The organism is Pantoea allii, from assembly GCF_046529425.1.
Lineage (GTDB): Bacteria > Pseudomonadota > Gammaproteobacteria > Enterobacterales > Enterobacteriaceae > Pantoea > Pantoea allii.
Window position 1 is genome coordinate 111485 of sequence record NZ_CP125960.1, and the last position, 57671, is coordinate 169155.

Genomic DNA, 57671 nt, shown 5'->3' on the forward strand with positions numbered 1-57671 from the left:
ATTCCCTGTTGTCCACAGCCCGGGTGCATATCCGGTCCGTAACCCTGTGGATAAAATCGCAGCGGCGGCAGTATCCGCGATGTAAAAAGGAGTGGTCACTAAATGACCACTCCGACATGTCAGTTCAGGTGCTTGCGCATCAGGGCGGCCCGCCGGTAAAGCTCAAGGAGCTGCAAATCCATGTCCTCAATCAGGACGCCCGCCATTTTCTGCGCCGGCGAGGCGCCGCGGTACAGGTTGCGCTTTACCATGTCACGCAGCCTCAGATGAAACTCGTAAAGCGATTCCTCCAGGTCGTTCACGTCGTCGGTGAGCTGAGTCAGTTCCGTATTCACTGTCTGGTCTGTCATGGTGCTGTCCTTCTGGTCTGGTTAAGGGGAATAAATCAGGCGGCCCGGGCGGCGCGCAGTTCGCCGAGACGACGCAGGCCGGCGGCGTGGTACTGCTCCAGCAGTTCGATACCAATCCAGCGTCGCCCGCTCTGATCCGCGGCGACGCAGGTCGAGCCTGAGCCGGCAAAGGGGTCCAGGACCAGATCGCCGGGCTTCGTAAAGGTTTCGATGAGCGGCTGTAGCACGCTTACCGGCTTTTCCGTCGGATGGTGGCGGTTGCCCGTGTACTGCCAGGGCATCACGTCGGGCAGCGGGTTTGCCGGCAGCGGCGGGCGTCCTTTGGCCAGCAGATAGGCGCTCTCGTGCTGATACCCGACAAAGGCCGATTTCGAGGCGTAGGTTTTAGTGAAAACGAGGTGCCCTACGACGCGGAAGCCCGCCGCCTTCCAGGCCTGCATAAAAATGTCCACGCGGTTCCAGCCGTAAAAACTCACCGCCAGGCTGTTGTTTTTGAGTACGCGGAACATCTGCTGGCTCGCCGGCAGCACCCACTCATCGTTAACGTCGTTGGCGATCGAACGGCCGGACCGGTCCTTAAAGCCGACGAGATACGGCGGATCGGTGAGAATGAAATCAATGCTGTTATCCGGAAAGCCGGCCATTACCTGTACGCTGTCGCCACGCATGAATCGGGACATAGTTCTGCTCCTCAGTCTCAGGGGGCACCCCTGTGGTGCCGTGACCATCACCCAGCCGGGCGACCGGCTGAGCAAACAAGCGCGGTCGCGAAGCCGCACGCGCCGCCGGAGCGGACTGAATGTCCCGCGCACGGCGGGGAACGGGTGAGCAGACCGGCGTCAGCTTCGCTTGTTTGAGAAGCAGCCCGGCTACAGTGAGGGCACGGCACTTTGCCTCTGCCGGTTTCCGGCTGGAGGACGGGAAGCGGCATAAAAGCGGAGCGAAGCGACTTACTCATGGTTGTCTGAAGGTGATGCCGCCGGTCGGGGCGGCATCGGGGTGAAAGGGTCAGTTCCGGTGGTCTTCCCAGCGGCTGCCACCGTTATCACAGATCACAGGTGCATCTGGCGTACCGCTGATTGTCCACTCATCGAAGACGCCCAGGTCGCTGAGGGTTTTACCCTGCTGGCCATCGAGCAGGAAAAGACTCTTCAGCCAGACCTGCCCGCGCGTAAACTGCCAGTAGCAGCCTTCTGAGCTGACCGGCTGCTCGTCTGGCCACCATGTGGCCCCCATGCGCTCACAGGCTGCCTCTGCGAGCGCACAGTCGGCACCCTTCAGCAAGGCGTGATAGTCATGAGTGTTGCTGCCTGCGTCTGTCTGCCAGCTGACAAGCCAGATATTCATACGTCACCGCCCTGTTTCATTTCGCTGATGGCCCATACGAGATGCCACCAGTTGAACCCCTCGCTGGCGTCGTGGTTGTCTTCGGCAGTCTCCATTGCCGACGCGATTTCCTCTCGTGTCAGCGTCGGATCAATGCTGAGGAAATCGTCTGCCAGCCAGAAGGTTCCGCAGCACAGTTCGTCATCCCCGATGGCATCGAGGCGCACCTTAAATTCACGTACCGTCATATCTCTCATGTCATTGTCCGGCGGGGTTTCCCCCGCCGCCTCCTTTCAGCCGCCGTAATGCCCGACGTTGTTCACAATCCAGTCCGGACCGGTTACGCAGGCGAAACCGTCCTCGTCCTCTTCACTCCACTCCAGCGAACTGCTCATGCTGTCTGTCAGTAACCCTCCGGCATACGCGTCGTAGCCGCAGAAGTCGCAGCCGCTTTCGGCGTACCAGTGCTCAATGGCCACGCCGAACCGCTCACTGAGGGCAGCAAATACGCGGCCCTCCGGGGGAGACCAGGGTGTGTCAAAGTCCACCTCCAGAAACTCCGGCCCGCCGTCATTCATCTCCAGCGCGTAACCGCAGGGCCACTTCACACCGTACCGGGCGATGTAGAATTCGTAACCACCCGGCACACCGGCCAGCAACCCGCCGTTAAAGCCGTTGATTTCCACGTCGAGGCGCGTCGGAAGCAGCAGGCGCATGTCGAATTCCGCTGTGCCTTCACCGTCATCACTGCATATACGGTTCCAGCATTCGCTGAGGCCCGTCCCGCTCAGGCCCGCCCAGTCAAAGTGCTTTTTCCGCCAGATGTCGCCCATCGCCGCCTGCACATCACTGTCCAGCGTGTCCCACGTCCGGCTGCTGAGTCCGGTGGCCAGCCACAGGTCGTGCAGTCGGTCGCAGTTTTTCTCCGTCAGGTTCACACCGTCACGCAGCTGCGTGAGCCACGCTGTAAATGCGGCGTTTTCCGGTGTATGTTTTCCCTGCCCCGCCGCCGTCAGCGCCGGATACGGCGCATACGTCTCGTCCGCTACCGGACGCAGCAGCCCGGCACAGCCCGCCAGAAACAGCTGGATGCCTTGCCCCTCTGCCCGCGCGTAGAGAGGACGCACCTCTCCCTGCATCAGCGCCCGCACCTTACTCACGTTCTCCGCCAGGCCGGTCACACGCAGCCTGTTTGCACACCAGTTCGGCATGATTTGCTCCTCAGTCAGTGGTTGCACGGCCTCACCTGCGCCGTGCCGCACGCGCCGCCGGAGCGGACTGAATGTCCCGCGCACGGCGGGGAACGGGTGAGCAGGACGAGCGCCAGCGTCACTTGACTGCGCAGCGGCCCGGCTAACGTGAAGGCACGGTGCAGGCCCTGAAAAAGAGAGACAGAGAGAAATGCGTCAGAGGAGGCGGTGAAGTCCGGCGTCAGGCGAAGCCGCCACGCCGGTTAAAAGCGGAGCGCAGCGACGTCCGCAGGAGACGGTGATGAAAGGCCGTCAAGTGATAAGAAATATTTGCCAATAAAGACATAGAACAAGTGATAACGCATGCCGATAGTAACCTGTCGTCAGCAGACGCAAACACAGCAGAAAAAACTTAAAAAAGAGAACGTTTATGAAAATTTCCACCCGCCTTATCGCAGGTTTCGGCCTGCTCATTGTCCTGCTTACGCTGTGCACCGGCACGGCACTACGGGCGCTTCACCATGCCCGTGAGGGCATGGACGACACCGTCAACATCAAAATGAAGAAATACCAGCTCGCTCAGGAGATGTTCGGGGAGATCAGAGATATCGGGATTGCGGTCAGGAACGTTACCCTGTTCAGTGACCCGGCGCTGATGAAGCCAGAAGTTGAGCGCATCAACAAACAGAAAGCCCTGTTTATTGCCAACCGCCAGGCCCTGGCCGACATCATGAAGACCGACTCAACCCCGGCCGGACGTGAAGTCTTCAGACGCATCACCGACGCGGAGGGCCCGACCTTTGCTGTCCTGGATAAATCCCTCCAGCTCGGACTGGCCAACCTTGACCAGCAGGCAACGGATTATCTTGTTAAAGAGGTACGCCCGGTTCAGGGTAAGCTCCTCGCAGCCCTGAAAGATATGACCGAGGTACAGAAGTACAACAGCGAGGCCGCAGTGGAGCAGAACAGCACCGCAACCGCGCACGCCTCGCTCATCCTGATGCTGCTGACGGGCGCCTCCGTCCTTGTGGCGGCGGGAGCCTGCTTTGTGGTCATCCGGATACTGATGCGCCAGCTGGGCGGCGAACCCGCACAGGCACAGGCGCTGGCCGCCACCATCGCAGCCGGTGACCTGACCACGCCGGTCACGCTCCGCAAAAACGACACAACCAGCCTGCTTGCCTCCCTCGGTACCATGCAGGCCAGCCTGCGCGGCCTGGTGACGCAGATAAAGGATACCGCCTCGTCCGTGGCGCTGGCCGCCGACGAAATTGCGCAGGGCAACACCGAACTGTCGTCCCGGACAGAGGAGCAGGCCGCCGCGCTGCAGGAAACGGCCGCCAGCATGGAGCAGCTGACCGCCACGGTGAAAAGTAACACGGCCGGTGCGCAGCAGACCGCGGAGTCTGCGCGCAGCACGGCACACCTGGCTCACGCCGGCGGTTCAGACGTTGAGCGCATGTCAGTGACCATGCAGGATATCTCGGTCAGCGCAACGAAGGTGCGCGACATCACCGCCGTGATTGAAGGAATCGCGTTCCAGACCAATATCCTGGCGCTGAACGCTGCGGTGGAAGCGGCCCGGGCAGGTGAAGAAGGACGCGGCTTCGCCGTGGTCGCCGGTGAGGTACGCACGCTGGCACAGCGCAGCGCGACGGCTGCGAAGGACATCAAGGCGCTGATAGAGCAGGCCGTGGAGCAGATTGAAAGCGGCGTCACCGTTGCCGCGTCCACCGGGGACAGCATCAGGAAAGTGGTCGGACTGGTCGGCGAGCTGGCGGAGGCGATGGACACTATTTCCATCGCGTCATCAGAGCAGATGCAGGGCATTTCACAGGTCAGCGTGGCCGTGAGTCAGATGGACGGCGTGACGCAGAACAATGCGGCACTGGTTGAGGAGTCGTCGTCGGCTTCACAGTCGTTGTCTGAGCAGGCCCACGCGCTGAGGGGGATGGTGGAGGCGTTTCGTGTCTGATGAAAACCAACCTTCTCATGAGGAAAGACTGATAACGGCCGTCAGGATGATGAAAGCGGATGTCGACGCGATTTACACGCAGCTGAGGGACGGAACCTATGCTGAACCGGACACCTTCGTCAACAACTGGGCGCATCTGATGGACCGGGTCAAAAAAATGACGCCGGTACTCAGTGAGCCCGGCGTCACGGAGACGCTGCTGCGTACTGATGTGCGGCTCACGGCAGAGCTGCTGGCCATGACGCACGCCGTAGGCATCATTGAGAACTTTATGCGGTGTCTGGAGCGGCAGGCCGCGATAAAATCTGACCACACCTGACAATTGCCTGTAACAGATCCCGGGATTACTGTATAGCGGCTGTGTTGCATTCGTTGTCATAAATTTACTCAGCGCCTGATGGCGCGCCCGCCGTGACTAAACCGGCGGGCTTTTTTATGGGCACCACGCTTCATCAGGGGAAAAAACGCCAGTTCCGGCCGGCCACACGATCCCTCCCGCTTCTACGCAAATGCCTTATACCTGCACACAAAGTGAAACAGTCTGCTTACAGACATACAGGGAAAAGTGACTACGCTTTATGTCGCTGCACACCGACGTGTCAGTCTGAAGATGGCATTTATTTGATGTATTTAGCCCGGCATGCCGGGCCTTTTTCAGCTGTCCTCACTGAGTTTTTTCAGCTCAGACATCGCCTGGCGGACCATCCAGAAGCCGGGAGAGTAAAACACCCGTCCCAGCTTTTCCGCCAGCGCCGGCGTCACTGTCTGTATATCCCGCAGAATGAGGCGCACCTCATGCTCCCGCAGCCGGGAACGCCGGCAGAATTTGTCCACACTCATGTTGTATTCGGCCAGCAGCGCCGCCAGAAAACGGCCCACCGATTCCTGCTCACCCATAAGACCTTCCTTTGTCCGTAACTTTCACCCGAGCATAAAATACACACCCCGCCCGTTCAACGTTATAAAACGTGATATTCCCGCCCTTAAAACGTGAGGTGGCCACGCTCGCCGCAAGCCAGGCTGAGGCATACCGCAGCGGAGCGAGGAACGAACAGCCGTGTCGGGGAAGCGTCATTTCGCTTATGCCAGCAAAGACTGCTTACGCGCTCCCCTGACTGAAACTGCCCGACAAAAAAATAATTAGCCTGCTCAGTAAGATAAGTACTTCCTCACCAGTGCTCCGGCTCGTTCCTCTTGCCATGTTTCTCCGGCTCAATAATACTGTTTTTATATACAGTGTTATTTAGGGAGGAAATTTACTATGTCAGACTCACTCACAACCGCCCCGGCCTCAGGCCATTCAGTCCGGAGAGCGGCGCCATGAAAGCGACATCCTCTCAGGGCGGGCTGACGCTATTCAGGCCTGCCGACATCCGTCCCGTCATGCGCATCCCGCTGTTTGTGGAACGCTGCGCGGCCGGCTTCCCCTCCCCTGCCACCGATTATGTCGAAAGCGAACTGGACCTGAACGAGCTCTGCATCACCCACCGGGCCGCCACGTTTTTTGTGCGCGCCAGCGGCAGCAGCATGGAAGACCTCGGACTGTACGACGGGGACGTGATGGTCGTTGATCGTGCGAAAGAAGCCACACACGGTGATATCGTCATCGCGGAGGTCGGCGGGGAGTTCACCGTCAAGCGCCTGCAGCTGCACCCACAGATTGCGCTGCGCCCGATGAACCCCGCCTATCCGGTGATATACCCGGAGGAGCTGCACCTGCTGGGCGTGGTCACCTGGTTTTTCCACAATACTGAGGCGCGCCGGAGGTAACCATGCCGATGTTTGGTCTGGCTGACGTCAACAGTTTCTACGCGTCCTGTGAGGCCCTGTTCAGGCCTGACTTACGGGGAAAGCCCGTCGTCGTCCTTTCGAACAACGACGGCTGTGTAATCGCAAGAAGCAAAGCAGCCAAACTCCTGGGCATAAAAATGGGAATTCCGTGGTTTCAGATTAAAACACAGGACTTCCCTGAGAAAGTGCATGTCTTCAGCTCAAATTATGCTCTATAGTAAGTTAAGTGGAATGCAACATTGATCGTATAGACTTTGAACAGCAACGCTGACCTCAGAGGTAAACGCAATGACGACTCCACTAAACAACAGTGCCATTTTACTGGCGGAACGCTGGCTGAAGCTGCTGTCCGACCTGGGGCGGGCACCCGCCACCCTGACCGCCTACCGCGCAGCCCTCTGTCATTATTTTGCGTTCTGCAGCCGGAACAGGATTGAACCTGAAAAGGTCAGGTTTGATGACATGGCTGCCTACATCCGTCCTCAGTTACCCGGTATGCCTTTCCCGGCCGCAAGCGCCACGCTCCAGCTGCGCCTGTCGGCTGTCCGTCTCTGGTACGACTTCCTGATGTATCTTGACCTGTGTAAGGTAAATCCGCTGCCCCGTTCCGGCACGCCGGGCATGCTGTGTTCCGCACGGGGGCTGGTTCCCCGTATCGTAAAGCTGCCGCGTATTCCTGACGATGCACAGTGGCAGCTTTTTCAGGCTCATGCCGCGGATTCTCCGCTTCGTGACCGGCTGATGCTGGCGTTAACCTACTGCGGTGCGCTGCGACGATCGGAAGTCACCGCGCTGAGTACTGATGACCTTGACTTTGCCCACCGCCTCATCCGCGTCCGGGCTGAAACCACCAAGAACCGTCATGAACGGATCGTCTGTTACAGTCCCGCCCTGACGCCGGTGCTGGCGGCTCATCTTTTACAGATGAAGCTGTCGGGGATGGTAAAAGGAGCCCTGTTCCGCTCTGAGTCCGATCGTAATCAGGGGGCACCGCTCTCTTACTGGAGCTGGAGCAAAACGGTACGGAAATGGGCGCTTGAGTCAGGGCTGCCCGACATTTCAACCCATACTTTCCGCCACCTGCGGTTGACGCATCTGGCCCGTGCGGGCTGGAAACTGCACGAACTTGCCACCTACGCAGGTCACCGTGATCCGCGCACCACTCAGATTTATATTCACCTTTCCGGCAGGGATCTTGCCGCCCGGATGGCAGGAGCAATTGAAACGGCAGATATCAGGATGGCGAACCTCATTTTCGGCACGGAGGAATAATATGGCAGCGTCTGAACAGCCTGAGAATGTGTGGCTTCCCTTCGATCTCTCCGCTTACAGGCTTGATGCTTTACTGACTGAGCCTGAAAAGGCCGCACTGGCCACCTCTCACAGCCGGGGCAGGCTGCTGCGGATGAAACCTGCTCCTGAGTTTATCAGGCCGCTGAAAGACATCGCAGCAGAAAGCGGATGCAGCCGCGAGGTTGCTGACCTGATAATACTGGACCTCCTGCGTGAGATGCACCTTTCGGGTATACCGTACTGGCGATGGCCGCAGGAACGCTGGCAGACATTCAGCCGGACGGACGGAAAAGGACGGCCGCTGATGGCCGCCTTTGCATGGCATTTCGCCGGACGGTATGATCCCCTCAGCCTGCCAGACATCAGAAAACCTGCCCTGTATACCTGTGCCATTTTTGGTCAGGCTATTTACTTCCGGGAGCTTCACCGCCTGACTGAAACCCTGAAATCGCTGGGCTATGCTGCGGGTAGTCAGGTCACGCATCTGTCGGGCATACTGGCCACGCTGATGGTCATGAACAGAGATCCCCGTCTTGAAACCTTTACGCCTGAACTGCTGTGGGAAGCCCAGAACAACACAGATAGCGGGACATCCCGGTACATTGGCCGGATTTCACACGGCCTTGCTGCGCTGGGCATCTTCAGCGCCCCGATGAGGATGCGTAATTATACCCGATGGTATGAAAAACCCGTAGACGGGATCGATCCGGCCTGGGTCAGGTGGTGCCGGCGCTGGCGGGAAACGTCTGTGCTGAGGCCTCGCACCCGTGAAGGCCAGTACAGTTTTATACTGCGCTGCGGCCTCTGGCTGGCAAAGGCGCATCCGGAGGTGCGTGAACCGTCAGACTGGAGCATGGAAATCTGCGCCAGCTTTATCGCTGCGGTCGGCCGGATGAACGTGGATGAGCTACAGTTGGGCACGGAAAGGGGCACCCGAAAATCGGTGCGATCCGGTGAGCCTATGATGCCGCATTCAAGGGCGCATTTTATCTACTCACTGCGCCGTTTTATGGTCGACTACGAAAACTGGGGCTGGGGTCGCCTGCGCTTCAGCCCTGCCCGTCATCTTTCCACACCGGATACCACCCTGTTTCGGCGCGACGTCAATCCCCGTGTTATCGACGATCCGGTCTGGCTCAAGCTCATCTGGGCCAGCCTCAATCTGCGTCAGGAAGACCTGCTTACTGAAATACATTATCCGCTGGCCATGCTGCAGGCGATGGCCGTCATCTGGACCCATGCGGGGCTGAGGAAAAATGAGCTGCTCCGCCTGACTACCGGTTGCATCGCGCCGCAGGCAGATGAAATAACGAAAGATGACGGCAGCGTCATCCCGGCCGGAACCCTTTGTTACCTGCATGTCCCCGCCGGAAAAACATCAAAAGCCTTTGTTAAACCCGTGGCGACAGTGGTAAAAAAATATGTCGACATCTGGCTGGCCGAACGCCCGGCAGAACAGGCCATGCTGGCTGATGAGCGGACCGGTGAGAAGGTCCGGCTGCTGTTTCAGTACCGGGGGAAGCCTGCCGGCAGCGCTATCCTCAACCGCACGGTGATACCGATGCTCTGCGCAAGAGCGGGCGTTCCTTCTGAAGACAGCGGCGGAGTGATAACCAGCCATCGGGGACGCGCCTCAGCCGTGACCGCACTGGCCAGCGTACCGCAGGGCATGTCACTGTATGAACTGATGCAGTGGGCTGGTCACTCAACGCCCCAGTCCACCATGCATTATCTCCGTATCCGCCCGACACAGCTGGCCGCCTCGTTTGTAAAAGCAGACAGAGTCGCGCACATGATCAGCGTACTGATTGATCGCGACCCTGACGCCGCCAGCCTGACCGGACCTGCAACGTATTATGATTTAGGTGATTCATACTGCACAAATCCGTTCTGGAGCAGCTGCCCGCACCGGATGGCCTGCATCGGCTGCGATTTTAACCTGCTGAAGGACAGCGCGCGCGGGCTTATTCTGGAGAGTAAAGCATCCATCCGGCGTTATCTCGAAGAGGTCCCGCTCACTCCCGATGAGAAAGCCGTACTGGAGCAGGATGCTGAAAAGGTTGAGCAGGCTCTTACAAAATTGGGCCCAAAATCCTGAGTGCTCAAATGCTTTCAATGTCCGGTCTGAGGGTGTCAGTTCAGAGTCAGTACAGACGACCGAACGTCGTATTTGATATGAATCTGATTATAGCGGGCGTTATGACGTAACTGATGGAACAGCAGATGAGAAAACAGAAGCGATGTATGGGGTATGTGGCTGTCGTGGTCGATGACTACGATCGTGCAATTGAGTATTACACCGATAAGCTGGGCTTTACCCTGATTGAGGACACGCCGCAGCCGGGTAAGCGCTGGGTCGTGGTGACGCCGGACCCTGACAGCGACTGTGCTATTCTTCTTGCCCGCGCGTCGAACGACCGGCAGGAAGGCTTTATCGGCAACCAGTGCGGCGGACGGGTTTTTCTGTTCCTGCAGACCGACGACTTCTGGCGCGACTACAATGCTATGAAGGCAAAAGGCGTCCACTTCTGTCAGGAGCCGCGCGAGGAAGAATACGGAATGGTTGTCGTGTTTGAGGACATCTATGGCAATCGCTGGGACCTTTACCAGAACAGGCAGACCTGAAACTCTGTCACGACAGTGTCCCGGATTTAGGGGAAGCCTTACAGGCGTAAACCCTGTCGGATCAGGCCCGCAGAGAGCGCTTCTGAACAATATACTGAACTGTCTGACCTCAGTGCAGCGGTCGCTGCACTGAGGTCTCCCCTGGATAGAGGCCGTACGGTCCGGGTTAACCACACAGCGTCATGATATAAAATCCGGCCGCCGTCATGGCCAGCGAACCCAGCACGTGTATCAGCACCGAGGCGGCTGCCCAGGCATAGCTGCCTGACTGCAGCAGGGCAAAAACCTCAGTTGAGAATGTGGAGAAGGTCGTCATTCCGCCACACAGCCCGGTGGTAATGAGCAGCCGCCAGGCCGGATCGAGGCCGGGATGGCGCAGAAAATACGCCAGCGCCGCCCCGATGATAAATCCACCCAGCAGGTTGACCAGCAGCGTCCCCGGCGGCAGGTCCGGAAAAAGCGCGTTCAGGCGTGCGCCCAGTTGCCAGCGGATAACACACCCTAAAGCACCGCCGGTGATGACGGCAAAAAGCTGATTCACGTTCATTCCTTTTTTTTAATATTCAGAACATAACGGCACACGACCTGTGCGGCCGTATCCATTTCATATACAACCGGCACGCCGGTCGGGATGTGCAGCTGTGCCACGCTGTCGTGGGGCATGCCGTTCAGAAAGGCGGTCAGGGCGCGCAGCGTGTTGCCGTGCGCCACAATCAGAACGGTACTTCCGCAGCGCAGCTGTGGCACCACAACGTGGTGCCAGTATGGCATGACGCGACGCAGGGTCATTTCCAGGCTTTCCGTTGCAGGCAGGTCGGCCAGCGCAACGCGGCGATAGCGCAGATCCCGACGCAGCTGCGCCGGAGCCTCCGCGTCTGCGGGCGGAATGCCGCTGAAGCTTTTGCGCCATAGCCGGACGGTCTCTTCCCCCATCATCCGGGCAGCGTCGTCCTTGTTCAGCCCCTGCAGCGCACCGTAGTGGCGCTCGTTCAGTCGCCAGCTCTTTTCCACGGGCGTCCAGCTTCGGTCAAGACGGTCCAGCACCCGCCAGACCGTGTGAACGCAGCGTGTCATCACCGAGGTGAAGACACGGTCGGGCATAAGGCCCACTGCCCGCAGCGCGTCACCGGCTCGGTCGGCCTCCTGCCGCCCCCTGACCGTCAGCGGCACGTCCGTCCAGCCGGTAAAACGGTTTTCCCGGTTCCACTGGCTTTCGCCGTGCCGCAGGAGGATCAGCGTTGCAGGGGCCACAGGCATTCCTTCTTTGCCGGACGGGGACCGTCCGGCGGATGTGTTACGTGCGGCGCACAAACGCATGAAGCCCCGCGTAGTGCGCGTCCTCACCCAGCGCCTGCTCAATGCGCATCAGCTGGTTGTACTTTTCCACGCGTTCGCCGCGGCACGGCGCGCCGGTTTTCAGGTGTCCCGCGCGCAGGGCCACCGTCAGATCGGCAAGGAACGTGTCCGTGGTTTCCCCGCTGCGGTGAGACATGAACGCACCCCAGCCGTGCCGCTGGCAGAGAGCCACGGCGTCCAGCGTTTCGCTGAGCGAGCCTATCTGATTGAGCTTGATCAGCGCGGCGCTGGCGAGGTTTTCGTCAATGCCGCGCTGGATGTACTTCACGTTGGTTACAAACAGGTCGTCACCAACCAGCTCGGCCCTGCCCGCAAGCTGCTGGTGCAGATGCTTCCAGCCCGCCCAGTCGTCCTCGGCCAGGCCGTCTTCCAGCAGGATGACCGGAAACTGGTCCATCAGCTCGCCGTAGTATGCCGTCATTTCCGCCGCGCTCAGCGCGCTGCCCTCGGTGCGCAGATGATACTGACCGTCAGCGAAAAACTCACTTGAGGCAGGGTCCATGCAGATGCTGATGTCCTCTCCGGGCCTGTATCCCGCCTTCTCAATCGCCTGTACGATAAACGCCAGCGGGTCACGGTTCGACGACACGGCGGGCGCAAAACCGCCTTCGTCGCCCACTGCCGCTGAGAGTTTTTTGTCCAGCAAGATCTGGCGCAGCGCCTGGTAGACCTCGCTGCCCTGACGCACGGCCTCGCGCAGCGTGGGTGCCCCGTGTGGCGCTATCATGAACTCCTGGAAGTCCGCGCCCTGACCGCGGGCGTGCACGCCGCCGTTGATGATGTTCATGCACGGCACGGGCAGCAGATTCGCCTGCAGGCCCCCCAGGTAGCGCCACAGCGGCTCGTGCGAGGCCTGTGCCGCCAGCCGGGCCACCGCCAGCGATACGCCCAGAATGGCATTGGCACCCAGGCGACTCTTGTTCTCCGTGCCGTCCAGCATCAGCATGATGTTGTCCAGCTGCCGCTGCTCGCGCACGTCCAGGCCGCGCACGGCTTCGCAGATTTCCGTATTAACCGCCCTGACGGCATCCAGCACGCCTTTGCCGCCAAAACGTTGTGCGTCACCGTCGCGGCGCTCTGCGGCCTCGCGCGACCCGGTGCTGGCCCCGGAAGGCACCGAGGCGCGTGCCATCATCCCGTCCGGGGTCCGGGCCTCAACTTCAACGGTGGGGTTGCCGCGAGAGTCAAGAATTTCCCGGGCGGTCACGTTATCCAGTGTAAAGTGCATAGCGTTTCTCCCGGTTTAGTCATTCAGGTGAGTAATAAGCACATCCACCGTGAGGTGGTTGATGTATTCCGCCGAGCGGGACGTCAGCATTCCCATAAAGCGGTTGCGGTGCCCGGCAAGCACGAGGTCCACGCCCAGCTCATTGATGCACTTCTCCACGTCCTCAAAGCGGCGCATGGTCACCAGCTCCCGCGTGTCTACCGCCTCAGGCACGGAGGCCGCCAGCTCGCTCATAAACGCTTTGGCTTTCAGCACCTCTTCCGACACGACGTCGTCCATCAGGCTGTCGGACACGTAGTTCATTTCCCGGTAGTCGTCGCTGATGTGGGCCAGGGTGATTTTCATGCCGAGCGGCTGCGCCAGCGCGACCGCCCGTTTCAGCAGGAGGGTGCCGTCGTCTTTGTCGTTCACAAGTATCAGTGCGTGGGTGTAGCAGGTCATAATGAACTCCCGTTCTGGTTAAGGCGGGACTCAAGCCACGGCAGAAGCTGTTTTTTGCGGCTGAGCATGCCCGGTACGGAGCAGGAGGCCGCGTTAACGCTCTCCCGCCCGGCGAAGTAAAGCGTTGAAAACCCGGCGCGAATGTCGGTCAACATCAGCACCGTCAGCCCGGCACCCGACTGGTCCGCCAGATACGCCAGGGCAGCGAGCAGGTCGTCCATCACGGGGGCAACCTGTGTCGGTGAGCTGACCTCAATCTGGGCAATGCGCACGTCGGTGCCGGCAATGACGAAGGCCTTGAGATCCCTGCCCAGCAGCTGCTGGGCGCTGAGGCCGCTGACGTCCGTTTTGGCGGTGAGGAGGTCACGGGCGAAGGCTCTGCGGTTTACGCCGGACAGCACGCCCAGTTCGGTCGCCGAACGGATATCGTCTTCGGTGGTGGTCGGCGAGCGAAGATTCACGGTGTCACTCAGGAGTGCGCCCAGCAGAAGCACGGCGAGCGTCGGGGGCAGCGTGCGGCGCGCTTCAGCGTCCATCAGCAGCCAGAGCAGCGTGGCGCTGCTGCCAACCGGGCGGATATGCACCTCCGGCGGCAGTTGCGTTATCAGCCCGCCCAGCCGGTGGTGGTCAGTGATGCCCACGACGTTGCTCCGGAGCAGGTCGTCAGGCCCCTGCGCCGGCTCGGTGAAATCGACCAGCCACACCCGTTCATCCTGCAGCGGAATAGCGAGCAGCGGCGGCAGCGTAAGACCGGCGGTGTCAAAGATAAAGCGGGTTTCCCGGTTAGCCTCGCCGAGACGCCATGCGCGGGCGTCCATGCCGCGCCCGGTCAGCCAGTGAGCGGTGACGACCGCCGTGCAGATGGCGTCGCTGTCAGGATTGATGTGGCCAAAAACGTGTATCAAGGGTCTCTCCCCGTAAAGGGAAGTACGCAGGCCGGGAGGAAAGTAAGGACGGCCTGACGTACCTCCTGAAAATCAAGAGTCACATCAGGCGTCATCAGCTCCGGAACGGAGCGGTTGGGAAAGGTGGAACGCCATCACCCTGTACTCTGAGTATAGAGCCAGACGGAAAGCCTGTCAGTATTATTCTGCTGGCACCCTCAGCCCGCCAGCGCAGCGCGTGCCTCGCGGAGCACCCGGCGGATGTTTTCCGGCACCGCCGGGCTTGTGCAAAGTGAAAGCGGACTGGGGTGAGGCATCTTCAGCACCGTGACGCCGGGGCACTGATGACTGACCGTCCCGCGGGCCTGAGCCGCTACGGCACCGGCCAGCACCACCACGCGCAGCGCGGGCAGATACGCCAGCACGTCCTCAAGCCAGGCGCAGCCGCTGCGGATGTCCGCCGCTGAGGGCCGTTTCTGCGGCCCGTCGCTGACCCAGGGCACCGTATTCCACAGCACGCTGTCCCGGCGCGCAATACCGGCTTCCGCCAGAAACCGCCCCAGGTTCTGCTGGGCCGGCCCCGGGTTATCCCGCGACACAAACCGGGGTGACGGGCTGCTGCGCGCCGGCGACTGCAGCAGGACGAGCAGTCCGGCCCCGGTCCCGCCGTCGGCCGGATCAAACCACGGCAGCTCCACGCCGTGCTGACGCAGCCCGCTGACCCAGCGATTCAGCGCGGCCACGTGCGGCGCGGTGACTGCCGCGAGGCGTTCCTCGCGTAAAAACGGGTCCAGCAGCGACGTGCAGGTTTCACTCACGGCTTCCGGTCCAGGCCTGCCAGACAGGGGGAAACAAACAGTTTCCCGCTCCATGCCCCGCGCACCGTCTTCACCGCGACCAGCAGCCACATGGCGGCCAGCATGACGACAAGAAGCGCACCGAAGCCTTTAAAGAACGCCAGGTCAACGAGGGTGGACAGCTTCAGCGTGGCGACCGTGTACACGCCCAGCGGGAAGGTAAAGCCCCACCATCCCAGATTGAACGGAATGCCTTCACGGAAGTATCGCACGGTTATCAGCGTGGCCAGCAGCATCCACCACAGGCCGCAGCCCCAGAAGAGAATGCCGGCAACGAACCCCACGCCTTGCGCGATATGACCGATTTCCGGCATGCCCGCCGCGGCAAACACCCCGGGCGCATCTCCGCCGATGACCAGCATCCCCAGCGAGCCGGTACCAATCGGCCCCAGTGCCAGCCAGCTTGAGGCCGCCATGCTTTCGTGTGGTAGCTTGTGCAGCGCCATACGCAGCAGCAGGATGGCGAGGATGCTCAGCGCCACCGGCACCGAGTACGCCCACAGCACGTAGCTGGTAATAATGATGCCGAGCTGCGCGTGGGGGTCGGCAATGTGCGGTGCCAGCAGGCCGCCACTGACTGCCGCAACCTCGGCGGCCACGACCGGCAGTAACCAGACGGCGGTCATCTGGTCAATGCTGTGCTGCTGCCGGGTAAACATCATGTAGGGAATACACACGCCACACAGCAGCGACATCGCCACGTCCAGCCACCACAGGGCGTGCGCTACGGGAATGACGTCAGCCCCCCACCGGGGGAGGCCAAACGCCAGCAGCCCGTTGATGATGGTGGCCATGCCCATCGGGATGGTGCCGAAGAACATGGACACCGTTGAATGGCCAAAGATGCGCTTTGCCTCACCGAAGTACATCACCCAGCGGGCCAGATACATCACGGCAAAGACGCTGAACAGGAAGATGTTAAACATCCAGAGTCCCTCGGCGACGAGGCGTAATCCCGGAACCGGCCAGGGGAACTGCGCCAGAGACAGAGACAGGATACCGGTCCCCATGGTCGCGGCGAACCAGTTAGGCGTGAACTGACGTATAGCCTCTTTCGGGCTGCTCAGCGCGCTCAGCGGGCGCGCTCCGTTATGCAGGGTAAATATTTTATCGTTCATGCCGTAATCTCCTGAGTAGACAGAAAGAGTATAGGCACGTCGGGTTAAATCTTTAAAACAGGTTATTCAGTTAAAATAAACCAGTAAAAGTGGTTAGACTCTCCCACTCCGGGAAGGACCGTCACACCGCCGGAGTGAGGGAAGGACTGAATCAGGCCTGCGGCGGGCTTTTAATCGTGGCCGTGACGCGGTTCTGTTTCAGGTCAACGACCGCAATGCTGAGGTCTTTATTCAGCACCCACGCGCGGGCACCGTCTTTGCTGAAAACGATGGCCTGACGGGGCGCATCCAGTCCGGTAACGGTGGAGACCACCTTACCGGCGGCGGTATCAATAACGGAGAGGCTGTTGTCGCCCAGGTTGCCGCTGTAAACATAGCGGTTATCCGGCGTCAGGGCGGCACCGTAAGGATCCTGCCCCACGGGAATGGTTGCCGTAATGGCGAGCTTCTGCGTGTCAACCACGGCGATGGTGTTGCTGCCGCTGTTAGCCGCGTACAGTGTGCGGCCGTCGGCGCTGACTGAAATGGCGCGCAGCTTGCTGAAGCCTGTTATCTCGCCGCGAATCTCGCCCGTTACGGCGTCAACCAGGGTAATTTTATCGCCCTTAAAGTTAGTGACGTAGACGGTTTTGCCGTCCGGGCTGATTTTTATGCCCTGACGGGGCTGGGCAAAACCCGTCACGACCGCAACGGGCCGGTTGTGCGTCAGGTCATACACCGAGAGCGTGCTGGCGGCCTCGTTATTCACATACAGGCGCTGACCGTCACGGCTGATAGCTGTGCCGAATGCCCCGGGCCCCAGCGGCAGCGAGGTCTCCACGTCAAGCGTCCCGGTGCTGATTTTTCTGACCACGCCGAGGCTGCTGTCTGAAAGATATACGGCCTTCCCGTCGGGGGAGAAAAGCGCATTGCGGGGCGTGACGTATCCCTTAAGCACCTTTCTGACTTTCCCGGCAGCCAGGTCGTAGACCACCACCTCAGAGCGCTCACTGTAGGACGCCACCGCCGTTTTCTCATCGGGACTGACAGCAAGGGAATTGTTGTGGATATCGCCGTCAAACGTCCAGCGTTCCTCTGCGGCACCGGCGAGGGTGCTGATAAGAAGAAACGCCACCGCGGTCAGTCCCGGGATCCTGTATTTTTTTATCATCATTTTTCCTGCATTGGGGTGGGTAAGGGATAAGACTCATTGCCCGATTGAGGGCTTCAGAGTAAGCGTGGCAGATTAAATCCTGGCGGGGAAATCGATTTTCCGACTATGTCTTACCACCCTCAACCTTCCCCCCTGTCAGTAAGCATACTGAGGTAGTTCAAGGCTGAATAATTCCTGTTCAGAAAATAAACTTCAGAGGAATGGTAACTGATTTTTTTTGTTTAAATTGCATTCCACATAAATCATAGCCTTAGCCAGCGCGTGATGTCTGCTCTGGAAGATATGACGCCTAAAGTCGAACAGTATTCCATCGATGAAATGTTCCTCGATCTGACCGGCATCGATGGCTGTGAGGACTTTGAGCACTTCGGCCACCGGCTGCGAGCCCACGTGCTGGCCAGAACCGGACTGACCATCGGGATCGGCAGCGGACCCAGTAAAACTTTAGCGAAATCAGCCCAGTGGGCCTCAAAAGAGTGGCCCCAGTTTAAGGGCGTACTGGCGCTGACGCCCGGAAACCCCAAGCGGACCGAAGCGCTGTTGATGCGCCAGCCGGTCGAGGAAATCTGGGGTGTCGGGCGCCGTATCGGTAAAAAACTTAACCTGCTCGGCATCACTAACGCGCTCGAGCTGGCACGCACGCACCCCGCCTTCATCCGGAAGAACTTTTCGGTGGTGCTGGAAAGGACGATCCGCGAGCTGAACGGCGAGGCATGCATTCCTCTTGAGGAGATGCCGCCGGCAAAGCAGCAGATTGTCTGCAGCCGCAGTTTCGGTTCGCGCATTACCACCAAAGTGGCCATGCAGCAGGCACTCTGCCAGTACGCCACGCGCGCCGCGGAGAAGTTGCGGGGCGAACGACAGTACTGCCGGCACATCAGCGTGTTTGTCCGGACCTCGCCCCATGCGGTCGGCGAGACGTTTTACGGCAACACGGCCGGGGAAAAACTTTCCTTGCCCACGCAGGATACGCGCGATGTTATCGGTGTGGCCATGCGCGCGCTGGACCGCATCTGGATTGATGGTCACCGGTATATGAAAGCCGGCGTCATGCTCGATGACTTCACGCCTCATGGCGTCAGCCAGCTTAATCTGTTTGACGACAACCGGCCGCGGTCGAACAGCGCGCAGCTGATGCAGGTGCTGGACGGCATCAACCAGTCAGGCCTGGGTCGGGTATGGTTTGCGGGTCAGGGAATTGATACCGAGTGGAAGATGAAGCGGGACATGCTGTCACCGGCGTGGACGACGCGCTGGAGCGACATCCCCACAGCCAGAGTTGTGTGATTATTGCGCGGCCGATCTGCACATGCTCTAATAAGTGATAACTTACGCGTCCACAACTCACTGGTATAACAATGATTAATCTTAACCAGCCTGATTCTGAATGTACTGCCCTGTGCATGGTTAGCGCAGGCATTGTGGTCTGCCTGTTGAGTCTTTTTTATCTTAATAACGATTCCTCTAAGGGTACCGTAGATACGCAGCAAATAAGCAGTTTACTGAAGACGACTTGTTCTGTTGTTGATGCTGACCGGCTTCAATATGGCTCCCTTTCAAATGAAGACAGAGCCGCTAAAAACAGACTTACGGAAAAATGTAAACCCATCAGGATGCATTAATCATGAGAAAAACAGATATCGGCCTTATCATCATCTCACTTCCAAACGGCCTGATTCATGCCGGACTTATCATTGCTTATCTCTGTGGTGCCCATGGATTTGCCGAGTTCTGGTCAGTCACTATGATGGCGCCTCTCATCTTTGCGCTTGATGCGGGGATTTTTATAAGCGTTGTTATGAGATTACTAACTGAAAGGAAGGCCAAGAAAAAGGCCCTGGCTAAAGCAACCCTGGCAGCCCAAGGTATTTAAATCTTCAACAGGCTCCCTCACCTTCAAATCAATTTCGAATCAACTTAATCTCTGCCGTGAATCATAGCCCTTAATATCAGCAGATCAGTCCATTACAGCATTTGTACCGGAACCATGGTCCCAGCTGGTCAGGTTGTCACGGGACTGGCACTGGGACCACGGTCCCAGTTGGTCAGGTCGTCACGGGACTGGCTCTGGGACCATGGTCACAGCTGATCAGGTCACCAAGAAATTGATTCTGGGACCGTGGTCCCACTTGAACAGGTCATCTCAGGAATGGCACTGGAACCACGGTCGCAGTTGAAAATGTCATCGCAGGGGTGGCACTGGGACCATGGTCACAGCTGATCAGGTGACCAAAAAATTGATTCTGGGACCGTGGTCCCACTTGAACTGGTCATCTCAGGAATGGCACTGGGACCGTGGTCCCAGTTGAAAATGTCATCGCAGGGTTGGCACTGGGACCATGGTCCCAGGATAAGAACACTAAGCTGGTTTAACACAATGTTCTGAAAGCAATTGTTCAATTTGTTGAATTAGCTCAGCGGGTATTTTACGTTTATCCAGATTTATCGTGACTTTGTCGTGTCTATAACTGGCTGTTACACCAGGTCCAAAATCCCGTTTTTGCACAATTTTTTTATCGCGTGAAGGGTTTTCTCTAAGGCTGTTCATAAGTGCTTCTATCAATTCATCTGCACCTGTGACTTCTCCTTGTTTATTCTCTGAAGATAAGCTTTTAGCTTTAGAAATTAAAAGTTCCTCCTTACCATCAGACAACTTATGAAGTTGTTCACCCGCGCGAGCAGAAAGTTCACCAGGGTGAGAGAAAAGGGCGATTACTTCCCTGGGGAGTTTTGATGTGTTGATGCACCGCGAAATTATCTTTCTTGAGATACTTTCTGCGTCTGCTAAAGCAGAAATGTTATTAGCAAATTCGTTTTCTAATCGCTGCGCGTATCGCTTACCGCGCTCATAAGCACTGGTTGGTCTGTAATCATTACCTAGTTTTGAGAGCGCGTTCATCTGCTCATCATCAAGGTCACCAACTAAAACACGATAAGAGGTGGAAGTGAGGATAGCAGCCATACGGCGCCTGCTGCCATCAGCTATCTGAATAATATTATTCTGATGACGTCCAAAAGCTGGGTTTTGTTGACCGCTGGTAAGAAAAGAAGGGATCAAATCATCAAGAGCAGATTCAGTCAAAAAATCCTGGAGTCGCTCATTACCTGACCAGACGCAGGTAGCATCAGCAATCTTATCAGGCGAAATCGTTTCAAGAACGAATTTCACATCACGTCCACAAACAGGTAAAACAATCGTATTGCCCTTGGACATGTTTCCCACACGTGAAATCAAAGATCCCACAACCGGCGCAGCACTCTGAGAGGTGTCTCCAGATGCAGGGGAAGCAGGAGTGGATGATTTTGTAATGATCGGCGCACGCTTCATTATCGAATCTCCCAACGAGGTTTAATCAGGCGGTCAAAAATTTCGTTACAGACAGGTTCCCAGATAGCCAGCGCATTTCTCCACGCACCTGTAGAAGAACGCTGATCAATCGCCTGTTCAAAAACAGTACGCATTCTTATCTGGCCTTTCCCAACCTCATCCGTTTCACGAACAACATTCTTAAGCACCATGCTGCCCCAGGCATCACGGATTTGTTCTTCCATCCACGGCGACTGCGAACCGTTATTGTTGCTGTACTTGGTTAAAAGTATGCGTACATCAGGCTCAAAACCCTGTAGGTCAACGTTTTTGAGTAAGTCGCGCAACATATCGAAAAACTGAAGAGCAGAGGTATAGTCAAACAATTCAGCAGGTGTAGGGACGATCAAAACATCCGCAGCGCACACAACATTTATAGTGCCTATGCCAAGATTAGGCGCGCTATCAATGACGATGACATCATAATCCTGAGCGACTGACTCCATTGCAAGCCGCAACATCATATGGGGCTCTGTAGGCAGCTTTCCTTCGTCGTAACGCGCCATCAGCTCTGTTTCAATCCGGTGCAGAGCTAGGCAGGAAGGAATAATATCGAGGCCTGGCCAGCATGTGGGCTTAACGGCATAGAAGGCATCATCTCGTTCACCTAAATAAAAAGGCAGGAGAGTATCGTCAGCATGGATATGAAGATCGGGCACCCAACCATGGTACATAGAGGCAGTGCCCTGAGGATCGTTACCTTCAACAAGTAATACCCTTAGCCCCTTAAGAGCCAAATCCTGAGCCAAGTGAACAGAAACTGAGGTTTTGTAAACGCCCCCTTTATGTGCTGCCACACCTATGACTGGTGGCATACTTTCATTGGGTCTACGAATACGAGTTCCGAACACATCTCGCATATGGTTTATCTGCTCTATGGTGTATCCGACTCGCTGTTCGACGCGTCCTCTCATCTCCAAATCAGGATAGGGCAGTCGTCCCGCTTTTTCAGCGTCTCGTATGGCCTGAGGTGTTACACCTACGAGGTCTGCAGCCTCACCTACACGCCACCTACGTGTAATCTTTCGCGCCTCTGGGCTATCATCATTGAACTGTGCGACGGCGATAGCTTTAGTCATTGCATGGCCGGCAGTAATGCACTGGTCTAACGTTTTCTTTAAACTCATAACCTGCACCCTTTAATTAACTTTGCATTTTTATATTAAATCTTGATATTTGAAGCAAAGCAACACCAATAGTGCAAACCTGATGAAAATTTGCAAAGCAGAGTGTTTAACGGAGTTATGATTGAACTGAATAACTCCCTGCCAGGTATGCAGGGGAGGAAAAGGGCAGGCATATGCAGAAGAGAGGCTAAAGGTGCTGAAGTTTACCAAAAATGAACCGCTCGAATGGCTTGTCGGGTTCATTAGGCCAGTTTTGCGGATCCGTTACTAATACCCCTATCTGACGCATTCCTTTATGTTGTTCAGATTTTCGCTCACAATAATCTTCGTCCGTATATCCCATCGTTTCGATTACAACATCATGTTTGACGCCATTTGGTTCAATCACATTAACCAGAAAGTCAGGAAGAACATAACCTTTCTCCTCGTCAACGGTGACCTCAATATCGAAGAGGGGACGTTCCAGTGATAACCTGGGCGCTGAATCTTTCCTAGACAACCACTCTGCTGCCTCGAAAAGGCTGTCGAGCGTCTGTCGTTCAAGATTACTGTCTACTGGAACGGGGCAGGTACGACTGTATATAGCGTGCGCGTAGGCCTCGCTGCAGATAACCTCTCCAGTAGATGAACGCCGGTATGACGCAATGACCAGGTAAGGTGGGCGAACACCATCCTGCGATTCTCCGTTAATGCTGACGCCTTTTTCAGGCGTGAAATGATATTTATCACCCCGGATTTCATACACGGCTTCTTCCCGGCTGACTTCATCAGTGACAAAAATCTGGTAGAAAACCCGTGCTTTTTTAGCAGGCCAGCAGGAATCAGGATTCTCAAGCTTCACCATATTCGCTTCAAGAGCATGCTGACTCATCCAGGGTTTGAAAAAAATAATTTCTGAAAGAGGGCGGCCGCGCATGAATTCCTGTTCATCGGTTACAGCCGTTAACAGGCGAAGGGATTCGACGAGAGGTCTTGTAGGTTTGGGATGTAAGTGCTCGATTTTGTTAAATCCGGCATCATCTAAAAGTGTCAGTAACACTCTGGCCAGACTGGTCCGGCGCTTACGTCGTGTTCTGTCAGTGCTGACAGCGGCTGACGTTCCTGCGGCACGGATGGTTACGTCTGTATCGTCTGAAGGGAGAAAATTGCGAAAATTAATCCTTCTGCTGCCCGCTGATTTTCTGGTGCCGTTTCGCGTTGCACCTACATCATCCTCAGCTTTAAACTCACGGTACATGGGGCAGGTAAGGGCATGTTCGTGGTTAAAACCCGAAAGGAAAAGCTTACGTGTATCTTCCCTCATCTTCGCACTGTTCAGTGCTGGAGAATCACCCGGCACGCAGCCGCACTGCAGCCATGCTTCTTTCTGACGCATGGTGAGTATGACCGATTCTGCAATGTGACGTTTTTCCGGCCTGCCTCGGCCAAAAAAATCATGTACCGCTGACTCTTCCTCATCTTTCAGCTCACGAAGAAGAGCACCCCGTGGATTTTTTTTCTTTACAAGAGACATGGTCATACTATTACCTCCGGTCAAGAAAACAGTTAATAAAAAAACCAAAACAGAATCAATAATGCTATGGCAAATATCAGCCACTAATTTGCATGCCAGCTTTGTGAACTTCCTGGGGAAGGTAATGCCAATAGCGTGATGATAAAAATCCCGCTACGTCGTTTATAAATACACAAAGCCCCGTGTTCAGCCAAAAAATTTTCCCTGACGCAACTCCAAAGGACAAAGTTTTAATTTTAATTAAGATAAAAGAGCAGGGCAGGGCTGTAGTTAAACTCCTGGAAATACTGGCCGATAGTCACATAACCTCACTGCAGTAACTGGAGTTTAAATGCGCAATTATCTGCCAGGTACGCTTGCTTCAATGATGATGCTGCTTTTATCGGCATGCTCAGGTGTACGTGATGTTTCAGACCGGCATTATGAATATGAAAATGCACACAGCCTGGCGTGGAATATTAGCACCGCTGCAGGCATGACATCATTCGAAGATGCAAAGTTTAATCCACAGCTCAGCACGCTATACAGCCGCAAAGATTACGATCTGTCTTATCCAGTAAAATCGGCTCAGACGTTAAATGAGTCAACCCTTCCACTGGCTCCGCTGTTACGCTTTACGCCTACGGGAATGGCTCCTGAAGACTGGTGGTTTAACCGCATACTGGCATGGATCCCCACAGAACTGGCTAAGACCCCCCAACAGGCATCTACGGTTCTGGCAAATACGATTCAGGAAGCCGTACTGACCACGCTGAAAGAAACAAAACGCCCGACTGGAGAGATAAAAAACGAAGCAGGGGACAATGGGTGGATAAACAAATATGCCCTGCAGATAACTGATCCGCGCTATGTCGTAGTTCACTTTGCTGATTCAGCAGCGGGTTGTGAATTCCCGGATAAAAATGTGCCTTCTATCGAACGGATAAAACTTCCCAGCTGCGCTTTCTTCGCCGAATTCCATGATCCGGAAAAAATTGTCAGTACGCCGGCTTTCATTACCCCAAACGCCACGGGTAAAAGCTACCTTATCCGTCCTGACGGCCTGAACTCGAGCTTCGTGGCCGACGCCTTCGATAAACCGTCTACTCTCTCTGATGATGAGAGGACACGAATGGCTTATGATTTCTTACAAAAGGTGAGTCAGCATCTTCCTTCGTGGGTGATTTTCTATATTTCACCGCACGAACGCGCGGGAATGCCTGCAATAATCTTACAAAGTGGAAAAGTCTATTTCTTTGTGACTGAGAGACCATCAAAACAGTAGTTCTGTGTAAAACTTTCTCTGACGCAGCGCCTATGCGTGAGTTTTGCGCCTTAGGTAGCTGCAGAGAAGGGAATGCACACTTCCTGTGCAACAGAAAAATCAACTCTTTTTTTAATTGTTTTCAAAGCAAAAATGAATCTAACCTTTAAAAAGAGTTTAGGAAAAATCAATTTCTTCTCTTGCTGATTTTTTTTCGGCCAGCGCGAGAGACTTTGTTTTTGATCGCTTTTTCCTCTCTCACATCACTTACAGTGCTGCTGCTGTCGTCATCCCAGTTATCATCTATTTTTTTCCCCGGCTGTAATTTTCTACCCCCTCCTAGATCCACGAATAAATTTTTAAAACCTTCACGGATATTATTCTTCTCTCTGAGTTGCTTTTTACTTAACTTCAACCTCAAATAAGGATTAACATTTCTGGCTGTCGGTGGTGCATAGCCTTCGTTTAACGTTACAGCCAAAGAAGCACGCCTTAAAGCGTTAATTTTCTCGCGGAGGGAAGCTTTTCTATTCAAAGCAAATTGATAACCTTTTGACGTCACTTTCTGCTTACGTTTCAAATCAAAAGCACTATGACCCTTAGCTGCTTCTCTTGATTTTGGATCAGCGTGGACAGCAAACTCGTTTGAAGGGTGCTGCCAGCGTCGGTTCTTAAAAGCTACTCCAATATCTTCAGTATTGAACCTGGATAAAGCCATCTTCTCTATTTCATTATACAGGTGAGGGAATTCAGGAGACTTTTCTGTCAGAGGCGTTTTGAATTTAGCTGAGTGAAATCCTTTAAATATTGCCCTGTGAGCCGACGTTGATACCGCTTCATCACGACCCTTCTCTACCTTTCTAAATTGCTCTCCAAATTTTTTATTATCATAAATAATTTCTGTTTTGGTCATTAAACGCACAACTTTAGCATTAGCGTTCTTAAGACTGATTTTCTTAAACCCTCGCTTGCCGGACTCTTCAATAGCTTTTTCCCGGAAAGACTCTCCAATAATCGTTAGAAAACGATCAAGCTTTGGATGAGTCATCTTACTGAAATCCAGTAAGGTAGCTGCTCTCAGACTATTCTTCTTTCCTGAAGCAGCCTTAGTAACCTTAGTAGCCTTTTTTTTTGGTGGCACATCTGACTCCTGATATTCAGAAAGTTAATATCATGCTACCGGTTAACTAAGACTCCTCAACCGAGATGGCACGAATTTGATAGTCAGCGGAAACCTGATTCAGAGGGCTTATGTAGATCTCTATTGAATTCAGACCCATAGATAAATAATCGTGATAGTCGTTCGATAAAATATCCAGATTCCGCAGGTTTATACTCAGAACGTTATTTTCTCCACCTTCAGACTCGTAAGCATCAACAAATTTTATCAGCGTATTTTGTTTATCACCATTGATTGTGATATCAAGACGGATGCCATCCATCGTATTTTTCCAGTGCTTTATGAAAAGAGCGTAGTCAGATGTTTCATCAGTGACTTTAAAGACAACAGATAGGGTAAGGGCTTTACATCCATCAAGCATTACAGCTCTGAGACCTGTATTAGATGTAGAAAATCCAGCGCCCGCAGGTCCATTCGGAGTATATTGAGTAATGTCTGTAACACGCAGATTATTTGCTGCTGAAAAAATCCTGAAATTAACGGGTGAACTGTTATTAACGTAGGGTGCGGGTTTAACAGTAAATTTTGAGGGTAAGAATCCAACAACTGCCGCACCGCTTTGAAAACTTACCGGGGAAAGTGCAACAATGCCAAGATCGATTTCATTACTCAGCGTACCCCGCTCATCAGAAGACAATACGGTTGGAGAGTCATCGCGATACACCTGAACGGAGACAACCTCATCACCAGAGGATTCCAGTAAGTGAGAGGCAGTAAAATAATTAATAAAATGTTGCAGTGAAACTATATCGCTGACGTTATTTTTGATAACGACTTTCCACTGACATTTCATAACAAAATTAAAACCAAACATTGATAAATGACTTGGAGGATATAATGAAACGCCATCATAAAGGCGTAACCTCATTCCATCTGGCAAAATCATCTGGGTCTGGTCTGGGTTCTTATCATAGATCCGTCCTGTGGTTTTCCTGAAAGTTATAGCATCCCAGGGATATTCCTGACCAAAGGTCCAACCCGGACTCTTGGTTTCAGGATTAATGAAGCTGTAAGAGCCCCAGTCCTTGATACTCATTGACGCTGAAGATGAGTTATCAGTACTGCTTGTTCTGGACTGTTCTGAGTTATTCGTACTTGAAAATTCTTGAGATTTGGTCAGGCTGCTCTCTGCCGTGACTGATGCTGTAGGCATTTCACCGCTAAAACCTACCGAGGCACTGAAACTGTTTGTCTGTGATGTAGTGGATCCAACAGTCTGACTGTTAGAATTTCCTGATGTTTTTCCCGATGACTCACCATTTGTAGACGAACTCTGTACAACGGTATTAACAGTTTGCGGAGAATATTCAATCAGTTCTACTTCAATATTTTCATCCTCGGAAATCTCCATAAATGTATTGAGAAGAACGGGATAGTTGTCGTAAAAATTTATTTCTTTTTCCGGTCTGAGTTCTGAACCGTGAGGATTGTAAATATTAATACGTTGAGTGCAGCTCAGGATATATTGCCTCGTCCCTTCCGATAGTATACCGGAAGACGACGTTCCACTGCTTAACTTCAAATCATCATAATGTGCAGCTGTGTAGTCCGTTATAAAAAAACCAACTGTATTTGATGCAGCAGTTAGTTTACCACTGACTGAAAAGGTAAATGGATCGTTTATTTTAAACATAACCTACCTCATTGAATTTATATTATTCAACTTACATTCGAGATGGCTTTAATTATATAACTGACCGAATAGTAAGGCTGTACATTGAAATGCGTTTTGTCACTCCCGGTATCATCAGTACCAGAAAGTTTAGTAGATGGGCTGGTTTCAAATGGCTTGTCAGGACCTTCATTGGAAGGTTCATAGCTCCTGAAGTGGTATCCAAAGTCACCTTGATTGATGCTGTGGCTGTGAGAAGGCAATTCGTCAGTGACCAGTTTATGTGACGCTTCTCCTCCAGTATCACCTATCAGTAATCCACCTGCTTTATTAAAATCCGTAAACTTTGGATCAAGACCATCTTTCTGTGATACGTCTGCATGCGAGAAATCACCCGCACCTACCAATGTTCGCCCGATAAGGTTAGGCGTTTTCCCTGAACTTAATAATGTAATTAACTCCTGATATTTTGATGGAATTACTGACCCATTACAAGGAAGCCAACCATCTGGGAGAGATTCCGCTTTGAGAATACTTGCAATTATAGTGCCTATAGGCAGATCAGACGACGTATTCATCTACTTCCCCTCAAAAGATAATTAAAGTATTTCCTTTCAGATTCAGTCTCTGAAACATACTTCAATTCATATTCAACAATCAACCTGACAACATCAACAATCTGGCAAATTAATGAATTTAGAATTTTATAGCAAATTAATCTAAAGTTAAACAGCCTCACTCTTTAAAACAAAGATTAAGAAACATAATATATCAATGTGCACCTCTGCCTTACTTTAAACGATTAATAATATTCAATACGCAAATCCTTACCGCATGACACGAATATACGTTCATATTTTCCTGATCAGAGCCACAGCCTCATTGCCCGGCATTGAAAACTGCACCCGGTGACGCGCCGCCACGTCGAGCGCAAACACCTTCGTGTACACCTCAGTTGACTTCAGGCTCTTGTGACCCATCAGGCTCTGCAGTGCCTTCAGCGGGATCCCCGCGTAAAGCATGTGCATCGCGTAGCTGTGCCGGAAGGTGTGCGGCGTCACCGGCACCGAGAAGGTCACGCCGTCGGCCTCAGCGGCCGCCACGGCTTCGTTGATCCACGTCCTGACGGTGCGGTCGGTCACGCTCCAGAGCCGCACCTTTTCCGTCCGGCCGGTGTCAGGATTGCGCCGTTCCACCGGAATGCGCAGCGTGGCAACCATCATCTCCAGCTGGGCGATGTACTGCGGATCGGACAGCGGAACCAGGCGGTGAGGGACCACACCGGACGGCGCACGCCCCGGCCCACGGGCCGCCTTCTCACCCCGCTGTTTCAGGGTGGCCAGCTGCACGAACGGATGGGGCGGCGTCAGGGTGAAGTCTGCCCGTGTCAGCGCCAGCGCCTCGTTGATGCGCGCCCCGGTGTTCCACATCGTGGTCAGCAGCATCTTGCGGTGCAGATCCGGCACGTAATGCAGCAGGGCGCTGACCTCCGGCGCCAGCAGGTATCTGGGCAGGTCATCAATAAGGGCGGCCATCTGACGCAGCGCCAGCGCAGCCGGGTAGTCAATCGCAACCGGCAACTGGGATGCGCCGGAATAGCCGCCGGCCAGCGCAGGCAACGCGGAATATGTCATGGAATGTCACCTTTGTGCGGCACTTCTGTCTTGTCTTCAGCGGCCTTTAGTGCCTGAAAGGTCGCCTGCGAACGGGTCCGCATGACCGCCTGTTCTGCACGTCTGTGCCGCTCCTTTCGCCATTCCTGCCAGAGAACGTGCTGGGCAGACCACGGCGATGCACTGAGGGGCGTTTCCGTGAAACCGACAAGCCTGCGTAACCGGCGCGCCAGGATCACCGCCTTGAGTCCCAGCCTGGTGTACTGGTACTGCCGCTCGGAGAAAAACTCATCAAAATCCGGAGGATAATACTCTGCATCGTTGATGATGCGGTCGGAAGTGGTTTTCAGGACCGTCAGGCCACGGACCTGGTACATCAGTCTTCCGGGAAGGGCCCGCCAGTCGCCGGTGACGGCAGAGTAATCAATCACAGGTGTCGGTGCCTGCGGAACGGAAATACCATCCTGATTTTCATCCCCCCAGTCAGTTGCGACGCTTGCGCAACCCTCTGCAAACTGCTCCAGCATGAAGACCAGCTCGGTGGAGATGAAAAGGCGCTCCTGAATCCGTTTTTTCTCAGATGCCAGTTTCTCCCGGTGCAGCGTGAACCGGTGGGTCAGCATCACCGCCGCAATCGCCGCGCCGGCAGTGATAAGCCCCGTGGCCACGTTCCCCCAGATCCCGGGTCCCTGATTTATAACCTGAACCGTAACAGGATGGGTGATGGCATCCGCCACCACGCTGGCTGATGAACTCAGGCTGCCCATGTCAGACTCGCTCTGCTTCGATAATAGCGCTGACCGCCTTATGAACGGAAAAAGGCCGCACCTCATGATTGGTAAATTTCACCTTATAGCAGAGGTGCTGCACGTAGCCCCCGTTATCCCGCAGCTCGTAATCCACCTCAAAGCCCGTTATGTGACGCCCATTGAGCGCGTAGCCAGGTGTAACGTTGCAGTAGCGCGTAAAGAGGTCGGCCAGCTGGTCAAAAAGCGCTCCTTCGGTAACCGGACCGGAGGCCCTGACTTGTTCACGCTGATCCATGAAGTAATCGACTGCGGCTTTTTTTGAGGAGAACGTCAGGTCTCCTATTGTCACACTCATCCCACGAGCCATAGATACCCTTTATGTCATCAAAGTAACCATTGATAAATTAATTATCACGCCCTGAACTTTATTTAGTTGCTCATGTAATTGTCATTCCCATGATAATTACTATCCTATCCATAAGCCTGCTCATTTTCTCTAATCGCAATTACCGGAAGGCCGTAGTTGCCGGATCCGACTTTTTCCGTATCGGGCAGTAACCGGAAGGGTAGCACGGCGGCGCGGCGGGCGGAAGCGGGGTTTTGAGACGGCATTTCGCCTGACGCATCCCCTATGTTGTGTCAGGTGCAGCCGGGTGAGCCACAACATGTGGGGGTGTGCGCAGAAAACCGCCGGTGGCGGGGGGAAGATCCGGTTCTTCCTTTTTCCGGATCCCGGTTAAGGAAAGTAAGCCTGTGTGCAGCATACAGTGAAGAGTGAATAAAGAAGTAATAAAAGCATCATTGAGGACTGAAAACCATTTTCAGTCATAAAAACAAAAATCCTTCATACAAATAGCATCAGTGCCCGCATACTGAAAAATGAACTCTATGCAGTAATCCGGGCTGAGCTGATAGCCGGGACATGTGAGGGTCAGATGCACAGGATCGCATGCGTGCTTTACCTGTGCATGTTGCTCAAATCAGTAGCCTCACTTAAGAAGGGCCGCACGCTATAAAAGCAGATCTTCAAAATTCAGGGTACGGCTCTGCGGCTTATGCAGGGGGGAGAGTTCGCTGATCCGGAGCTTGAGTGGCATAGGACAGATCACGCCGCTGAATATGCAGGTCCCGGTTGCCAGCGTCGGGATTGACTCTTCGGTCATGCGGTCTATATAGGAGACGGATTTTTCTATCGCATAAAGATCGTTCTGGTTAATGAGCCGGTGAATAAAATAGTTATGCGCCTGAGAAATGATCGTGGGGGAAATATCGTTTGGACGCTGACTTGATATTGTCACAAATACGCCAAACTTTCTTCCTTCCTTTATGATTTCTTCAAAAGTTTCAAGCCTGTAATCTTTCCAGCTTTCTGACTCTCTGAAGGATGTGTTTGAAAGTATGTTATGTGCCTCATCAATTATCAGATGAAGAGTGGATAATTTCTTGTCCATTTTTTTCGCAGAATAAATCCACTTCGCGATTAAAAGCGGAAGCGTTTTTTTCATGGTCAGGTTGACCATGTTTAGGTTGAGCACGACAAAGTTAGTATCCGCCCAGAGATCGCCTCCCGCGGCAGTATCAAAGATCTTTCTTATATCTGTTTTGATCCCGCCCATACGATTAATGACCGGCGAAATATGTTCAGGGTTAGAGCGGTTTGAAAGATATTCAACGATGAGCTGAACATACATATAGTCCAGAAGCTCCTCCATCAGATCATCCGGAAACACGTAATCCTGAGCGCGCCGGTGCATATTGCACTGAAGGGTATTCTGTTCTTTAGTAAAATATACGCCTGCTTTAGTCCGCCACACGCCGTCCTTAAAATAAAACTCAATGTCGGCTATCAGGTCATTATCCTTGAGTACGGGGCGGAACAGATCAATAAGGTCGTCACCCTTCTTTTTATCCCCCCCGGACAGCGTCTCCGTGACCCGCCGGGTAAGAATTTCTCGAAAGTAGGCTAGGGGCTGCTGCTTTGACTCCACGAGTCTTTTCAGCTCAAGCACCCGCTTCAGGAACGGCTTCTGAGTTTTGTCGGTTGCCTCGGTCAGAACGGAAAGAATTTCATGTTCAAGCAGTATTCCTGCAGGCATCGGGATCCTGTCACCGTCATCATTGTGCGTATTCAGCTGGTAAACCCTTTTATCGGTTGTAATACAGCTCTTGCCGCCGTACTCACCGTTAAAATCGAGCAGCAGAAAACGCGATTGTTTTCTGAAACCTTCGCCCAGCATAGTCTTCAGGGTGGCATAACCGTGCTGATAAAGCGCGGCGAGAGTATTAGACTTGCCGCTGCCGGTGTTACCAAAGATGGCAATGTGTGAGTTAAGAAGCCCACTGACCGGAAGGGTGATATCAATATCTTCAAGATCCGTACGCGAAAAAGTCAGCCCGCACGAGCCCCGGGGCGCAACTGAATGGATGAGATGGAGCTGTTCCTCGGTCAGCAGAAAGACTTCATTGCCAATCAGGGGAAGTTCGCGTGTTCCGCCGGTAAACCGTCCATCACGGTCAACATAGCCTGCCAGCGAAGCGGTGAGGTAGCGCCGGTAGCGTACGGCATCGCTTCCGCTGCCTACAGGCATTTTTTCCTCCGTAATTTTTTCAGTTTCGACTCTGGCGATCAGGCTTATAAAACCCTTTCTGACCTCGATAAAACTGCCCACGGAAACATTTTTTAGCACCTTACCGTGATAGAAAAGGTCACTTAAATTCTTATTTTTATCGACGAGCACGCTGAGAGTCCGGCCCGAGACTTCACGAACCTCCCCGATCCTTAATATCGCCTCCTGGTTGACCAAGTCAGAATTCATTACACGCCTCCAAGAAAGCTGGTAATTATGTTGTTCATCTTATTAAAATCCAGCGGAGCGCCGGGCGTGAAAACCACGTCCACATTTGAGTAATCGCGGAACTTATCTGTAAAGACTACCTTTGCCGCTTCATCATAAGCAAATATAACAACCTTCAGCGTCGCATTACGTAATGCTTTTTTCGTAAGAGTTTCAATATGCTCATCGGCAAAGGAGAACCCGAAAACAATAAGCAGCGTGCCTTCTTTATCCAGCTCATTGGAGTAGGTGCGTAGCAAATCGTAATAAACGTTATCCAACACAGTTTCACGGAACTTATCCTTGCGGGGTAAAACCAGCTGATGTGACCTTACCCACCCCTGCTCTTCCTGCGGAGAATCAAACTGGCCCGATTTCATGTTCTGAATAACGTAATAAATATCATTTCCGCTGTGTTTCCATGAAAGAGATCCGTGAAGTTTAATCAGATTAACGGTAGGGATTTCAACGCTATAATTATATAGATTTCCAGTAGCCTGTATCGTTTGATAAAAAGACTTCGGGTCGAATATCATTCTGCCATAAAGATCACCCCGCTGACGAAATCCATCATTCAGAATGATATTGTTATTTTTTACCGCAGCATCTTCTGTGAATAGATCATAATTTGTCGTAAAAAGGTTAATGCGTCGCGGTAACAGACCTGTCCGCCGCCTGGTCAGAAGCATTTCGAGCGCCCGGATAAAATTCATGTAGTTTTTCTGGGTTGCTTCAACTTTTTCGACAAATGATGGTCGCCATTTTTTTCCGGGCGTGTTTCGTCCGAGCAGTGCGTTATTTGCTCTCCAGACAGTCTGAAGGAAAGACGCAGATTTACTGAAGTATTCGCTGTCATCACCGGCTCTGACCAGAGTCTCCAGCTCATTTTCAATTGAGCCTAGGACATTGATAGCCGGCAGCGAGGCACCTGACCCAAGTATGAAATTTATGTTCGCCGACTGGAATATGCGTTCAAAATACTCGCGATCCCTGTCCTGACCATAGTAAGCCCGAAGAGTTGCCACGCTGGGGATTTCCTTAAGCATTTCTGATAGGAATTATCTTACACGATTTTGCATTAAAAGCCTCAGCTTTGAATCACACCTTATGCATGAGCAAGAAAGCCATATAACAAGCGTATCAGCCCTGAGGTTTCCGGCTTTGTCTTTTTTCGGATCTGCGGGATTTAACTGTAGGGAAGTATGTAGAGTAGAGTGAATCAGGAAGGAAAAATAATTTTAGAATGTATTTTACTATCTGAGTAGCAGTACGGCTCACAGGGCATATTTTATCATACCTGCACAAAAGCTTCTCATCATACTTGCTTCTGTCTGAAAGCTGGGCGGTGGTATGTCAAGAACCGGATACTGAATGCTGAAGAGAGCACCGAAACACAGTACTCGAATCATTTATTTCCGGACAGACAGCTGATAAGACGGATAATATTTGCCATAAAATTAATAATGACACCTGATGAGCCGCATTCACCGGCTCTTACCTTTCACTTGTTTAGCCAGAGCAGCTTAAAAAAGAGCTGTTATCTTAAGAGTCCGCGCTGAAGTGCTTGCCGGAAGAGGTGGAGTCTGATTACAAGCTCTCTGTTCAGAGATGAATCTGAACTTCCTCCCCAGCAATTTCCATTAGAATTAGTAATAACGTAACGTTCGAAAATATTGCCCCCCTTTACTTTTCCTTACAAATAAGTGAATGGAAATTCAAATTAACGGGCATATATTGACTAAAAATCTGCTTTGTAAGCATATTGCTATAAGTTCAGAAAATCAGGGAAGTCAGTAAATGAGCAGAAGCAGCACTAACTGTATCATCTTGCTTACGTTTTTTCTTACATCCAGTTTCCTCATCATGCCCTATCTGATGTCAGAAATTGCGCCCTCAGCGGGCCTGAACGTCAGCGAGATGACCCTCGGATTAGGGATCTGCAATGCCCTTGCCGCATTGACGTTATATCTGCGGCCAGTGTTTTCTCATCCGGCACAGTTGCTGGCATTAATCATGGTGTTGATCGTGACAGGAGCCGGGTCTGTATTAGCAGGAATGGGATACAGGTTACCCTGGGTGCTTATGGCAGGCGTGGCTCTGATGCGAATTTCACTGGTTAATTTCAGCGACTTTAATCGTCAGATTCACATGCAGACCAACACGGAACGGGGTATTAAACGTGCGCTTTCAATGGCCAATGTGGTATCCAACGTTATTTCTTGCTCCGTTCCGCTTGCAGCAGCCGCGATACTGCAAAAGGAGGGAACAACTGGCCTGGTCGGCACGGCTGTATTTATTGCCCTGTTATCTGCGTTACTTTCCCCGGCTCTATTCGCCCGCAATCCATCAATGAATTCCGTTGTCGTGCAGAGTAAACCTTCGCCGGGGAAAACCTTGACGCGGTTCCGCAGATATTCCCCCCTGTATGTTATCGTGCTGATGAATACTGTTATTTATGCATTCATCTTTTCTTATGTACCACTAAAAATTATTCAGGTCACGCCTGATAAAATTGCGGAAGCACAGAAGTATATAGCTTTGTATTTCACGGTTAACTCGCTTTCGATAGTCATATTTTCATTTCCCGTTTTATGGCTTATCGAAAAATCCGGACTGAAAGATAAGCGAGTCATACTGTTTGCCGCTGTGTCCGCTCTGGCTTCTGTAGCGCCCTTTATCAGCTATGAAGGTGAGGCATACAGAATTATATCATCCTCGGTCCTGATGGCGCTGTCAGAAATAATTTTTTTGCCTTATGTTGTATCCCTTGTTTCATCTTTGAAATCTGAAATAAAAGAAACCGTGCTAAAAGACGTTACGCTCCTGAGCGTAAGTGTGAGTGGAGCCCTGTCGGCTCCCGTTGCCGGGGTTCTCTATCATGCAGGGAGCAAAGGTCTTCTCCTTTTTATCATTTCGGGAGCGATATTACTTGTTTTATGCATACTGAAACTGGAAGGGTGTTTAAATGAAAAATAAAGTAATTGTCGTCGGTGCGATAAGCAGTTATAGCGTAAAACAGTTTTATGACGCTGCCGTTCAACTGGAAAAGAAACCCATATTTCTTTTTCATAAAGGACACATACCTGACTCATCTTTACTGGAAGATGGGAATTATGTTATCGCCGACGGACTTGCTATCGAATGTATTAATCAGATTATGGAAAGCCTCAGTGCTCATAGCAGTCATATATTCTCTGTTGTACCCGGAGGCGAACTGGCAGTCCCTGTCACAGAAAAGATCTGCGACGCTTTAGGTTTACCTTTTAATCATGGGGACATAAATCGTTTCCGAAACAAAAAAATCATGCGTGACTGGCTCTCAGAAGGAAATATACTTCAGCCAGCACAATACGGGACGGCCTCTAAACAGGAAGATATTCAATTCCTCGCCGCGAAGCTGAGATACCCTCTGATCATCAAGCCGGTTGATGGGGCAGCAAGTTTTTTCGTGAAAAAGATAGAGCATGAGGATCAGCTATACGATGCAGTTAACTCGATTATTTCACATAAGGTCTCACTGGCAACTGGCGTCAAATTTGATGGCGTTGCACTTCTCGAGGAGTATATAGAAGGAACAGAATACAGTGCCGAAGTGATGGTTCATGACGGCGCCTGTGCCGGGTTTTATGTCACGCGCAAGATTCTTTCAGATGAGCCTTATTTCGATGAAATTGGACATATCTCTCTTTCACCGGAATATTATCCCGATGAATGTAAGAAGCTGGTTGATGAAGTTATCAGTACGATGCAGGTGACCAGCGCCGTGCTTCATATTGAGTTTCGTCAGGATAAAAATGGCAGGCTTTATCTGATTGAAGTTGCCTCTCGGATAGCCGGGGACCTTATTTCCCGTTTAGTCGATATTAAACATGGTTGTTCCCTCGAAGAGTTCTACCTTCTGTCCCGTTCTGGTAATGAAGCACAATCACATAAGGAAAAGAGGATGGGCCAGCCTGCAAACTGCTTTGTCGGCATTCGATTCCTGTTTGGCGAGAATGTGACAGTTCCGGAAAAAATCCATGTCGTGCAGAAGGATTCAGCGCAGAAGTATATCAGCAAATCTGAACGCAGCCCAAGAAATGTGGTGAACAGAACCGGATTCATAATATTTCAGAGCGAAGATTATGAAGCAGCCATCAGTTTTATAAAGGAGGGAGCATGCTGATCAGGCCAGCCAAATCAGATGACCTCAACGCCATATGTGAAATTTATAATCATGCTGTTTTACATACAGATGCCACCTTTGATACAGAAATAAAAACCCCAGAGTATTTCAGGGAGTTTCTTGGCAGCACGGAATATTTTTTCTATCTTGCAGTGGCAGAAGAAGAGAGCCGCATAATTGGATTTTCTGGATTATATCCGTTTTCACGCAGAAAAGCTTATGCAGGGCTTTCAGAATTAACCTGCTACGTTCACCAGTCGGCACAACGTAAATCTGTCGGAACGGCGCTCTGTCAGCATGTCAGTGAATATGCAGGCACAGCCGGTCTTCACACAATTCTGGCGCTCTTCAACACCAAAAACGCAGCCATGCGGAATATATGTGTAAACCTGGGGTATGTACCCAAAGGCGAAATGAGTGAAGTCGCGTTCAAGCTTGGACAGTATCAGTCCTTATCTATTTATCAGAAATTTATGAGGAGCAATTAGCCATGCCCGGAACCGCCCATAATATTATCCTGGATAACTTAAAAGAAGATAAAGATTTTCGCTCTTTTTTAGATGGAAAAATTCACGCAAAAGAATATTTCGGGAAGATCTCCGAAAAAAAAGTAAATCTGCTGAACCGTGAGTTCAATGAAGACATGCTCAATCTTTCAGCCAGAATGCCAGCAGAACCTGAGAAATACGTAGACAGATTGCTGGAGGCGCTTTTTGAGCATGATGTTATTCCAACATCGGTCTATAACAAACAGCTTTATAACGCGACGCAAAAAGAAGTTTCTGAAAAGTTCATCCATGGAAATAACAAAACCTTCATTTTCCCGGAAGAGTCACGTCTTCTTTTTGCACTTGCAGATATTACCAAACCAAAGAAGATTGCTTTCATGGGTTCTTATTATGCTTTCTGGGCCGTATGGGTGCTGGCAGCCCTGCCTGAAAATTCTACCGTCTGGCTCATGGACATTGACAAGAATTGCCAGGCTCTCGCCAAGGAGAACCTCAGTAATCTGACAGTGGCTCAGGATGTGGAGATTATTCAGATCAGCGAAGATGCCATTCAGTCTATTAAGACGTTAACCGATCTTGACTGGATTGTATTGGACGCTGAAGGGCCTAAGTCCGGTGTTGATGATGAAGATCTTATCGATAAGGCCATATATTACCCCATGATTCGGGCAGGTTACGACTCACTGCGTGAAGGAGGGTTAATGATCGCCCATAACATTCTCCTTGAGAACACCACTGACTCGGATTACATTGCCGAAAAAATCGAGTGGAACAGGAAAATGTTCTCTAAATTCATCCCTTTTCTGCATGATAAATTCCGGTCTTTTTTACACTTTGAATCGACAGAAGGCGTGGGAATTGCAAAAAAATGAATATAGAAAATATATTTAAAAGGCAGTTCCGCCATGAAGAATTGTGGCCGGACAATGCCGCTGTCACAGAGCACAGAGAGACTCTTCTGCAAATCGATGGCATGCAGTATCAGCCTGAATATGACGATTTTGTTAAAGAATACCTCCCTTTTTATTCTGAGCACCACTGGGAAAGTATTGAATCCGAAAGCAGGAAGCTGCTTCTTTCCTTCGGGTGGTTTATGTACAATCAGAAAACCATCATAATTGAGCAGTCGGCGCTGACCGAATACTGCAAGCTGGTTTTATCCGGTAATTCGTCCTTTTCTTTTACCCGGAATTTTATAACCCGTTTAGCTCAGGTTCAGGTAGATGAAACCTACCATACGCTGATGTCTTATAAAGGGATCAATTTATGCCAGCGCCTTTCTGAACATAACCTCAGTATTTTTCCCGATACGGATCTGGCTTTGTATATCCACTCCTTGCAGGCACTTCCTGTGGCTGAGAAGGAGCTGGCCTGGCTGGCGCTGACGACAGTGTGTGAAGCAACAATTAGTAAATATCTTTCCGTTTTACCCGGAGAGGACAGTGTACAACCTGCCTTTCGCTTTATTACGGAAATGCACCGTCAGGATGAAGCTTCACACTCTTCATTATTCCTTGACCTGATGGCAGTGGCCTTCGATGAGCTCGATATGGAAATGCGCATTAAGCTTACTACCCATCTGAATCAAGCAGTCAGAGCCCTGGTATCATCCGACCGTAAAACATGGAGTTTCCTTTATCAGCTGGCAGGGGTAGTCTGCCCTGAAGTTGAGAACCCTTTATACTCACATCTGTATAATTTCCGGATGATCAAAAAATTCACGGGGGAATATGATGTCAGATATTAAGGGTACGGCTATGAGCCCTGAAGAATGCCGTTTTTTTCTCAGTCAATACTCCTTTGGATCTCTGATTTCGCATGACCTGCAAATCAGTCATATTCCATTTATTATTTCAGGTGACAATCTCATAGAAACTCACCTGGCTTCGGGGAATCCCCAGCTTAAATCTCTGGATGAGCAGACATGCCTGCTGACAGTGCTGGGTCCTCATGCATTTATTTCAACTGATTATTACCAAGCCAGTCCCGCTGTACCTACCTGGAACTATGCCTCTGTCAGCATCAGAGGTAAAAGCCGTTACCTGACGCCCGGTGAGTTGGAACAGTCACTGGACAGAATGCTTGCGCATTACCAGCCAGAGCTGCTCCATAATAAACAATCGCTTCCGGATGAGTTCAGGCAGAAACTCATTCCCGGAATAACCGGCATAGGCATTGAAATCACAGAAATGAAGGGTAAATTAAAACTGGGTCAGCACCGCTCTCAGGCCGATCAGCTCAGTGTATTCATGAAACTGGAACAAAATGACCAGCCGGGTTATGTTCACTTTGCCCAGGAATGGCTGAGTCGTTTCCGTCCGTCCATTCTTGGTTAAAACGCAACTCCCTGACCATCATCTACTGCTGGAATGCTGAGGGCTGACCTGAGTCAGCCCATCTTACTCTCATCTATCCTATATGTACGTAAGCGTCCAGCCAGAACCGTCTCCATTGACTGTTTTCTGACGCCGGTTTTTTAAGCCAGGTGCCACAGCAGCTGATTAATGAACTACCGCAGACCTTTTAGTTACCTGATGGGGCGGTTGCTTTTCTCCCCGCGACGGTTGATAGCTGAAGGGTCCCCCTGCGTGGCGTTGCTCATGCCCCATGGAAACCCTCTTTATTCAACCTGTGCCGTAAGGTCTTGACCCTGTCTTCAGTAACAACATCCTTGAGATCGAGTGAAACATTTCCATGTTCCTGCGTTACTTGCTTCCGGTTATACCTTTTTTCGGATCTGTGGGAGTTAACAGAAGCGGCGTGTGCAGCATGCAGTGAATAAAACAGGAATGCACAGGAAAATATGAAAAAACGCCTTTATAACTTTTTAAGGGTTTTCTAGGAAAAAACTGCATACAGGATGAAATCAATGCTGTATGCAGCATAATAGATGACAGGGAAAATTTCGTCAGAAGGCGGGACTGTTGTGCGGGGTAAACCGGAACCGGCCCTCTTTCTTCTCGGGTTTCAGCGACCGGATGAAACCTGCGGACTCGAGCAGACGTGCCAGCGCCAGCTCGTCATCCTTTAAATCCATCGATCGGAATTTTGAGTCGCTGGCAAACGCCAGCACGGCCGGATCGCTGAAAGAGGCTATAATTCGTGAGAGTGCGTCGTGAGAAATGTTGCCTGCTTTCAGTGACTGTAAAAGGAGTGTACGTCGCAGGCTTTCGTTATCAAGGTTCGGGGCCAGCTGTGCCAGCCATGCCGCAGGTATATGCACCGTGTCACGGAAAATTTCTTCGTCGTGATCCCAGATCCATGTAAGGGTCTGCGCCTGAACTTTCTCCGTCAGACTGTCGTCCAGGAAAAGCTGTTCGGTAAGAAAATTGTCAAACTCCTCATCATCCAGAATGACTGATTCAGGAGACTGCAGCAGAAGGGGGTTCTGGAAAATAAGTCCAGCCAGGAGTGGTGCCCGTTTTTTACCCTCGTCACTATACCTCTTCCTGATATCATCAAAATTTTCCTGGGAAGGATTCAGAAGCTTTTGATTAATTAAACAACGAATACTGTCAAAATGCAGGTATGAAGGAACATCTGAATAAGGAAATCCGAACAGATTCAGAATTGAGATACGCCCTTCATCACTCATCGCACCGGAGTTAAACAGTATCGTGAATATGAGATGTAAATGGTCTTTAGTCAGGGGTAAACGCGGGGATTCAAATTCACTGTGGTATCTGTCGAACCACATTGCCAGTTCAGGAGAGGGGGTGTTCTCTTCTTCCTGCTTTGTGGCCAGGAAAAATACGTTGTCCCAATCGGGATTCACACGATTATTATCAAGCAGCAATTCATAAGTGTTATAGCTGGCATTTCTATTTGGTAATGATTCTAAAACTCCTTCGCGGTTTTTTATTTCGCTTACATCATCAACCAGGAAACTCATTTTCGAAATAATGTCAGATACAAGCTTAAAACCAACGCCCACATTATTCAGAAGTTCAGGGACCAGATCATAATCTTCGGAACGAAGAACGAAGTCTATGATAAATTGCTCAATATTATTCTGAATGGTTTTTTCAAGCCCCTTATCTTTGATTTTTCTGACGGCAGTGAGCGGTTTTTTCATAATCTGCTCTGCAGTGAGCCCGCTTTCTTCAGAAAGAAGAAGGATGATACTTTCAAAATTATCTGCCGAATATGACCAAAGCTGGTTTTTGGCAATCTCCACGACAATTTTTTTTCCCTGTTCAGAAACGCACTGGCCAATCAGCGGCAACTGACTCTGACTTAATTTAAGGTTAGCGACAAACTGCTCACCGTAACTATCCGGAACCCGGTCAGGGATGTTATTTTTACAGGAAAATATCTTTATGAAAGCATTATTCATATCCGTGTCATCCGTATCCCATTTTACCGCAGGAGTACAGAAAAACAGGACCAGCAACTGCACGGCCGCATCGAACTCGATTATGTGAACAAGCGCTTTAACAAACCGGGACGTTTTAAGGCTGTCAGAAGTCATGATCTGGATATACAGGATAACATCCGGTGTCGTCCAGTGGCCGAAGGATCCCTCAGTCAGATACACGAGCCTGACTTCCTCTCCTTCCTCAAGCTGTGACTCCATGATTTTGCTCAGGCGACTTCTGTCGTGTGTAAGGAGATGGAGCAGAACGTCGGCATGCCAGGCATTCTCCTGATGGAGAAGTCCTAACTCCCTGATTTTTTTCACCACATTAGGGGTTCTGTCAAGCGGCATGGCCGTGGTGAGTATGAGATCTTTTCCTGCGCTCACCGCGTGGACAAAGTCATTATCGTGGCTGCTCAGGCTGCCGGGAATAAATACGGAGCGGTACGACATGTAGTCCGTTGAGAGATAGTTCCAGCGTAAGAGGGCGTAAATAAAGTCATACTGGAAAGTGTCATCGTCCTCACTTTCAGACCCGAGGGCAATTCCCAGATGTTCACTGACCCATGTCCTGAATCCCTCGCTGCCCATCTTCTGTATTAACACTCCCGGACTGCTGGCCTCCAGCCTGCGCATCTGCTTAAGAAATTGTTCTTTCTTTAGGTGCAAGGCGATGAGCTTGCCATCATGTTTTGAGCTGGCAAGCTCAGATCTTAAACTATATTCATTCAGGATTTGCGTTACTGATGAAGTGTCAAGATTTGCTATATTTGCACCGTAACTCCTGTCCCTTACATGAAGTCCGGGTGAGTTCATCATATTCAAAAACAAAGCTTCATCATTCGCAACGTCGTCAAGATTATATAACGCACCTTTTTGACTGTAAAACTGTAGCTGTTGTTTAGTCTTTTCACTGATGTAATCATTAAGGATTTCTCTTACAATATCAGGCTTAGTGTTTTTTTCTTCATCACTGATTTCTGAAATTTCAATATCTAGGCTTTTAATCTCGCGGGTGATTTTTTCTTCAAAACTTTTCCTTAACTGTCCGGATACATACGCGCTCATGGTGCCATATAAAATGCCCTGTTTCGCATCGATCAGATGGTAGTCACGGGTGCAGAGATTTTTATAGGCAATCAGCGAAAGAAGCCGCGTAATATCCTGCCCGTTATTGACCAGCTTCCTGTAAAGTCTGAACTCGTTAGCAATACTGTTAAGCAGGCGCATATCGGTTATAAAAATGGCGAGCCGTGCAACGCATTGTTCAAACCCTGGAACATTAAAATCATCCTTTTCAAATTTTTTTGAAAAGTGATCAGTGGCATTCTGGCTGTCCAGAACAGGAACCACAGGTACAATAAAGTCAAAGAACTTCGTGCGAGCTTCCGGCGAGTCAAAAATATCGTCCCTTACAGCATAAATAAAGCGCACAGGCTTTTCATCAGAAAGACTGTTATTAATTATCTGGTTTATTTCACGAAGTTTGATAAAAATCGCGCCGTCATTATGGCGGTCTAAATCTTCAAAAATAACCACTTTGTATTTTTTCTTATCGAAAAAATAAACGATTTCGTCGATAAAAACGTTAAGCAGGGAAGGATCTGCAGGCCGGGTAGAGAGTGTTGCTCCTTTAGAAAGATCGATTTTGTCGATACTCAGGCGCCGGTCAAATATCCCCATCCTGTGCAGTTTGCTGATGAGCAGGTAAAAGGTAATGAAAAACGCCACACCGGCCAGACCTGTCCTCCACACCGGGGGAAAAGACAGCAGATGCTCGCTGAAACTCACGGGCAGGGAGAGCTTTTTCCTGAAGAAGTGAGGGAAAAGAAGTATCAGACCGGCCAGGCAGCAGACAGACATTCCCAGTAAGTGGAGTGCCTTGGCCCAGACCTGAGCCGAGGTAAAGTCGGCAATACGGTCTATCCGGGAGTAAGGCAGGTCGCTTTTCCGCGCTTTATACAGTATCTGCTGCAGGATACTGTACTCAATGGACTTTTCTTCCTGCCGGGCCTTCCTTTCCGATTTGGCTGTGTCTTCGCCGTGCTTGTCTGCAGTGACATCACCGGTGCGGGCCATATCGAAGTCAGCAAGCGACACCGTCATTATCTTGTTTCTGTCCTTCCGGCTCCGGGTCCAGGTCAGGAGAACCGAGCTTTTTCCCGCTCCGTACGGGCCGGTCACTGCGATATTTCTTATATCCGGTTTATGACAGGCAAAGTTAAGCGCTTCTGCGTAGTGTCTGGCGTCTTCATCCTCCATTAAAGTTGGAGTGAGTGCGTCATAACTGTACGTAATCTCCTGTTCTTCAGGATTTTTTGCATTCCATAGAGGCCAGAGTGATTCCAGCCGTGGGGTTTTCATCATGTTTTTCACCAGAGAATATAGGAATAAACATGAGTATATCTTCTGTTACCGGGTGATTTCCGCATAATTACTCACAGGCGATGTGAGAAACACGCGGAGGATTCACAGATGAAAGAGGGGTTCCGGTTCTGGTTCTTTTCGGATCTGCGTGAGGTAAAAGAAGCGACGTGTGCAGCATGCAGTGAATCAGGCGGTAAGTATTCATACGACACCAGAAACAACATTAAAGCAACTTTGAGAATTAAAAATAAAAATCCTGCATAACGGCAGAATCAACCACCGCATGCAGGATTAAAGATGGCAGGACTGATGACGCCACAAAATGGAATGTTTTGCAGGGTACATCCTGAAACCGCCCTTTTCCTTTTTCCGGTCCGGAGACCGGAAAAAGACGGCTGGCAGACTGGCGGTGGCAGAAGTGCTTCTGGCCATCACCACTGACGCGCTGATTAAACGGCGGAGAGCGATGAAGAATGAAACCTTAATACAGTACACAGTGAATAAATCAGAAAAGTTTCATGTCAGCCCAATATGCACCTCATGACTTACTTCATCCCTACAGGCATAAAGCATGCCTGACGTTACGTAAAAATCTTACAGGAAGTATTTACGCTTAGGGAGTGAAAACCAGCGCTAGGTGTCGGCCATTTTCGTCACAGGACCGATAAAGTGTCAGTCAGCCTTTGCCATGGGAAAAGGTCAAATCTGTTAGGAATATTCTCAACTCCTGCATTATCATGAACAGCTAAGCAAGGCTTATCATTTCACACGCCGCCTGACATAACGACAGCCTTACTGTTTGCCCGGAAAGACGGGCGCAAAGGAGAGTGCATGCCCCTAATGCTGCAGAAGGAATATCCCGCGGACAGCGATCTGTTCAGAGGAGAAAGCCATAATAAAGTGGCACGGAAGATGACGGAGGTAATAAGATCATCCGACATCAATATCATCGGCCTGGAAGGGGAGCTCGGTTCCGGAAAGTCGACGATAATCCAGTTGATTAAGAAAGACCTCTCTGACGATTACACCTTTATTGAGTTTGACGCAGAGCGTTATCATCACGGCAACACGAAAAAGGCGTTAATCGAGGTCATCCATCGCGGAATACAGGCGAGGCAGGGCGTTGATAACAAATCACTGGACAAGCTGAAACATAAAGCACTGGGAAATATCGTCGAGTACGACAAAAAGGTCAGCAGCCGGCTGAGTTGGTGGACGGTAACCTTTATTTTATTATCTCTGCTCGCCGTTCAGATGGTCCGGTACCTTCTTCTGGATCTAAACAGCTACCTGGTAAGCGATAAAAAAACTTCATTGTGGGTGGCTGCACTGGAAATATTGGCATTGCTGTCACCCGGATTGCTTTTACTCTGGCTTGGACATAAAACAAAAAAAAATAAAGCATCTGGAAATCCTGGTTATCTGACTACCGTTGGAGACCTTTTTAAGCAAAACAGCGTTGACCGGATTTCAGAAACATGGCTTGTCAGCAAAGAGATTGGCACGATTGAATTAACTGACGCGCTGTCCGGCTTCACGGAAAGTCCGACAGTGCCTGCAGACGCCAGGTTTATTCTCATAATAGATAACCTTGACCGTATCAGCGCAGACAAGGTGAAAGAATTGTGGAGCGACATGGAGCTGATCGCGGGAACCACACATAAACAGTTCAGGATCATAGTCCCTTATTCCGCGCGGCACGTAGCGAAATCCCTGATGGTTGAGGGGCACAGCGGACGGGAATTTATCGCCAAGCGCATTCCCGTAACGTTTACCGTCCCGCCACTCATCACGGCCGGCTGGCAGGATGCTTTCCGGGAAATGTGGAAGCAGACCGTAGGCGAAGATGACGGGATCTGCTGCACTGAGTCCATACAGCTGCTGGAACGCTGGCGTCCTTCTGAATATCCCCGCATCACGCCAAGACTGCTCAAGAAGCTGGTCAACGATATTCACGTTCTGGACATGACGGTCCCGGCCGGCGAACCGCTGCGGCACGTGCTGCTGGCGCTCTATATCATTGTGGTGCGCTATTCTGATGAGGTACCCGTGACCCGCCTGCTTGAAATCCGGGAGCAGGACGAGAGCTCGCTTCCCGTCAGTCAGGAAGAGGACAGGATGTATGCAACCCAGGCGCAGCTAGGCAGAATATTCAGTCATGACACCCGGCGCTGGAGCGAATTTTTAATGAGCATCCACTTCCAGACAGACAGTGAACTGGCCCGGACGGAGCTCTTTGATACCCCTCTGACCGATGCCGTTAAAAATCACGATGCTGAAACCCTCGGGAAACTGTCTGGCCTGTATGGATTCTCTCATGCATGGCAGCGCTGTGCCGGGCGCTTTACTATGCAGGACTGGATGGAAACCGTCACCAAACTGCCCGACGATGAGTTAGGCAAGATCAGGGAGGAGATAAGAGGCGCAGTGGCCAGGCTGAACACATCGTATGCCTTGTCTGAGCGGGAAAACTTTCGTGAAACGTTCAGCCAGAGCCTCACATTATTAAAAGAAAAGTGGTATGTGAGTACGGAAGACTTCATGATCCGTCAGAAAAATTTTGTTATTACAGATCTTAATAGTCTCCAGAAAAATCCGGAAAATGATGATGTGTATATTAAAAATCTTCTGAAAGAGGCAGATCTTTATTCAGCCATCTTTAAAGAAAACCTGTTTAAACTGATAAAAAATCGTTTGAGCGGCTATCTTTATTCCAGATTCCTGCTGGATGAAAAGGATAATCTACCTCATCTCCGCATCAATACTCTTCCGCTGTCTGAGGCTGAGCAGGAAAACATGCTCCGTCATTTGCTGGAGACTGAATCGCACAACCCCTTTAATCCTGACGTTATTCGTTTTTTCGGGCTGTCAACAAAAGCAGTTAGAAATATAATCAACGGCAAGGATAACTTTCCTGAAAATATCACTGGCAAGCTGACAGTATTGCGCAGTTCAACACCCAGTGAAGACATCAAGGACCTTCGGTATATAATTTTCACTCCGGAATGGTATGAGGCTTCAACCACAACCCCGCTGAAAAAACTGACCGTCATCAGCGAAGATTTCCCGGAAGAATACGCGGCGCATATGGTCGCCCACCGGGTGGCAACAAAAAATTATTCTGAAATCCCTGTGTATGGCGAACGTTATGAGGATGATGAAAACTACATAAAATATCTGTCTTTCTATTTCCGCTACATGAAGAATTTCAGTATGGTCATGGACTCTTTAAAAGACCCGGTTTCGTCCGCCTGTGTCAGTAAGTCCCTGAAAGTAATATTCAAAGAAAATCACCTTAACTACATCAACACAATCGATTACATCACTATTTATTATCCGGTAGTCAAGAGTGAAATTGAGGACGTGGATTATATGCGCCCGGTTATCGAACGTAACGATAGAATGATAGGAAAAATTACAGAAGAACACATCGGGAGCATAAGTACAGAGTTTCTTGTTGACCTTTTTTCCGATAAGCGGCTGCTTAACCTGAAAGAAAAACTGCATGCACTCAGTCAGGATATTTTCTCCGGTCAGGAGCAGCTTTACAGCGCCTTCAAAAGTACTGAAAACCGCAGAAGCATTATCCTCAGCCGGATGGCATCTGCAGGGAATCACGTACACATGACCACAGGTATCAGCCTTTTCGCAAACTGGTACCGCGGCATGGATGGCGCACAGCTGAAAAGCACTAACAGTGTAAGGCTGTTATGGTCATTTCTGGAGGAAAAACAGCGCGCAGAAATACTCAAAGAGCTTCACGACATCCTGATGGAAGTGGATACATCAAAAGAAAAAAGGGTGAAAGTTATCCATGATTTTCAGGATGTTATTCAGTTTACCGAGCCAGAGGGAAATACCTCACGGCGGGCAATCGCCGCCCTGTTCAGTATCGCGACTGATGATGAAGTCTTACGTTCGTGGCTTGACGCACAGCAGTACACTTTCAGCAACTGGCCAGTAGCCGAAGCTGAAACGGTGAGTCAGGTTGTTAACGAAAACCAGGAAAAATTTCCGGGCATTATTAACCGTTCCAGATTCATCAGAAATCGTCTTCCCGCGCCGGCGGCAGAGCCGGATGCTACAAATCAAGATAATAATCAGGATAAATGAAATGGCAGAGCGCCATTAACAGGAGAAATGAATAATGAATAAGACACACGGCATTCCGGCCCATTTTTTTTCGGAAGAGACGAAAGAGAGCGGAATGAGCAGGACGATCACCACGCACACAGACTCAATGCTCAGGGAACTGGAAGAGCGTTACGGAGAACGTGATAAATCCTGGACGCTGTTGGGCGTTGAATTTTGCGGTGATGGACCGTATATCTGGTACCCAAGGGGAAATGAAAATCCTCCTCCTAAACACATTACCATCAGGCTGAGCCCTGAAGCTTACACAGACCATAAAGAAGCGATGTACCAGCTTTCCCATGAGTGCGTACACCTGCTCTCCCCGTCGGGAGGAGCAAATGCGCCAGTGATGGAGGAAGGGCTTGCCAAGCTTTATTCAATGGAAATCATCGAACGTCACTGTGGCCATCCCCCCGGACAGAGCTTTGGGAGTCTACAAACGTACGTTGATGCTGCCGGTTACGTTCAGCAGCTGCTCCAGATTGATGGCCACGCTATACGAAAACTCAGAGAAAAAGAGCCGGCCTTCTTCAAAATGACGGTAGCAACATTCAAAGACGCCGGTCTGGATAATGTACCGCAACAGCTTATTGATGAACTGCTGAAGCCCTTTTAGTTACCTGAAGTCGCAGTGCCGTCCTTCCCGCTGGCGCCAGACCGCTGCGGGGAGGCTTTGCATGGCGCTGCACACGTAAGCACTTTCTCGTGTAGCCTGTAGCACAGCACTCTGACTTTATCTGAACCGATTGAGGGTGCCTGAATCAGAACTGCCTAACTGGCGTCAGAAAATGTACAGCTTTTCAGGATTAATAAGAGTCTGACGCATGCAAAATTGTTAAATTCCCGTAAATGGTGTTTTGAATATTGTTTTCTTCATAACTGGATATGTATATGCTTAATGTAATTATTTTTGACGAAATCAACATTAACGAGTGCAACTTTAAACCTCACTCAGGAATAGGCACTTTCAATGGGTATATTTACAAAGAAAAACTTAAAAAAGATATTGAACAAAAAATCGAACCAAAAGATAATTATCTTGATATTGCGGAAGAACACCCCGCAATCATAATTCAGGTAGAAAACAGCGGATCTTCTGGGCTTAGCTGCCGACCCTACAAAAATGTTACGATATGGACTGGAATGTTAAAAATAATAAATGAATCAGCAAACTCTTATAATCCATGCCTGACATTTTACTTTTTTAAAAAAAATCACGACAATGGATGTGAATTTATTGAAGCAGCAGTAAAGAGTGATGTTCTGGCTGAATTAGTCGAAGGAAATAAATCTGATTATTTTATTGTAAGAGATATCCGCAGTGGCTGGTCATTCACATAAAAAAGTTCGACTGAAATATTTTCCAGTCTCGGAATAGACATGCAGACCAATGCCGGACAATTAAAGACTGAGAATAAGACTGAACAAGTTCCGATTACTCATATTAGTCAATTTATAGATCAAGTGCTGTCGAAAGAACCCTCTGAAGGCGAAGAGTTCTTTTACAGGGGGCACTCAGATTCGGCCTACAAGCTTGAACCATCGCTGTTCAGGCGGGATGAAGATACCGGTAATTATCCCTACAGAAGACACGAATCCGACCTGATAACTGAACTGCTTGCGGCCAGGCCAGAGGAGTTTATTCATGACAGATACATGCTGGACAAGCTGGTCCGCATGCAGCACTATGGACTGCCTACTCGCCTTCTGGATGTCACCTCTAATCCACTCATCGCTCTGTATTTTGCCTGTTCTAGAATAAAAAAAGACAGTCAAGGCAGCGAAATTGACGGCAGCGTTGTGATTATTACAGCTAAAAATAAAGAAATAAAATTTTTCGATTCTGACACTGTCAGCTGCATAGCCAATATCTCACGGCTTCCAGAAAGTTTGAAATTTAAGCTGCAAACCAGGATGATGACCACTGATGAGTTTAAAAGTACAGAGGTGGCGCCCCATCTTTTGCATTTTATACGCGATGAAAAAAGCCATTTCAAAGACGTAATTAATCCATCTGACTTAAATAAAATACTTCTGGTTAAAGGACGGTTAAGCAACGAGCGGATTAGCTCTCAGTCCGGAGCATTTCTGCTGTTTGGTGATGACACTTTTTTGCCTGAAACCGGGAATCGGGACTTTACAGTAAGGAGGCTAATTATCCGGAATAAAACAAGCCTACTGGGACAGCTTAACAGACTGGGGATCAATGAAAGTACCGTATTTCCGGGAATAGAAAAAGTTTCCTCAGAAATCGTCAGAAAATACGCCAGGCGGGGCTAACACGCGAGAAACGAGGTTACTGAGGTATCTGCCCGGGCGAATTAATGTAATAACCTGACTGAATCCGTAAGGCATCTTGTGTAAAGTGCTCATAAATTCAGCGGTTCATATTAAGCCGGGCAGCAGACAGATTTGCATACACCTCAATCTCACGTTACCAAACTTCTGTGCACAGGGCACCCCGAGAATTTCAAAATGAATCAGTCATTTTTACTTGCAACGACCTGATTATTCAGGCTGTTGATAAGCTGTCGGGACATGCCACATTGAAAAACAGATCCTGCTATCGGGAGCAGGAGGAAATCCATCTGCTTCCAGAACCGCCCCCCTGACGGACCTGATTATTCGTAGCACCAGTGACCTGCGCGGACGGATTCAATGCGCATTTCGATCGTCAGGGGGATGGCTTTGCGCGGGTTTCTGGGATATTAGCGGCCGAACATCACCTGATCGGAATCCATTCCAAACGCTTCGAAGACGTTCTGCAGGTATTTGGCCGCATCTTCCGCGTCCAGCTTCATGTCCAGGTTGAGCGACGTTTCAGGCGTGAGTTTTTTTTTCCGGAACGTCATTAGAGTGCCTCCGGAAGGGCTTTCCTGAAAACTTAACACACGCACCGGGGAAATGCTTACCGAGCTAGAGGATCACTATAGAGCGCGGGACAGATCCTAGACGTTACTGGCCGTTGATTTTCGTGAACATGGTCCGGATATCTGGTATCCAGAAGGGAATGATGGCTCACCTCCCAAACACATTGCCATCCTTATAGCAGCGAATCAGCCTACGAACACGCTGCCGGTCAAGTTCGTCAGTGGCTTCAGATAGATGATCACGCTATCCGTAAACTGAGGGAGATAGAGCCCGCCTTTTACCAAATGACGGTGGCGTGATCACGTTTCCTCAGCAAGAAGGTGCGACCGGATGTCGACCGTCGCCTCGTTAGTCCCTTGGTCATCACTGCCTTGAGTCAGTTCGTCAATATACTGGCGGATTTGTTCCGTCTGCTGTAGGTAATAACACAGTCTGAGAGCGATGCGCGCTCTGGAATCCGTCATTCCACGATTAGAGAATGCTGAACGTCTTATTTCAGTGGCATCTTTGTAATCCGGAGCATCCAAATAGACAGAATACACCTTCGCATGCAACTGGCTAAAACCCTGAGCAGTAAAGTTTGTATTTTTATCATGCTGGAATATTGCCTTTGCATCATCCAGTTTATTCTGCTTAAGCAATATCCAGCCATAAAGTGTCTGACTTTCGTGTATCCCATTAGCCGCTGTCCGACCATTTTCCCCTTTATAGATGTATTCGCTGAGTAAGTTCGCGAGACGCTTTTCAAGCAGCGCAATTTTGGAACGTAATTGCCCCTGTAAACTGTCAATCTGGTTATGAAGCGCCAGATTGAGCGTAAGCATATAAAAACACAAATTAATATGGGCTTCGGTGACGGCATTAAAGCGCAACTCGGCTTCGCCACTGGGTTGATTCTTCAAGCTTAACTCTGCTGAGAGGCGGTTTCCCTGATCCTCCAGTACGGCATAGAGCTTTACGCCGCAACGTTTAACAAAATTGAGCTCCTCGCGGGAAGGCATTTCAATGCATGCATCATACAAATCGATGAACTGCTGGTAAGCGATGCCGGCATTGCCAAAGCTCTCATCTCTGATGGTGTCTAGTATTCGAGAGACCTGCTGACTTACTTCTCGGTTAAAAGCCTTAACATCTATATCGTTGTAAACAATGTTATTTGTCTGCAAACCAATCAGATAGGTAGGAAGCTGTTCAGGGATACGCTCGTTGGAAATGATCCGCCCAGTGATAGTCTCTCTTATTGGCTGACGTGGAGGTTCCTTAATAGCCTCTCCCGTTTCGACCATTCTTTCAATCTCAATCTGAGAACGCCTACTTAACTGCCTGGCCATGTCAATCTCCGTCTGTCAGAATTCTGTAAGAATTGCATTAAAACTCAAAAACCTCGCGCTCGCAAAATTTCCGGGGTTGCCTTTCTTCGGATTCTGGAAAAATTATTTCAAGGAGGATATGTAGGATGCAGCGGTTCAGGCAGGGTAGGCAGGTAAAGATAGATTAAGCGTTTAATACTCAAATCAGGTTCAGATATAGAAACTACATCGGGGAAAAAAATGACGTTAAAGTGAGGTGGCATGCCCGCCGTGTGGTTACGCACAGCTCATCCGAATGAATAAGTGATTCCCAGAGTGTTTGTGAATGCTGGGGCGATTCGGTATTACAGTATATGCATAAATTTTCCTTAATTATTCCTTCATTTTCCTTGCTGAAATATCCCGCTCCCCCCTATGATGAAAACGCCTAAATAGGCATGAGATCCAGGCTCTCAAAACGTTGTTCTCGCTGACAGGCAAGCATGTCAGTAACTGTAGAACATCCGTCAGAGAAAACGGGTCATTCACTCAACCATAATAACCTAAATGGTGATTTTATGGACATTATCAAGTATTTAGTCGAGGGCAATATTAATGGAATTATTCAAATTGAATGGGGACAATCTCCATGACACGCTAAACAAATTGTTTCAAGAAGGCCGTATTCCACAGTTAGTTCGCGATGAAGTTGAACAGGTTCGCTGGCAGGAAAAACCACACCCTTCCGCAGTATTTTACGGGGTGCCTACTACAAATCTGGGTCGTTTCAACGATCCGTCATTTAAAGCGGGGGTTTGCTATACCGCTGACAATGCGTACATCGCAGTGGCTGAATCGTATGGAAGAAAGCGTGAGGCTGATCCCTCTAATTTCTTCATTGGCGATGACTCGCTTTACATCGCTCAATTATGTACTTTGAAGACTACACGGCAGACTGTCACAGTAAATCTTTCCCGCTTACTGCCACTGCTCCATCTTACGGCAGATAAAGTTATGGGACCGGACTATAGCATCACTCAGAGTATTACTGAGTGGGCAGCAAACACGCCAGGATTGCCTTTTGACGGTATCACATATCAATCAAGACATCTGAACGACAAAACGTGTACTGCATGGTGGGTTCGTAAGGGGGCTGACGATCCGCTTTCGACCTCAGATATGACGTCAGTTGCAGAGTACCGCAGCGCAGACCAGAGCAATTTCCCTGAGTTCTGGAAAGACGAAAATATCTACGGAAAGGAAATTCTGTTGTTTTCTATGAATTATGAAATCAGTAGTAACAACAGTTAAACCGAAAGGCCTGGCCTGTAAAGCCAGGCTTTTTTATTTAGCAATATGGCGGCCAAACAGTGCGGCCTGATGCTTTATCTCATCAATATAGCGATCTGCATCTGGCAACTTCATAGCATCTATGACATTGAGTTCAGTGTCTTCAAAATAATACATGGCAGTAAAAAATGAGACTTTCGTGACCGGACTCATATCATGGCCCAGCAAAGACATGACTTCTCCGAAACCATTAACGACTTTTTCTCCCTGAAACTGAAATGCAGGAAAAAGGTAATCGTTGCCTGGTCTTACGGCCAGTAGCTTGCCGGTTTTCAGCTGATGATTAACAGCCTGTCGGGTTTTATTAGTCAGTTTTGCAACCTCGCCAGCTTTGAGCGTTCCACCCAGTTCTGAAAGCCGGTTAATGAATTTCCGGGTACCCTCATTAATGCGCTGAATGACTCGCAGTTCACGTTCGGGAACATGGGCATCACGCTCAAGTTGTTTTTCGAAAATGAGCTTAGCAAGATCGCCATCATTGAGTTTCAGTGCGCTGGTCAAGGATTTATCCTTAGCCATGTTATCTGCGATGGCTTCAACAAGATGGAACATACGCTCCTGCAGGGCTTTTCTCTCACTAGAAAGGCCCTGAGTCCAGGAGACTTTATAGGTGTTTTTTTCAACAGTGTTCATAGTATAGGCACCTCTCTTTTACGAAAGAATACTACAACGATACGTAAATCGTCAAATAATTGCTGTTTTATTATTCGCCTCATTCTCTCGATTGATGTTCCGAGAAATCTGTTACCTGTTCCGGAAGTGGATTTAGGGAACGTAGTTTGTCGTGCAGCTGCCTGAGGACTTTCCGCGGGTGAACAATCTCGGCACAAATACCTGAACCCCGTATCCGTAAAACCCTGGACTGCGCTGCTGTGCCACGACGTCCGGTTCTTCATCAGCGCTCTGACTTATTATCTGTGAGGGTTACCGACATGACAGGGAAAACGGCAAGCAGACAAAAAATAGTCTCTGAAATCACCACTCTTTTACTGGGCTGTTTTTATGTTTTTCCGTTTTTTGGGTTTTAAAATCGGCGATATGAGGTCTGGAACTTAACAAATATCGCAAGGGTCATCTCAGGGAATACGGCACACTGTCTCTGGTCAAATCGGACTGCCACTTTTTTGGCGGCGGTGACCTGCCCGTGCTGGTTCTGAAAAGCGAAGAAGTTGCGACGGTGGACGAGTGTGTCTGAGCTGAGCTGGGAACTGCAGTGCAGAAACCAGAATATAACCTCACTCTGAGCGGTGATGAAGCCGCCAGAACACGATGCATTGACAAAACCTGCTACTACGAACGGGAGCAGGGATAAACCTTCCTGCTGCTGGGCCCGTACCCGAACGGGCCTGATTATTCGTAGCGCCAGCGTCCTTCACGGGCTGATTCAATTAGCATTGAGATGGTAAAGTCAGGGACTTCAGGAACGCATCGCTGACGCCGGAAAGGATTCAGTATCGCCAGCAGGGGCGGCTCAGGCGGATAGTATGTTGCAAGAGTGAAGTTCTCCCTGCTGACGTTGAATTCATTAAAAAATTCATCCATCAGCGACTGCGCCTCATCTTCACTGAGATGAAGATCCGCATCCAGATCGGTTTCTGGCCTGAGCTCGTGCTCTGTGAAAACGCCTTTTCCGTTATAACGCCTGACCAGTGCGTAAATTTTCTCACCAAGTTCGTCGGTTACCATAGTTTATCCTCTCCCCGCGCGATCCGGTTGTATTCAAGGACGCTGTGATAGGCGATTTGCGACACGTCAGAAGCCACAATAACCCAGCCCAGAACCGGAATTGCACGTCCGGTAAAGGTACCAATTCTGGCGACCAAGCGTATTCTCAGCGTGGAAGGCGGATATCCTCCGACAAATTAGGGTAGTTTGATGCCCCAGGGAAAAGTGGCATCACCGAAAACGCGCCTGGCTGCCCGCGAGGCCAGCGACGTTCCTCTGACAGCCCCTCCCGGCTTAGTGCGGGTGGGCAGTACGTTTGCACCAGAGAGAACGGCAACAATGGCAGAGAAATCCCGTACTCCCAGCTGGACGGCTACCTGCTCACAAAAAATCATAAAGAACAGTTCACCGGCTGAGAGGTTCGGGCGTCCCGCATAGAAATAGGTCTGTCCCAGCTCTTCAGTTGTATCCACTTTCCGCTCCCGTAACCTCAGCTGCAGCTATCTCCCTGACGTGGATCTGAAGATAACGCTGCGCGTGACGACTGGCAACCTGACGGTCAGGAACGTCCGTCCGGCCATTAACTGGCCTGCCATCAGTTTCCTTCAGGCTTGTCCTCTTTCTGGTAAACCGGATCGGTGCCCTTTGGCAGCGTCTGGGCAACCTGCCGGTAATGGGCGAGGCGCTCACGAAAATATTCCCGCAGCGCCTCTGGCTGCTGCAGTTCTGTTTCCATGGGGATAACGGGTTTATTCATCCGCTCTTTCCAGGCAACGCCTGAGGCTGCGAGATCAACGTTTATTTTATCCCGATCCAGCCTGTCTTTTGCTGCAATATTATGTGACATGGTAACTCCTCCTGAGCACAGTATACCGCCTGTTCGGGCAGAGGCGTCAGGAAGGGTTGTGATGATGGCCAGAACGGCCGGTGGGATTGCGTATGCTGTTTTGCGTCGGCCAACCTGCGTGCGTCCTGCCGGCGTCTGGAGGCTGCCGGCTGGCTGCGTCTTTCACGGGCACGGGATCTGACGCTGGCCGGGCAGCTTACCGACGCAGGCAGAGCCGTTGCCGCGCCGCTGCTGCAGGCAGAACGGGAAGCTGCTGAGCGCCGCCGCCAGGAAACGCAGATCTGCATACTGGCGTCCGCACCGGGAGCAGACGCCGGTATGCACGCCGTAACCGTGCCCCTGGCAGGTGAGGACCACGACATCCGTGCGGCGGCGTACGTGATCCGCCTCGACGGTTCCCCCTGCCTGCAACTTAAGCGGTCCGAAGGCGGCCGGAGGCTGCTGACAGGCGACGCCCTGCAGGTGGCAGAGTGGTACCGCATTTGCCAGCAGGCAGGACTGCCGGTACGCGTTCAGGTTAATCCGGATACAACAGACGGTCCCGGAGACGGCGGCCAGTAATATTGATAAACGTGAGGTGCAGCATGTCAGACAAAACCAGTGATTACCCGATTAAATTTTCAGAGATGAAGCGTCATACCCGTAACCACCGGTTAAGTATGGCGGCAGCGGTCGTGCTGGTACTTGCCGGCTGCGATCGGGCGGAAGCCGTCCCGGATGCTGCACGTAACCCGGAGCGGCCTGCCATCGTCATCTCCCCGGGCATGACCTTTGACGATCACGGTCGTCCTGGTCGGGTGTTCGGTCAGGATGCCTGCAGCCGGGAGGAGCAATCCGCCGGGTCAAAGACCAGGTGCATAGTGATAAACAGTGTGACGAAGCAGGTTAACGTTATCGTTGCCAGCGCCGCCACGCCGTCCGGGCATCCGGAAACCTGGACGGTGGTCAGGACAGGCGCATCGCCCGAGAGCATGGTCTGGCTCCGGTGCCCGGATGGCAGTTATGTCAGCAGACTGCCCGGAGAGTAACGGCCAGCCAGACGCAGGACGAACGCCTCAGCCGCGTGAACAGGGATGAAGAAAAGCGGAGCGGCGACGATAAATAAACAGACAGCCCGTCCGCGTCAGGACGGACACAATAATAACGTTTAGGTACACCTTTTAAGGAAGCACAGCATGTTAGATACCAGCATAAACAACTCATCTGAGGCCTATACCGCTGCAGCCTGCTCACCGGCCAGCTTAGTGGCCCTGCGGGACAGAAACAACAAAACCTGGATCATACAGAAAGAG

General features: G+C 51.0%; 52 protein-coding genes, 4 pseudogenes and 1 riboswitch (1 of these 57 cut by a window edge). Of the genes and pseudogenes, 23 read left to right on the forward strand and 33 right to left on the reverse strand.

What is annotated here, in order from left to right:
- Positions 1 to 119 precede the first annotated feature (119 nt).
- From QNH99_RS23170 to QNH99_RS23190, 5 genes are all read right to left on the reverse strand, one after another.
- A complete protein-coding gene (locus QNH99_RS23170) occupies positions 120 to 350 on the reverse strand; it encodes a hypothetical protein (RefSeq protein ID WP_024471696.1) in 231 nt (76 codons plus the stop codon).
- 35 nt (positions 351 to 385) lie between these two features.
- A complete protein-coding gene (locus tag QNH99_RS23175; RefSeq protein ID WP_410517801.1) occupies positions 386 to 1030 on the reverse strand; it encodes a DNA methyltransferase in 645 nt (214 codons plus the stop codon).
- Positions 1031 to 1358: 328 nt separating this feature from the next.
- Positions 1359 to 1697, reverse strand: a complete 339-nt coding sequence (locus QNH99_RS23180) for a hypothetical protein (RefSeq protein WP_410517802.1) — start codon at positions 1695 to 1697, stop codon at positions 1359 to 1361.
- Entirely contained in the window at positions 1694 to 1933 is a 240-nt protein-coding gene (locus QNH99_RS23185; protein ID WP_410517803.1) for a hypothetical protein, read from the reverse strand. Before QNH99_RS23185 ends, QNH99_RS23180 begins: the two co-directional genes overlap by 4 nt.
- Before the next feature lie 36 nt (positions 1934 to 1969).
- Entirely contained in the window at positions 1970 to 2887 is a 918-nt protein-coding gene (locus QNH99_RS23190; RefSeq protein WP_410517874.1) for a DUF1281 domain-containing protein, read from the reverse strand.
- Between the two features lie 409 nt (positions 2888 to 3296).
- Between QNH99_RS23190 and QNH99_RS23195 the strand changes: the two genes are divergently transcribed.
- The gene (locus tag QNH99_RS23195; RefSeq protein ID WP_410517805.1) at positions 3297 to 4841 is read left to right on the forward strand and encodes a methyl-accepting chemotaxis protein; all 1545 of its coding nucleotides are present in this window, start codon (positions 3297 to 3299) and stop codon (positions 4839 to 4841) included.
- Entirely contained in the window at positions 4834 to 5160 is a 327-nt protein-coding gene (locus QNH99_RS23200) for a hypothetical protein (protein ID WP_410517807.1), read from the forward strand. The genes QNH99_RS23195 and QNH99_RS23200 overlap by 8 nt, the downstream gene beginning before the upstream one ends.
- Before the next feature lie 335 nt (positions 5161 to 5495).
- On the opposite strand, the gene QNH99_RS23205 is transcribed toward QNH99_RS23200, so the two are convergent.
- Positions 5496 to 5738, reverse strand: coding sequence for an XRE family transcriptional regulator (locus QNH99_RS23205; protein ID WP_410517809.1), 243 nt, complete (start codon positions 5736 to 5738; stop codon positions 5496 to 5498).
- Positions 5739 to 6161: 423 nt separating this feature from the next.
- Here QNH99_RS23205 and umuD point away from each other — a divergent pair, with 423 nt between their 5' ends.
- From umuD to QNH99_RS23230, 5 genes and pseudogenes are all read left to right on the forward strand, one after another.
- Complete coding sequence (gene umuD / locus QNH99_RS23210; RefSeq protein ID WP_226375916.1) at positions 6162 to 6611, forward strand: translesion error-prone DNA polymerase V autoproteolytic subunit; 450 nt, start codon at positions 6162 to 6164, stop codon at positions 6609 to 6611.
- Between the two features lie 8 nt (positions 6612 to 6619).
- Positions 6620 to 6847: pseudogene (locus QNH99_RS23215) on the forward strand (DNA polymerase V subunit UmuC); the annotation flags it as partial.
- A 73-nt stretch (positions 6848 to 6920) separates the two neighbouring features.
- The gene (locus QNH99_RS23220; protein WP_014594566.1) at positions 6921 to 7904 is read left to right on the forward strand and encodes a tyrosine-type recombinase/integrase; all 984 of its coding nucleotides are present in this window, start codon (positions 6921 to 6923) and stop codon (positions 7902 to 7904) included.
- 1 nt (position 7905) lies between these two features.
- Positions 7906 to 10023 carry a tyrosine-type recombinase/integrase gene (locus tag QNH99_RS23225; protein ID WP_014606796.1) on the forward strand — a complete coding sequence of 706 codons (2118 nt, stop codon included), beginning with the start codon at positions 7906 to 7908 and terminating at the stop codon, positions 10021 to 10023.
- Positions 10024 to 10148: 125 nt separating this feature from the next.
- Positions 10149 to 10550, forward strand: coding sequence for a VOC family protein (locus tag QNH99_RS23230; RefSeq protein ID WP_014606795.1), 402 nt, complete (start codon positions 10149 to 10151; stop codon positions 10548 to 10550).
- 166 nt (positions 10551 to 10716) lie between these two features.
- Here the strand turns inward: QNH99_RS23230 and crcB are convergent, their stop codons facing one another.
- From crcB to QNH99_RS23270, 8 genes are all read right to left on the reverse strand, one after another.
- Positions 10717 to 11097: a fluoride efflux transporter CrcB gene (gene crcB, locus QNH99_RS23235; protein WP_014606794.1), complete on the reverse strand. Its 381-nt coding sequence runs from the start codon at positions 11095 to 11097 to the stop codon at positions 10717 to 10719.
- Positions 11094 to 11801: a 2,3-bisphosphoglycerate-dependent phosphoglycerate mutase gene (locus QNH99_RS23240; protein WP_019105545.1), complete on the reverse strand. Its 708-nt coding sequence runs from the start codon at positions 11799 to 11801 to the stop codon at positions 11094 to 11096. The genes crcB and QNH99_RS23240 overlap by 4 nt, the downstream gene beginning before the upstream one ends.
- Positions 11802 to 11844: 43 nt before the next feature.
- Positions 11845 to 13134: a phosphopyruvate hydratase gene (gene eno / locus QNH99_RS23245; RefSeq protein ID WP_014606792.1), complete on the reverse strand. Its 1290-nt coding sequence runs from the start codon at positions 13132 to 13134 to the stop codon at positions 11845 to 11847.
- A gap of 15 nt (positions 13135 to 13149) precedes the next feature.
- Positions 13150 to 13575: a universal stress protein gene (locus QNH99_RS23250; RefSeq protein ID WP_014606791.1), complete on the reverse strand. Its 426-nt coding sequence runs from the start codon at positions 13573 to 13575 to the stop codon at positions 13150 to 13152.
- Positions 13572 to 14480 (reverse strand): DHHA2 domain-containing protein, encoded by a 909-nt coding sequence (locus tag QNH99_RS23255; RefSeq protein ID WP_014606790.1) that lies wholly within the window; start codon positions 14478 to 14480, stop codon positions 13572 to 13574. Before QNH99_RS23255 ends, QNH99_RS23250 begins: the two co-directional genes overlap by 4 nt.
- Before the next feature lie 78 nt (positions 14481 to 14558).
- A riboswitch (Fluoride riboswitch) is annotated at positions 14559 to 14628 on the reverse strand.
- A 49-nt stretch (positions 14629 to 14677) separates the two neighbouring features.
- Positions 14678 to 15277, reverse strand: coding sequence for a uracil-DNA glycosylase family protein (locus QNH99_RS23260; RefSeq protein WP_014606789.1), 600 nt, complete (start codon positions 15275 to 15277; stop codon positions 14678 to 14680).
- The gene (locus QNH99_RS23265; protein WP_014606788.1) at positions 15274 to 16434 is read right to left on the reverse strand and encodes a TDT family transporter; all 1161 of its coding nucleotides are present in this window, start codon (positions 16432 to 16434) and stop codon (positions 15274 to 15276) included. The genes QNH99_RS23260 and QNH99_RS23265 overlap by 4 nt, the downstream gene beginning before the upstream one ends.
- Before the next feature lie 151 nt (positions 16435 to 16585).
- On the reverse strand, positions 16586 to 17584 hold the full coding sequence (locus QNH99_RS23270; protein WP_014606787.1) for a YncE family protein: 999 nt from the start codon (positions 17582 to 17584) through the stop codon (positions 16586 to 16588).
- A 234-nt stretch (positions 17585 to 17818) separates the two neighbouring features.
- Between QNH99_RS23270 and umuC the strand changes: the two are divergent.
- Positions 17819 to 18874: pseudogene (umuC, locus tag QNH99_RS23275) on the forward strand (translesion error-prone DNA polymerase V subunit UmuC); the annotation flags it as partial.
- Positions 18875 to 19211: 337 nt separating this feature from the next.
- Complete coding sequence (locus QNH99_RS23280; protein ID WP_410517811.1) at positions 19212 to 19460, forward strand: hypothetical protein; 249 nt, start codon at positions 19212 to 19214, stop codon at positions 19458 to 19460.
- Positions 19461 to 19946: 486 nt separating this feature from the next.
- Here QNH99_RS23280 and QNH99_RS23285 read toward each other — a convergent pair whose 3' ends face one another.
- From QNH99_RS23285 to QNH99_RS23295, 3 genes are all read right to left on the reverse strand, one after another.
- Entirely contained in the window at positions 19947 to 20915 is a 969-nt protein-coding gene (locus QNH99_RS23285; RefSeq protein ID WP_410517812.1) for a ParB/RepB/Spo0J family plasmid partition protein, read from the reverse strand.
- Entirely contained in the window at positions 20915 to 22081 is a 1167-nt protein-coding gene (gene sopA / locus QNH99_RS23290) for a plasmid-partitioning protein SopA (protein WP_410517813.1), read from the reverse strand. Before sopA ends, QNH99_RS23285 begins: the two co-directional genes overlap by 1 nt.
- A 187-nt stretch (positions 22082 to 22268) precedes the next feature.
- Positions 22269 to 23600 carry a hypothetical protein gene (locus QNH99_RS23295; RefSeq protein ID WP_263752101.1) on the reverse strand — a complete coding sequence of 444 codons (1332 nt, stop codon included), beginning with the start codon at positions 23598 to 23600 and terminating at the stop codon, positions 22269 to 22271.
- Between the two features lie 325 nt (positions 23601 to 23925).
- On the opposite strand from QNH99_RS23295, the gene QNH99_RS23300 reads away from it, so the two are divergent.
- Entirely contained in the window at positions 23926 to 24858 is a 933-nt protein-coding gene (locus tag QNH99_RS23300) for a hypothetical protein (RefSeq protein WP_410517814.1), read from the forward strand.
- A 166-nt stretch (positions 24859 to 25024) separates the two neighbouring features.
- On the opposite strand, the gene QNH99_RS23305 is transcribed toward QNH99_RS23300, so the two are convergent.
- From QNH99_RS23305 to QNH99_RS23340, 8 genes are all read right to left on the reverse strand, one after another.
- Entirely contained in the window at positions 25025 to 25978 is a 954-nt protein-coding gene (locus QNH99_RS23305; protein WP_410517815.1) for a hypothetical protein, read from the reverse strand.
- A gap of 46 nt (positions 25979 to 26024) precedes the next feature.
- Complete coding sequence (locus QNH99_RS23310; protein WP_410517816.1) at positions 26025 to 27650, reverse strand: hypothetical protein; 1626 nt, start codon at positions 27648 to 27650, stop codon at positions 26025 to 26027.
- A gap of 26 nt (positions 27651 to 27676) precedes the next feature.
- The gene (locus QNH99_RS23315) at positions 27677 to 28207 is read right to left on the reverse strand and encodes a phage tail protein (RefSeq protein ID WP_410517817.1); all 531 of its coding nucleotides are present in this window, start codon (positions 28205 to 28207) and stop codon (positions 27677 to 27679) included.
- Positions 28208 to 28480: 273 nt separating this feature from the next.
- A complete protein-coding gene (locus QNH99_RS23320) occupies positions 28481 to 29263 on the reverse strand; it encodes a site-specific integrase (protein ID WP_410517818.1) in 783 nt (260 codons plus the stop codon).
- The gene (locus QNH99_RS23325) at positions 29260 to 30009 is read right to left on the reverse strand and encodes a hypothetical protein (RefSeq protein ID WP_410517819.1); all 750 of its coding nucleotides are present in this window, start codon (positions 30007 to 30009) and stop codon (positions 29260 to 29262) included. Before QNH99_RS23325 ends, QNH99_RS23320 begins: the two co-directional genes overlap by 4 nt.
- A gap of 1 nt (position 30010) precedes the next feature.
- Positions 30011 to 30346, reverse strand: a complete 336-nt coding sequence (locus QNH99_RS23330; RefSeq protein WP_410517820.1) for a hypothetical protein — start codon at positions 30344 to 30346, stop codon at positions 30011 to 30013.
- 655 nt (positions 30347 to 31001) lie between these two features.
- Positions 31002 to 32807, reverse strand: coding sequence for an ATP-binding protein (locus tag QNH99_RS23335; protein WP_410517821.1), 1806 nt, complete (start codon positions 32805 to 32807; stop codon positions 31002 to 31004).
- Positions 32807 to 33850, reverse strand: coding sequence for an SIR2 family protein (locus tag QNH99_RS23340; RefSeq protein ID WP_410517822.1), 1044 nt, complete (start codon positions 33848 to 33850; stop codon positions 32807 to 32809). The genes QNH99_RS23335 and QNH99_RS23340 overlap by 1 nt, the downstream gene beginning before the upstream one ends.
- A gap of 772 nt (positions 33851 to 34622) precedes the next feature.
- Here QNH99_RS23340 and QNH99_RS23345 point away from each other — a divergent pair.
- Genes QNH99_RS23345 through QNH99_RS23370 form a run of 6 tightly spaced genes read left to right on the forward strand, consistent with a single transcriptional unit; the run spans position 34623 to position 39835 of the window.
- A complete protein-coding gene (locus QNH99_RS23345) occupies positions 34623 to 35801 on the forward strand; it encodes a hypothetical protein (protein ID WP_410517823.1) in 1179 nt (392 codons plus the stop codon).
- Entirely contained in the window at positions 35791 to 36990 is a 1200-nt protein-coding gene (locus QNH99_RS23350) for an ATP-grasp domain-containing protein (RefSeq protein ID WP_410517824.1), read from the forward strand. The genes QNH99_RS23345 and QNH99_RS23350 overlap by 11 nt, the downstream gene beginning before the upstream one ends.
- Entirely contained in the window at positions 36984 to 37478 is a 495-nt protein-coding gene (locus QNH99_RS23355; protein ID WP_133345106.1) for a GNAT family N-acetyltransferase, read from the forward strand. The genes QNH99_RS23350 and QNH99_RS23355 overlap by 7 nt, the downstream gene beginning before the upstream one ends.
- Before the next feature lie 2 nt (positions 37479 to 37480).
- Positions 37481 to 38371, forward strand: coding sequence for an O-methyltransferase (locus QNH99_RS23360; protein WP_410517825.1), 891 nt, complete (start codon positions 37481 to 37483; stop codon positions 38369 to 38371).
- On the forward strand, positions 38368 to 39246 hold the full coding sequence (locus QNH99_RS23365) for a diiron oxygenase (RefSeq protein ID WP_410517826.1): 879 nt from the start codon (positions 38368 to 38370) through the stop codon (positions 39244 to 39246). Before QNH99_RS23360 ends, QNH99_RS23365 begins: the two co-directional genes overlap by 4 nt.
- A 10-nt stretch (positions 39247 to 39256) precedes the next feature.
- A complete protein-coding gene (locus QNH99_RS23370) occupies positions 39257 to 39835 on the forward strand; it encodes an FMN-binding negative transcriptional regulator (RefSeq protein ID WP_410517827.1) in 579 nt (192 codons plus the stop codon).
- Between the two features lie 572 nt (positions 39836 to 40407).
- On the opposite strand, the gene QNH99_RS23375 is transcribed toward QNH99_RS23370, so the two are convergent.
- The gene (locus tag QNH99_RS23375; RefSeq protein ID WP_410517828.1) at positions 40408 to 44223 is read right to left on the reverse strand and encodes a pcar; all 3816 of its coding nucleotides are present in this window, start codon (positions 44221 to 44223) and stop codon (positions 40408 to 40410) included.
- Positions 44224 to 45054: 831 nt separating this feature from the next.
- Here QNH99_RS23375 and QNH99_RS23380 point away from each other — a divergent pair.
- The 4 genes from QNH99_RS23380 (at position 45055) to QNH99_RS23395 (ending at position 50637) form a co-directional block, all read left to right on the forward strand.
- On the forward strand, positions 45055 to 48336 hold the full coding sequence (locus QNH99_RS23380) for a P-loop NTPase fold protein (protein ID WP_410517829.1): 3282 nt from the start codon (positions 45055 to 45057) through the stop codon (positions 48334 to 48336).
- A gap of 34 nt (positions 48337 to 48370) precedes the next feature.
- Entirely contained in the window at positions 48371 to 48973 is a 603-nt protein-coding gene (locus QNH99_RS23385; RefSeq protein ID WP_410517830.1) for a hypothetical protein, read from the forward strand.
- 275 nt (positions 48974 to 49248) lie between these two features.
- Complete coding sequence (locus QNH99_RS23390; RefSeq protein ID WP_410517831.1) at positions 49249 to 49698, forward strand: hypothetical protein; 450 nt, start codon at positions 49249 to 49251, stop codon at positions 49696 to 49698.
- Between the two features lie 39 nt (positions 49699 to 49737).
- The gene (locus tag QNH99_RS23395; protein WP_410517832.1) at positions 49738 to 50637 is read left to right on the forward strand and encodes an FRG domain-containing protein; all 900 of its coding nucleotides are present in this window, start codon (positions 49738 to 49740) and stop codon (positions 50635 to 50637) included.
- Positions 50638 to 50978: 341 nt separating this feature from the next.
- Here QNH99_RS23395 and QNH99_RS23400 read toward each other — a convergent pair.
- A pseudogene (locus QNH99_RS23400) lies at positions 50979 to 51254 on the reverse strand (DUF1493 family protein).
- Positions 51255 to 51527: 273 nt separating this feature from the next.
- Positions 51528 to 52559, reverse strand: coding sequence for a hypothetical protein (locus QNH99_RS23405; RefSeq protein WP_410517833.1), 1032 nt, complete (start codon positions 52557 to 52559; stop codon positions 51528 to 51530).
- Between the two features lie 573 nt (positions 52560 to 53132).
- On the opposite strand from QNH99_RS23405, the gene QNH99_RS23410 reads away from it, so the two are divergent.
- Positions 53133 to 53828: an RES family NAD+ phosphorylase gene (locus tag QNH99_RS23410; RefSeq protein WP_410517834.1), complete on the forward strand. Its 696-nt coding sequence runs from the start codon at positions 53133 to 53135 to the stop codon at positions 53826 to 53828.
- Positions 53829 to 53861: 33 nt separating this feature from the next.
- Here QNH99_RS23410 and QNH99_RS23415 read toward each other — a convergent pair whose 3' ends face one another.
- The 5 genes and pseudogenes from QNH99_RS23415 to QNH99_RS23435 form a co-directional block, all read right to left on the reverse strand.
- Positions 53862 to 54500: a DNA-binding protein gene (locus QNH99_RS23415; RefSeq protein WP_410517835.1), complete on the reverse strand. Its 639-nt coding sequence runs from the start codon at positions 54498 to 54500 to the stop codon at positions 53862 to 53864.
- Positions 54501 to 55217: 717 nt separating this feature from the next.
- Positions 55218 to 55553, reverse strand: coding sequence for a DUF1493 family protein (locus QNH99_RS23420; protein WP_410517836.1), 336 nt, complete (start codon positions 55551 to 55553; stop codon positions 55218 to 55220).
- Positions 55547 to 56005: pseudogene (locus tag QNH99_RS23425) on the reverse strand (STM2901 family protein). Before QNH99_RS23425 ends, QNH99_RS23420 begins: the two are co-directional and overlap by 7 nt.
- Before the next feature lie 122 nt (positions 56006 to 56127).
- Entirely contained in the window at positions 56128 to 56379 is a 252-nt protein-coding gene (locus QNH99_RS23430) for a DNA polymerase III subunit theta (protein ID WP_410517837.1), read from the reverse strand.
- Between the two features lie 162 nt (positions 56380 to 56541).
- Entirely contained in the window at positions 56542 to 56736 is a 195-nt protein-coding gene (locus tag QNH99_RS23435) for a hypothetical protein (RefSeq protein ID WP_410517838.1), read from the reverse strand.
- Between the two features lie 227 nt (positions 56737 to 56963).
- Between QNH99_RS23435 and QNH99_RS23440 the strand changes: the two genes are divergently transcribed.
- Complete coding sequence (locus QNH99_RS23440; RefSeq protein WP_410517839.1) at positions 56964 to 57407, forward strand: hypothetical protein; 444 nt, start codon at positions 56964 to 56966, stop codon at positions 57405 to 57407.
- Between the two features lie 147 nt (positions 57408 to 57554).
- A protein-coding gene (locus QNH99_RS23445; RefSeq protein ID WP_410517840.1) for a hypothetical protein crosses the window boundary here: on the forward strand, positions 57555 to 57671 show its 5' end (the start). It continues 165 nt past the right edge of the window; only the first 117 of its 282 coding nucleotides appear in the window; its start codon is at positions 57555 to 57557; its stop codon lies beyond the right edge, outside the window.

Excerpts from the sequence above, each read along its gene's own strand:
- QNH99_RS23220 (WP_014594566.1), top strand. The coding sequence starts at position 6,921 with ATGACGACTCCACTAAACAACAGTGCCATTTTACTGGCGGAACGCTGG.
- QNH99_RS23295 (WP_263752101.1), bottom strand. The coding sequence starts at position 23,600 with ATGACCATGTCTCTTGTAAAGAAAAAAAATCCACGGGGTGCTCTTCTT.
- QNH99_RS23370 (WP_410517827.1), top strand. The coding sequence starts at position 39,257 with ATGAGCCCTGAAGAATGCCGTTTTTTTCTCAGTCAATACTCCTTTGGA.
- QNH99_RS23325 (WP_410517819.1), bottom strand. The coding sequence starts at position 30,009 with ATGGGCAGCCTGAGTTCATCAGCCAGCGTGGTGGCGGATGCCATCACC.
- QNH99_RS23335 (WP_410517821.1), bottom strand. The coding sequence starts at position 32,807 with ATGAATTCTGACTTGGTCAACCAGGAGGCGATATTAAGGATCGGGGAG.
- QNH99_RS23415 (WP_410517835.1), bottom strand. The coding sequence starts at position 54,500 with ATGAACACTGTTGAAAAAAACACCTATAAAGTCTCCTGGACTCAGGGC.
- QNH99_RS23230 (WP_014606795.1), top strand. The coding sequence starts at position 10,149 with ATGAGAAAACAGAAGCGATGTATGGGGTATGTGGCTGTCGTGGTCGAT.
- QNH99_RS23320 (WP_410517818.1), bottom strand. The coding sequence starts at position 29,263 with ATGACATATTCCGCGTTGCCTGCGCTGGCCGGCGGCTATTCCGGCGCA.
- sopA (WP_410517813.1), bottom strand. The coding sequence starts at position 22,081 with ATGAGTTTAAAGAAAACGTTAGACCAGTGCATTACTGCCGGCCATGCA.
- QNH99_RS23330 (WP_410517820.1), bottom strand. The coding sequence starts at position 30,346 with ATGAGTGTGACAATAGGAGACCTGACGTTCTCCTCAAAAAAAGCCGCA.
- QNH99_RS23345 (WP_410517823.1), top strand. The coding sequence starts at position 34,623 with ATGAGCAGAAGCAGCACTAACTGTATCATCTTGCTTACGTTTTTTCTT.
- umuD (WP_226375916.1), top strand. The coding sequence starts at position 6,162 with ATGAAAGCGACATCCTCTCAGGGCGGGCTGACGCTATTCAGGCCTGCC.
- QNH99_RS23250 (WP_014606791.1), bottom strand. The coding sequence starts at position 13,575 with ATGACCTGCTACACCCACGCACTGATACTTGTGAACGACAAAGACGAC.
- QNH99_RS23205 (WP_410517809.1), bottom strand. The coding sequence starts at position 5,738 with ATGGGTGAGCAGGAATCGGTGGGCCGTTTTCTGGCGGCGCTGCTGGCC.
- QNH99_RS23270 (WP_014606787.1), bottom strand. The coding sequence starts at position 17,584 with ATGATAAAAAAATACAGGATCCCGGGACTGACCGCGGTGGCGTTTCTT.
- QNH99_RS23300 (WP_410517814.1), top strand. The coding sequence starts at position 23,926 with ATGCGCAATTATCTGCCAGGTACGCTTGCTTCAATGATGATGCTGCTT.
- QNH99_RS23280 (WP_410517811.1), top strand. The coding sequence starts at position 19,212 with ATGAGAAAAACAGATATCGGCCTTATCATCATCTCACTTCCAAACGGC.
- QNH99_RS23430 (WP_410517837.1), bottom strand. The coding sequence starts at position 56,379 with ATGTCACATAATATTGCAGCAAAAGACAGGCTGGATCGGGATAAAATA.
- QNH99_RS23175 (WP_410517801.1), bottom strand. The coding sequence starts at position 1,030 with ATGTCCCGATTCATGCGTGGCGACAGCGTACAGGTAATGGCCGGCTTT.
- QNH99_RS23315 (WP_410517817.1), bottom strand. The coding sequence starts at position 28,207 with ATGAATACGTCGTCTGATCTGCCTATAGGCACTATAATTGCAAGTATT.
- QNH99_RS23310 (WP_410517816.1), bottom strand. The coding sequence starts at position 27,650 with ATGTTTAAAATAAACGATCCATTTACCTTTTCAGTCAGTGGTAAACTA.
- QNH99_RS23265 (WP_014606788.1), bottom strand. The coding sequence starts at position 16,434 with ATGAACGATAAAATATTTACCCTGCATAACGGAGCGCGCCCGCTGAGC.
- crcB (WP_014606794.1), bottom strand. The coding sequence starts at position 11,097 with ATGAACGTGAATCAGCTTTTTGCCGTCATCACCGGCGGTGCTTTAGGG.
- QNH99_RS23190 (WP_410517874.1), bottom strand. The coding sequence starts at position 2,887 with ATGCCGAACTGGTGTGCAAACAGGCTGCGTGTGACCGGCCTGGCGGAG.
- QNH99_RS23380 (WP_410517829.1), top strand. The coding sequence starts at position 45,055 with ATGCCCCTAATGCTGCAGAAGGAATATCCCGCGGACAGCGATCTGTTC.
- QNH99_RS23365 (WP_410517826.1), top strand. The coding sequence starts at position 38,368 with ATGAATATAGAAAATATATTTAAAAGGCAGTTCCGCCATGAAGAATTG.
- eno (WP_014606792.1), bottom strand. The coding sequence starts at position 13,134 with ATGCACTTTACACTGGATAACGTGACCGCCCGGGAAATTCTTGACTCT.
- QNH99_RS23225 (WP_014606796.1), top strand. The coding sequence starts at position 7,906 with ATGGCAGCGTCTGAACAGCCTGAGAATGTGTGGCTTCCCTTCGATCTC.
- QNH99_RS23390 (WP_410517831.1), top strand. The coding sequence starts at position 49,249 with ATGCTTAATGTAATTATTTTTGACGAAATCAACATTAACGAGTGCAAC.
- QNH99_RS23385 (WP_410517830.1), top strand. The coding sequence starts at position 48,371 with ATGAATAAGACACACGGCATTCCGGCCCATTTTTTTTCGGAAGAGACG.
- QNH99_RS23360 (WP_410517825.1), top strand. The coding sequence starts at position 37,481 with ATGCCCGGAACCGCCCATAATATTATCCTGGATAACTTAAAAGAAGAT.
- QNH99_RS23405 (WP_410517833.1), bottom strand. The coding sequence starts at position 52,559 with ATGGCCAGGCAGTTAAGTAGGCGTTCTCAGATTGAGATTGAAAGAATG.
- QNH99_RS23410 (WP_410517834.1), top strand. The coding sequence starts at position 53,133 with ATGGAATTATTCAAATTGAATGGGGACAATCTCCATGACACGCTAAAC.
- QNH99_RS23375 (WP_410517828.1), bottom strand. The coding sequence starts at position 44,223 with ATGATGAAAACCCCACGGCTGGAATCACTCTGGCCTCTATGGAATGCA.
- QNH99_RS23395 (WP_410517832.1), top strand. The coding sequence starts at position 49,738 with ATGCAGACCAATGCCGGACAATTAAAGACTGAGAATAAGACTGAACAA.
- QNH99_RS23285 (WP_410517812.1), bottom strand. The coding sequence starts at position 20,915 with ATGAAGCGTGCGCCGATCATTACAAAATCATCCACTCCTGCTTCCCCT.
- QNH99_RS23180 (WP_410517802.1), bottom strand. The coding sequence starts at position 1,697 with ATGAATATCTGGCTTGTCAGCTGGCAGACAGACGCAGGCAGCAACACT.
- QNH99_RS23195 (WP_410517805.1), top strand. The coding sequence starts at position 3,297 with ATGAAAATTTCCACCCGCCTTATCGCAGGTTTCGGCCTGCTCATTGTC.
- QNH99_RS23350 (WP_410517824.1), top strand. The coding sequence starts at position 35,791 with ATGAAAAATAAAGTAATTGTCGTCGGTGCGATAAGCAGTTATAGCGTA.
- QNH99_RS23355 (WP_133345106.1), top strand. The coding sequence starts at position 36,984 with ATGCTGATCAGGCCAGCCAAATCAGATGACCTCAACGCCATATGTGAA.
- QNH99_RS23440 (WP_410517839.1), top strand. The coding sequence starts at position 56,964 with ATGTCAGACAAAACCAGTGATTACCCGATTAAATTTTCAGAGATGAAG.
- QNH99_RS23420 (WP_410517836.1), bottom strand. The coding sequence starts at position 55,553 with ATGGTAACCGACGAACTTGGTGAGAAAATTTACGCACTGGTCAGGCGT.
- QNH99_RS23170 (WP_024471696.1), bottom strand. The coding sequence starts at position 350 with ATGACAGACCAGACAGTGAATACGGAACTGACTCAGCTCACCGACGAC.
- QNH99_RS23185 (WP_410517803.1), bottom strand. The coding sequence starts at position 1,933 with ATGAGAGATATGACGGTACGTGAATTTAAGGTGCGCCTCGATGCCATC.